The sequence below is a fragment of the Enterobacter sp. RHBSTW-01064 genome (assembly GCF_014103035.1).
Lineage (GTDB): Bacteria > Pseudomonadota > Gammaproteobacteria > Enterobacterales > Enterobacteriaceae > Enterobacter > Enterobacter mori.
The window spans coordinates 57,301-114,971 of record NZ_JABXOU010000005.1; the positions used below are offsets into that span (position 1 = coordinate 57,301).

Sequence of the window (57,671 nt, forward strand, 5' to 3'; positions counted from 1 at the left end):
GACACCTGGGCTAAGATCGGCGAATAATATTGCTGCTCTGGTCAAGGAGAAACAAACGCCGCTTATTGCGGCGTTTTTTTTATTTAATGATCATGGTATTAAGCCAGGGCTTAAAGATAAGCCGCTAAAATATCAGGTCAATGAGGTGCTACTTATTTTTCTAAAAAAAGTTTGTATTTTTACGAAATACAAAAAGGATGAAAAATAAACAGCGAATACCTGCGCTACCCGCTGAAATTTCTGATATTTCCCCGCCAATCCTCGCTCTCCTGTAAATGTTACAAAGCACTACGAATTATGTGCACTTCGTCATAATCCTGACTTTTGCCCACGGAAAAGCATTGATAATTCGCGTCGCGAAAAATAACCTAAAGGCGGTAGTTAATTCGAGGGTATTTCTAACTACCCCTGACCTTTTGGTCTTTTATATTTTCGCCGTTGAGGCGTTTTAATTCGTCAAAGAGGAATAATCTATGCGTACGTTCAGTGGCAAACGTAGTGCGCTGGCGCTGGCTATCGCCGGTGTGACAGCAATGTCGAGCCTGGCGATCACCCCAGAAGCTAAGGCAGAAGGTTTCATCGATGATTCTACCCTCACGGGCGGTATTTATTACTGGCAGCGTGAGCGTGACCGTAAAGACGTCACTGAAGACAAATACAAAACCAACCTTTCGCACTCGACCTGGAACGCCAACCTGGACTTCCAGTCAGGCTATGCCGCGGATATGTTCGGTCTGGATATTGCTGCCTTCACCGCCATTGAAATGGCTGAAAACGGCGACAGCGGACACCCGAATGAAATCGCCTTCTCCTCCAGTAACAAAGCGTATAAAGAAGACTGGTCTGGCGATAAAAGCGGTGTCAGCCTGTACAAGGCAGCAGCGAAGTTCAAATACGGCCCGGTGTGGGCGCGCGGGGGCTATATTCAGCCAACCGGTCAAACGCTGTTAGCGCCGCACTGGAGCTTTATGCCGGGTACCTACCAGGGCGCGGAAGCCGGGGCTAACTTTGACTACGGCGATGCGGGCGCGTTGAGCTTCTCCTATATGTGGACCAACGAGTACAAAGCACCGTGGCACATTGAGATGGACAAGTTCTACCAGAACGATAAGAAAACCAAAGTCGATTACCTCCACTCGCTGGGCGCAAAATACGACTTTAAAAACGACCTGGTCCTGGAAGCTGCATTTGGTCAGGCGGAAGGGTATATCGATCAGTATTTTGCTAAAGCCAGCTACAAATTTGATGTTGTGGGCAGCCCGCTGAGCACCAGCTACCAGTTCTACGGCACGCGCGATAAAGCCAGCAATGGCACCGTTAACGATATCTATGACGGCACTGCATGGCTGCAGGCACTGACCTTCGGCTACAAAGTGGGCCAGGTCGATTTACGTCTGGAAGGAACATGGGTGAAGGCAGAAGGGCAGCAGGGCTATTTCCTGCAGCGTATGACGCCAACCTACGCGTCCTCAAACGGTCGTCTCGATATCTGGTGGGATAACCGCTCTGACTTCAACGCCGATGGCGAAAAAGCGGTGTTCTTCGGCGCAATGTATGACCTGAAAAACTGGAACCTGCCTGGCTGGGCGGTGGGTGCATCTTACGCTTACGCCTGGGACGCAAAACCTGCGGATATGGCGACACCGGACGCGTACTACGATCCAAACTATCGTCTGAAAGAGTCTTCTTACAGCCTGGATGCGATCTACACCCTGCAGGATGGCCGCGCGAAAGGCACGATGTTCAAACTGCACTTCACGCAGTATGACAACCACTCCGATATCCCGAGCTACGCGGGCGGTTACGGCAACATCTTCCAGGATGAACGTGACGTGAAATTCATGGTTATCGCGCCATTTACTATCTTCTGATGAACACACCGGCGGGCAACGTCCCGCCGGTATGGAGACTGCACATGATGAAAAAAATCGTAATCGTCGCGTTGCTGGCATCAGGGCTGGTGGCGTGTGCTCAGACTGAGGCACCAAAAGAAGATTCCCGCCTGAAGGAGGCCTATAGCGCCTGTATCAATACAGCGGAAGGGTCGCCGGAGAAAATCGAAGCCTGTCAGAGCGTGCTGAACGTGCTGAAGAAAGAGAAAGCGCATGAGCAGTTTGCGACGCAGGAAAACGTCCGCGTGATGGATTACCAGGCCTGCATTCAGGCGCGTAAAACCGGTAACGATCAGGAAGTGGCGAAGCGTTGCGATAAGATCTGGAGCGATATTCGCAGTAACAATAAATAAGTTGCTTTACGCCCGGTGACGCAGCGCCACCGGGCTTTTTTTTGCCCAAAAACAGGCAAAAAAAAAGCCAACCTTATGGCTGGCTCAGAGTATAAACACGATATTATTTCGCGTCGTGCGCGTGGTCGTCTTCACGGCAATCGCCTTCAGCACAGTGACCATACAGGTACAGGCTGTGGTTGGTCAGGCGAATACCGTGACGTGCGGCGATTTCACGCTGGCGTGATTCGATGGAATCATCGCTGAATTCAATAACCTTGCCACAATCGAGGCAGATCAGGTGATCGTGATGGTGCTGCTGGGTCAGCTCGAAAACGGATTTGCCGCCTTCGAAGTTATGACGGGTAACAATGCCCGCGTCATCGAACTGGTTCAGCACACGATACACGGTTGCCAGCCCAATCTCTTCACCCATGTCGATAAGACGTTTGTATAGGTCTTCCGCACTGACATGGTGATTGTCTGGCCCCTGAAGCACTTCAAGGATTTTTAACCGAGGAAGCGTTACTTTCAGGCCAGCCTTCTTTAATGCGGTATTGTTGTCAGTCATGCGGAATCTGTCCTGTTGCTAAACGATTCACTTCTAAAGAAGAAGTGACAGAAAATGCACTTGGGATAATGCGTCTCATTATAGAACTGCCATGACTAAATGAAAACTGCAAGTCTCAAGCAAAGTATGCTTATAAAAACGTGGTATCACCAACAAACTTGTTCGATGGCATCCACTTTTTACCAGGGGGATATTGTACAGGTCTGAACGAAAAAGTTAAAAGTTTGTAGCAATTAATTTAATCGGTTTTACCTGGTAAGCGGGCGCAACCGGAGTTGCGCCACCGGGAAATCAGGCGTTAAGAATGTCGTCGAGGTTCAGTTCTTCGCGAACTTGCTTAACCCATTTCTCAACGCGTTCAGCGGTCAGTTCCGGCTGACGGTCTTCGTCAATGGCCAGGCCGACAAAGTGGTCGTCGTCTGCCAGGCCTTTAGAGGCTTCAAAGTGGTAACCCGCCGTTGGCCAGTGGCCGACAATCACCGCACCGTGTGGTTCAATGATGTCGCGGATGGTGCCCAGTGCGTCACAGAAGTATTCTGCGTAATCTTCCTGATCGCCACAACCGAACAGCGCGACCAGCTTACCGTTGAAGTCAACTTCTTCCAGGGTTGGGAAGAAATCGTCCCAGTCACACTGCGCTTCGCCGTAGTACCAGGTCGGGATACCCAGCAGCAGGATGTCATAGCCTTCGAGATCTTCTTTGCTGCTCTTGGCGATGTCGTGCACATCGGCAACGTCTTTACCGAGCTGTTTTTGAATGTTTTTTGCGATATTTTCGGTATTGCCGGTATCACTGCCAAAGAAAATGCCGATGATTGCCATGAGTAAAATAACCTCTTGAAACTTAATGGTATGGTGGCGCAATTTGTCCACGGATAAGGGCAATAATAGCAGAACAGGCAACCCTGCGGAAACAGCTATCGCGCAGGACTGCACTCTGTGCTACATGAAAAGGGTCATAAAGGGGATTTTCAGACTTATGCCTTGCTGCGCAATGTCTCAAGTTGGGTGATTAACATCTCTTCAATCAGTTCGCTGCGGCTGATGTTACGCGCCTCGGCCAGCTCATTTAGTGCATCGACAGCATCGGCGTTCAGCTTCAGTTCGACACGCTTAAGCCCACGATTTTTATCGCGTTTAAGCTGGTTGCGTTTATTGATACGCAGCTGTTCATCGCGCGAGAGCGGATTCGTTTTCGGTCGTCCCGGTCGACGCTCATTCGCGAACAGATCTAGTGTCGTACGGTCCGTTTGTTCTTTGGCCATGATTCTGAGACTTCGGGGGAAATACGCCGCCCTGCTAATGCCCGGGCGATAAGCGCGCCATCATACATCACCGAAAACGGCACGCCAACGACTGGAAGCCCACAACCTTCCAGTCGCTCTCTTTTTAATCAATTTGCAGTATCAGAGAGATAGCGACGAATGGCGCGCAGCACGGCGTCCGGTTTTTCGGCGTGAACCCAGTGCCCGGCACCGGCGATCACATGGGCGCGAGCCTGCGGGAATTGGGCCAGCAGCGTGTCGCGGCAGGCATCGGTAACGTAAGGCGAGTTTCCGCCGCGAATAAAGAGGGTAGGGTGTGGCCACGCGGGGACGTTTTCCCAGCCCACGATGTTGTTGTATTGCGCCCAGAGCACCGGCACGTTAAAACGCCATTGCCCGTCGACAAACGACTTCAGCAGGAACTGCACGACGCCTTCTTCATCCAGATGCTCACGCATTACGGCGGCGGCCTGTTGGCGTGTTGCGACGCCCGCTTCTGTGACCGCATTAATAGCGGCGAAAATCTCATCGTGACGGCGGACGTTGTAATCCACAGGCGCGACGTCAATGACAACCAGCCCGTTGATACGCTCTGGCGCAAGCGCCGTCAGGGCCATCACCGCTTTGCCACCCATGGAATGCCCGATCAGCGTTACCTTCTGCAGGTTATGTGCATCCAGCGTATCCAGCAGATCCTGCGCCATCGCCGCGTAGGTCATCTCGTCGGAACGCCTGGAAAGACCGTGATTGCGCATATCAACCTGTAAAATATCGTGGTCGGAAACCAGATCGCGCGCCAGCACGCCCAGGTTATCGAGGCTACCAAACAGCCCGTGAACCAGTACGATGGGAGAATTATTGTTCGGCGATTGTGCAGATTGCGCTCGGGTATTCAATTTCATGGCAAAGTTCTTTTTTTACGTATGTCAGGTTAGGGTATCATGTTGACCATTCTGCCGCCCGGCTGCAAGGATCCAGTTTAATCTGACTTTTGCCGCCTGCCGGGTTTGACGCTATCCGCTGTTGGGATTTGACCTTATAATCCCAACGACTTGTATTCAGATAAGATATCGCACTGGATTAAGATGAAAACAATCGAAGTTGATGACGAACTCTATCAGTTTATTGCCAGCCAGACGCGGCATATCGGGGAGAGCGCGTCCGACATTTTACGGCGCATGCTTAAAATTTCCGCCGCCTCACAGCCTGCCACCCCTGTCACAAAAGATGTCGTGTCTCAGCCGAGCGTTGTTGCACAAGCAAAACCTGCCGTGATACCGGCAAAAGATAAAGTGCGCGCAGTACGTGAACTGCTGCTGTCTGATGAATACGCAGAGCAGAAAAAGGCGGTTAACCGCTTTATGCTGGTGCTGTCTACACTTCATTCACTGGATAACAAAGCGTTTGCTGAAGCGACCGAGTCGCTCCACGGTCGCACCCGTGTCTATTTCGCGGGCGACGAACAGACGCTGTTACAAAATGGCAATCAAACCAAACCTAAACATGTCCCTGGCACACCGTACTGGGTCATCACCAATACCAATACGGGCCGCAAGTGCAGCATGGTTGAACACATCATGCAGTCCATGCAGTTCCCGGCGGAATTGATTGAGAAGGTTTGCGGTACAATTTAACCCTTGCATCAAAAGGACCAGGCAATGGCAAATCACAGCCGTGCAGGCCAACCTGCACAACAAAGCGATTTGATTAACGTCGCTCAACTGACCGCGCAGTATTACGTGCTGAAGCCGGTCGTGGGCAACGCAGAACACGCAGTGAAGTTCGGCACATCTGGTCACCGCGGTAGCGCGGCGCGCCATAGCTTTAACGAACCGCACATTCTGGCCATTGCCCAGGCCATCGCGGAAGAGCGCGCCAAAAATGGCGTCACCGGTCCATGCTACGTGGGGAAAGATACTCACGCCCTGTCTGAACCGGCGTTTATTTCCGTACTGGAAGTGCTGGCAGCGAACGGTGTGGATGTGATTGTTCAGGAGAACAACGGTTTCACGCCAACGCCTGCGGTCTCTAACGCAATCCTCGTACACAACAAAAAAGGTGGCGCACAGGCTGACGGTATCGTCATTACGCCATCTCATAACCCGCCAGACGACGGTGGCATTAAATACAACCCGCCTAACGGTGGCCCGGCAGACACCAACGTCACCAAAGTGGTGGAAGACCGTGCGAACGCCCTGTTAGCCGACGATCTGAAAGGCGTTAAACGTATCTCTCTGGATGCCGCCATGGCGTCCGGTCATGTGAAAGAGCAGGATCTGGTTCAGCCGTTCGTGGAAGGGCTGGCGGATATCGTCGATATGGCGGCCATCCAGAAAGCCGGTCTGAAGCTGGGCGTGGATCCGCTGGGCGGCTCCGGTATCGAATACTGGAAGCGCATTGCAGAGCACTACAAGCTGGATCTGACCATCGTGAACGATCACGTCGATCAGACCTTCCGCTTTATGCACCTCGATAAAGACGGCGCGATCCGCATGGACTGCTCCTCCGAGTGCGCGATGGCGGGTCTGCTGGCGCTGCGTGATAAATTCGACCTGGCGTTTGCTAACGACCCGGATTATGACCGTCACGGTATCGTCACCCCTGCCGGGCTGATGAACCCGAACCACTATCTGGCCGTCGCCATTAACTACCTGTTCCAGCATCGCCCGCAGTGGGGCAAAGAGGTGGCTGTTGGTAAAACGCTGGTCTCCTCCGCGATGATCGACCGCGTGGTCGAGGCGCTGGGCCGCAAGCTGGTGGAAGTGCCGGTGGGCTTCAAGTGGTTCGTTGACGGTCTGCACGACGGCAGCTTCGGCTTCGGCGGTGAAGAGAGCGCGGGGGCATCTTTCCTGCGTTTCGACGGCACGCCATGGTCAACCGATAAAGACGGCATCATCATGTGCCTGCTGGCGGCGGAAATCACCGCGGTCACCGGTAAGAACCCGCAGGAACATTACAACGAGCTGGCGGAGCGTTTTGGTGCGCCAAGCTATAACCGCATTCAGGCTGGCGCGACCTCTGCTCAGAAAGCCGCTCTGTCCAAACTCTCTCCTGAGATGGTCAGCGCAAGCACCCTGGCGGGTGACCCGATCACCGCGCGCCTGACGGCGGCGCCGGGCAACGGTGCGTCTATCGGTGGTCTGAAAGTGATGACCGAGAACGGCTGGTTTGCCGCGCGTCCATCCGGTACGGAAGATGCGTACAAAATCTATTGCGAAAGCTTCCTCGGCGCTGAGCACCGTCAGCAGATTGAGAAAGAAGCGGTAGAGATTGTCAGCGAAGTGCTGAAAAACGCGTAAGTCGTGATCTGGTGCGGGCTGATGCCCTCACCCCGGCCCTCTCCCACTGGGAGAGGGAGAAAACATTAAAAACGGCAACCCTTGGGTTGCCGTTTTGCATTGACCTCGTAGGCCCGGTAAGCGCTAGCGCCACCGGGCTTTTTTTTAACTATGCTTATTCTTCAATTCAAACCGCGGTGACACCAGACCGTACAGCGTCCAGCCCATAAAGGTCACCATCGCGCCATACAGCATCGCTTCCTGGCCGGATGAGTAGAGCGCGTAGAAGCTATAAATCGCCCCAATCAATGCTACTACGTTCGCAACCTTCGCCTTGCGTGGATCAACCTTCGCGACTTTCTGAATAATCACCAGCGCCGCCATCGACAGAATGTACGGAATGATATTTGTCACAACCGCCAGGTTGACCAGTACGTTGAACTGGCTGTTCAGCGATGGGCTAATGGTCATCAGCGACAATCCGCTCTGGAAGATGACAATCGCCAGCATGCCCTGCACCGGCGCATCGGCTTTGCTTACGCGGGAGAAGATTTTTGGGAAGTAACCTTCATCTGCAGAGGATTTAAACACCTGCGCGATGGTGAACTGCCAGCCGAGAAGGGAACCGCAGCAGGACATCACCATCAGACCCATAATCACTTTCCCGACTTCCGGCGTGAACATCTGCGCGAAAGCCAGCCCGAACGGCGCCGTGGAGTTTGCCAGATCCATATTCGGTACGATGCCCGCAATCACGTTAGTCGAGACGATATAGATCACCGCCGCGCCCAGCGTGCCGCCGAGGACCGCAATCGGCACGTTCTTTTCCGGATTCTCTACCACTTCCGCGTTCGCGCAGGCGGATTCCAGACCGAGGAAGGCCCACAGCGTCATGGCGATAGAAGAGCCCACTGCGGTAAAGAACGGCACGTGGTGCGGGTTCCAGGAGTTGGCGTACAGCGTCGGGCTAAACCAGAACCAGCCGATGATGCACAGGCCGACAACCGGGATAATCACGCCCCAGACGGTGATGCTGCTGAGCTGTCCGGTGATACGCGCGCCGCCAAAGTTAGCCACGGTGCAGATCCACAGAACCCCGATGGTCGCCAGCCCAATCTGTACCGGGCTGAGCGTCGCGCCAAACAGCTCCGTACCGTAGCCCACCGCAGAGATGGCAATCGCCACGTTGGCGATCAGCAGCGACACCCCGTAGGTATAGTTGGCCATAAAGTTGCCCGACTTGCCAAAGGCGTATTCGGCATAGCCGCCCATGCCGCCAGACTTACGGCTGAACATCCCGCACTTGGCAAATGCCCACGCCAGCGCCATTGAGCCGACTGCCGTTACCAGCCAGGAGATAATCGAAATGGTACCCACTTCTGCGAGCTTGGTGGGCAGCATGATAATCCCGGAGCCCATCATGTTTACCATGGTAAGGATAGTCAGCTGCACCACGCCCATCTTATTGGACTTACTCATAATTTCTCTCCTTTCAGCAGCGCGGGCTGAGCGGCGGGTTGTTTGATGACATTGCAGCGAACCTGTTTGCGACCCTCACACTCCTCGACGTACACACCCTGCAGCTCCGGCGCGAAGCCCGGCAGAAGGTTGATGCCTTCTTCCAGGGCGGCAAAGTAGCGCAGCACGGAACCGCCCCAGACTTCCCCAGGGACAACACACAGCACCCCCGGTGGGTAAGGCAGCGCACCTTCGGCGGCGATGCGGCCTTCCGCGTCGCGCAGGGAGACCAGTTCAACTTCACCGCGCAGATAGGCGTAGTTCGCGTCCTGCGGGTTCATCATCACGCGCGGGAAGTGAGACTTGCGGAACATCTCTTTCTGCAGCTGTTTCACGTTGTGGCGGGCGTACAGGTCATGCATTTCCTGACAGATTTGGCGCAGGGTGTAACCGGCGTAACGCTCCGGATGCTGTTTGTAGAGAGAAGGCAGAACTTCTTTCAGCGGTACATCGCTCTCGAGCAGTTTTTCGAAGCGCACCAGTTGAGCAACCAGCTGCTGCAGTTTTCCCATGTCCTCCGCAGGCGTGAGCAGGAACAGGATCGAGTTGAGATCGCATTTCTCCGGCACGATGCCGTTTTCACGCAGGAAGTTGGCGAGGATAGTGGCGGGCACGCCGAAGTCCTCATATTCCCCGGTGCGGGCGTTGATGCCCGGCGTGGTCAGCAGCAGCTTGCACGGGTCGATAAAATACTGGTGCTCAGCGTAGCCTTCAAAGGCGTGCCAGCGTTCACCCGGCACGAAGTGGAAGAAGCGCAGATCGGTCGCAATGTCCGCCGTGTCCCAGCTTTCCCACGGACGGCCATCCACCGTTTCCGGCACGAACGGGCGCAGATACTGACAGTTCTCCAGGATCAGCTTGCGCGCCTCGATACCGTTCACCACGCAGTCCATCCACATGTTGCGCCCGCTCTGGCCTTCATGCATACGGGCGTTGATGTCCAGTGCGGCAAACAGCGGATAGAACGGGCTGGTGGAGGCATGCATCATAAAGGCATTATTCAGCCGCTTATGCGGGACATAGCGCTGTTGCCCTTTGATATGGCTGTCTTTCTTGTGGATTTGCGAAGTCTGCGAGAAGCCTGCCTGCTGTTTGTGCACGGACTGAGTGACCAGGATCCCCGGATCGTTTTCGTTCAGCTCAAGCAGCAGCGGAGAGCAGTCGGCCATCATCGGAATAAACTGCTCGTAGCCCACCCAGGCAGAGTCAAACAGGATGTAATCACACAGGTGCCCAATCTTATCCACCACCTGACGGGCGTTATAGATGGTGCCATCGTAGGTACCCAGCTGGATCACCGCCAGACGGAACGGACGCGCATCGCGTGCACGGCCAGGCGCCACCTCTGCCACCAGCTCGCGTAGATAATTTTCTTCAAAGCAGTGGGCGTCAATGCCGCCAATAAAGCCGTACGGGTTGCGCGCGGTTTCCAGATAGACCGGCGTTGCGCCAGCCTGGAGGAGGGCACCGTGATGGTTAGATTTGTGGTTGTTACGGTCGAACAGCACCAGGTCGCCCGGCGTGAGCAGGGCGTTTAGCACCACTTTGTTGGATGACGAGGTGCCATTCAGCACGAAGTAGGTCTTGTCGGCATTAAAGACTTTTGCCGCATGCTGTTGGGCAATGCACGGCGCGCCTTCATGAATGAGCAGATCGCCCATTGCGACGTCAGCATTACACAGATCGGAGCGGAAAAGCGTCTCACCAAAGAAGTCGACAAACTGATTACCGGCTGGATGACGACGGAAGAACTGTCCTCCCTGATGCCCCGGGCAGTCGAACGCGCTGTTGCCCTGTTTAACGTAATCGACCAGGGCGCGGAAGAACGGTGGACGAAGCTGGGTTTCGTACTTCAGTGCAGCCGCTTCCAGCTGGCGTCCATAAAAATCGTTGCTGGTGTCTGAATACTCAAATACGCCATGAATGCGCGATAAATAGTCTGCCGGAATGAATTCTTCTTTGTGCGTCGCGACAAAAACAGGAATGCCAAAACCGGTGGCTTCTATTTCTTCCAGAATACCGCTGGCAATATCCGTGACCGCCAGAACAATGGCGGCAACATCAATATAATCAGAAGCGCGGACATCCACCAGTTCACGCTGGGTAGTAAAGCAATCCGGACATGCACGGCTGGCTGCGATTTTTAAACTTTTCATCTTTCTCTCTTTATTTTAGGTAATAAGCGTCCCTCGATTTCTTGCAAGAAAGAAATCGATAATTTTCCGGAAAAAAAAGCAAAGGATGACCGCTGATTAAAATCAGTGAATTGCTTTTTTGATGATTGAAATTCAGTCCGCCCGGTGCGGATGAGTCTGAATCAAGATGAGTGAGCGCACGAGATCACAGGCAATAGCCTGTAAAATAAGGTGTTTCAGGATGACCTGTAAGCGAGTGCGCCAGAAGTCGAAGGACTACCGGGCATTAAAGAGATGAAAGTCAAAGCAGTTTCGGTGGGCAAACATCATGATATGTGTTGTCCGCCTTATATGGGGCATTAAACGATTGTTGTTTTCCATGTTTCATTTTCCTTTCAGTAATTGAAAGCATGGTCATTTTATCCAGGAAATGGCGATTAACTGTGAAGGAGATCACCGTTAACCGATCATTTCACAAATAATTAGTCGTTTTTGATGAATAACGCAGATCAAAATGCTGTTTTGTTGATGATGTGTTAATACTGTGTTTGTTTAGTGTTTTTATTGGACGGAAATAATCCGTAAAATAACGGTTGGATTATTTTTACGGCTATTTTGGAAGGTGGTTTTCTTTATTTGAAATTAATTTGAATAATTATTCAAATCATAAAACGATAACCGATACCGGTTTCAGTTAATAAATGGCGAGGGCGCGCGGGGTCAACTTCAAGTTTTTGACGAAGGTGTCCCATATAAATGCGTAAATAGTGACTATGCTCGACGGCATTGGGTCCCCAGACCTGGCTTAACAGCTGGCGCTGAGTCAGCACCTTGCCATGATTGTTGAGCAAAACGGCAAGCAGACGGAACTCGATAGGCGTGAGGTGGATCTCTTCTTCTGCCCGGGTGATGCGTCGAGCGGCAAGATCGACCTGAATGTCACCGAAGGTATACACCGGGTCGGAAGGCGTCGTTGCACTATGACGACGCAATGCGACGCGAAGCCGGGCCTGCAACTCACCAATGCCAAAGGGCTTGATAAGATAGTCGTCTGCACCTGCATCCAGCGCGGCGATTTTATCCGCTTCTTCCGTTCGTGCAGAAAGCACCAGAATCGGCATTTGGCTCCACTGACGAACCTCACGGATAAAATCGATGCCATCCCCATCCGGTAGCCCCAAATCGAGGATCGTCAGGTCCGGCTTGCGCGTCGCGGCCTCAATTAACCCCCGTTGAAGCGTACTGGCTTCATGAACGCGCAGGCCGTCGGCTTCCAGCGCGGTACGCAGAAAACGGCTTATGGCGAGCTCATCTTCAACAATCAGGACGTTAATCACAAATCCTCTGGTAATTCATCAAGTTCTGGTGGGGTATCAAGTGGAAGTGTAACACAAAAATGTGCGCCGCCTTCCGGACGGTGCTCTGCCGAAATGGTGCCGCCATGCACGTCAATAATCGCTTCGCAAATAGCGAGACCCAGACCAACGCCGGGGATCGCGGATTCCTTATTGCCGCGCGAAAATTTTTCGAAAATGGCCTTTTCCTGCCCGACCGGAATACCCGGCCCGGTATCCCAGACTTCCAGCTGCAGCGTTTGTGCGTTCACCGTGGCATTAATGCCAATCTGTGCTTTCGCCCCCGCATATTTAGCGGCATTTTCGAGCAGGTTAATCAGCACACGCTCGAACAGGGGGCCATCAACGTGAATTAGCGTCAGCGGTTCAGGCATGTTCAATGCGATATGGCGGCCGCCCAGGCCGGGCTCCAGCATTTTCAGCGCGCTTCCGACGACCTCTTCCAGCGTGAGCCACTCTTTTTTGAGGTTAAACCCGCCAGACTGAATGCGCGCCATATCCAGCAGGTTATTCACCAGCCGCGTGGTATTTAGCACATGCTGGCGGATTTCGCTGGCCTGCATCGCATGTTTTGAGCCTTCTGCAGCCAGGTCCAGCGTCAGGATCTCTGACTGACCAAACAGCACGGTGAGTGGAGTGCGTAGATCGTGAGAGAGCGCCGCCAGTAATGAATTTCGGATGCTTTCGCGCTCGCTTGCCAGCCGCGCCTGCTCTTCGCTGGCGGTGAGTGCCAGCCGTTCGAGCGCGCTGGCGACCAGCAGGGTGAAGGTTTCCAGCAAACGTTGCTGTTCGGGGATCATCAGCTGGCGCAGATTGGTCGGCTCAACGATAACCAGCCCCTGATTTTTATCCGCACTGCGTAGCGGCAGGATCTGATAAGGCACGCCTGGCAGAGTGTCCGTTCCTGCGCCTGCGGGCAGCCCTTTATCAAAACTCCATCGCGCAATGGCTTCATCCCAGGGCGTCATGCCGGAGGCGGAGGTGAGCGGACGAAGGTTGCCATGCTCGTCCGGGAGCAAGATAAGATTACTGGCGTTAAACGTAGAGCGAATAAATTGCTCGCTGGTCTGGACAATATCCAGCGGCGTGCGGCCGACTGCCAGCGATTTGGACATCTCATAGAGATGGCGTGTACGCTGCTCGCGATAGCGTGCAATACGCGCCTGATAGCGAACGCCCGCCGTCAGATTACCAATCACCAGCCCGACGGTGAGCATCACGCCAAAGGTGAGAATGTACTGCACGTCGGACACGGCAAGCGTTCCGCGCGGGGCAATGAAGAAAAGATCGAAGCTGACAACGTTGATGACCGTCGCCAGCACGGACGGCCAGCGTCCGTAGAAGAGCGCCACCACCACCACGCCGAGCAGGTAAATCATCACCAGGTTGGCGGCGTCGAAGGCGATCAGCCACTGGCTGGCAATCACGGTAATCAGGGCGCAGAGCACGACGGCGACAAGGCAACCGCGGATCTGGATCCGCCATTTATCACCAAAGGCGCGGGCATCCGGCGCACGGTTGGGCAGGGGCGTGGGCTTGTCATCCAGCGCCACGATCACCAGATCCAGGTCCGGCGCGCGGCGGGCCAGCTTATCGGCGAAGGATTCACGGCTGAACCAGCGGCGGTGCTGGCGACGACCAATGACAATTTTTCCGAGGTTATGCTCGCGCGCGTAGCGCAGGATGGCTTTATCTTCCTGAGGATCGGAAAGGGTGGCGGTTTCGGCACCCAGCTCCTGCGCCAGCCGCAGCGAGCTGAGGATGGCGCGCCGCTGATGTTCGGGCAGAGCATGCAGCTGCGGCGTTTCGACATACACCGCATGCCAGACGCTGCCAAATTTCGCTGCAAGCCGCGCGGCGGTGCGGATCAGTTTCTCATTGCCGCTACCGTGCCCGATGCACAGCAGAATGGCGTCGCGGGTGTGCCAGACGCGTTCTTGCCCCTGCAGGTCGCGCCAGGCGCGCATCTGGTCGTCAACGCGGTCGGCGGTACGGCGCAGGGCCAGCTCGCGCAGGGCAATCAGGTTGCCTTTGCGGAAGAAATGTTCGATGGCGCGTTCGGCCTGACCGGCAATGTAGACTTTGCCCTCGTGCAGGCGCTGGCGCAGGTCGTCCGGCGGCAGATCGACCAGCACCACCTCATCGGCGGAGTCAAAGAAGGGATCGGGCACTGTCTCTCGCACCTGAATGCCGGTAACGCCGCTCACCACGTCGTTCAGGCTCTCCAGATGCTGGACGTTAACGGTGGTGAACACGTCGATGCCGGCTTCCAGCAACTCTTCCACGTCCTGCCAGCGTTTCGGATGACGCGAGCCTGGCGCATTGCTGTGTGCCAGTTCGTCCATCAGGATAAGTGCAGGACGGCGGGCGAGGGCGGCATCGAGATCGAACTCCGTGACCAGCCGTCCACGATGGCTTATACGTCGTGGCGGCTGTGTGGCAAGTCCTTTCAACAGCGCCGCGGTCTCTTTACGGCCATGGGTTTCCACCACGCCGATGAGAATATCGAGCCCCTGCGCCCGAAGCCGCTGGGCTTCCGTCAGCATGGCGAAGGTTTTCCCGACGCCTGCGCAGGCGCCAAAGAAAATTTTCAATTTGCCGCGATGGGCTTCAGCCGTCTGTTCTAGCAGCCTGTCCGGATCCGGGCGCATGGGCTCGTCGGTCATTTAGTTTTTCCTTAGCGCGTCCAGCGCCAGATTCAGCTCAACAATATTCACTACCGGCATGCCGATGAAGCTGACCAGCGGCTTTTGCGTATGCTCAGCGACCAGCTGGCTCACCTGCTCAATGGTTAACTGACGGGCCGCAGCCACGCGCGGAATTTGCCATGCCACAGCCTGTGGCGTCAGGCTGTAGTCCAGCCCGCTGGCAGAGGCGGTGACCAGTTCAACAGGGACTTCACGGCTGGCCTGCGGGTTGGCGGCGCGCAGGGCGGCAACGCGTTCTGCAACGGCTTTATCCAGCTCCGGGTTGCTGCCCGCCAGGTTACTGCCGCCTGATGCCATCGGATTATACGGGCTTTCCGCGGTGGCGGAAGGGCGGCCCTGGAAGTAGCGAGCGTCCGTAAAGTTCTGACCAATCAGGCGTGAACCGCGGGATTCTCCGTTCTGGATAATCTGTGAGCCGTTAGCCTGGTCCTGGAACCACCACTGACCCAGCGCGGTGGTCACCAGCGGGTAAAGCCCGCCGGTAATAAGAGACAGCAGAATAAATAACAGTATAGCGGGACGTAACATCGTCATTTGATTCACCTTTTAGACCAGCCCGAACAGCGTCAGGAGCACGTCGATAACCTTAATACCAATAAAGGGCACAACCAGCCCGCCCAGACCGTAAATCCACAGGTTGCGGCGAAGCATGGCGGCCGCCGTCAGCGGCTTATAGCTCACCCCTTTCAGCGCCAGCGGAATAAGAAAGACAATGATCAGGGCGTTAAAGATAACCGCACTGAGAATGGCCGATGCCGGGGAGTGCAGGTGCATCACGTTCAGCGCATTCAACTGTGGATAGGTTGCCGCAAACGCCGCCGGAATGATGGCGAAATACTTCGCCACGTCGTTGGCGATGCTGAACGTGGTCAGTGAACCACGCGTCATCAGCATCTGTTTACCGATGTGCACTACCTCAATCAGCTTGGTCGGGTTAGAGTCGAGGTCAACCATGTTGCCCGCCTCTTTTGCCGCCTGCGTGCCGGAGTTCATCGCCACCGCCACGTCGGCCTGCGCCAGGGCAGGGGCATCGTTGGTGCCGTCCCCGGTCATCGCGACCAGACGGCCTTCAGCCTGATACTGGCGGATCAGAGCCAGCTTCGCTTCCGGCGTCGCTTCAGAAAGAAAATCATCCACGCCCGCTTCGGCGGCAATGGCGGCTGCGGTAAGACGGTTATCCCCGGTGATCATCACCGTTTTGATGCCCATTTTGCGCAGTTGAGCAAAACGCTCCTTGATGCCGCCCTTAACGATATCCTTCAGGGCAATCACGCCCAGCACGTTCGAGCCTTCCGCCACCACCAGCGGCGTGGCCCCCTGTCGGGCGACGCTTTCGACCAGTTTGTCTACTTCAGGCGGGAAGTGGCCGTTGTTGGCTTCGATATGGCGACGGATGGCGTCAACGGAGCCTTTACGAATCATTCGGTCCTGAATGTTAATCCCACTCATGCGGGTCTGCGCGGTGAAGGGGACGAAAGTGGCGTGCAGGCTTTGCACGTCACGCTGGCGCAGATTGAAACGCTGCTTAGCCAGAATCACGATGCTGCGACCTTCCGGCGTTTCATCGGCCAGAGAGGAGAGCTGTGCGGCATCCGCGAGCGTTTTTTCATCCACGCCCGGTGCGGGCAAGAAATCAGAGGCCTGGCGGTTACCGAGGGTGATGGTCCCGGTTTTATCCAGCAGCAGTACGTCGACGTCACCGGCGGCTTCAACGGCGCGTCCGCTGGTGGCGATGACGTTCGCGCCCAGCATACGGCTCATCCCGGCGACACCGATAGCGGACAGCAATCCGCCAATGGTGGTTGGAATCAGGCATACCAGCAGCGCCACCAGTACGGTGATGCTGACCGCCGTGCCGCCATAGGCGGAGAACGGCCACAGCGTCGCGGTTGCCAGCAGGAAAACGATAGTCAGGGCGACCAGCAGAATGGTCAGCGCAATCTCGTTCGGCGTTTTGCGACGCTGCGCGCCCTCCACCATGGCGATCATCCGGTCAAGGAATGTTTCGCCCGGGTTAACGCTGCACTGGATCACCAGCCAGTCGGAGAGAATGCGCGTCCCGCCCGTCACGGAGGCGAAGTCACCGCCCGATTCACGAATAACCGGCGCGGATTCCCCGGTAATGGCGCTTTCATCTACCGATGCGCCCCCTTCGATAACTTCCCCGTCGCAGGGGATGATGTCGCCAGCTTCCACCAGCACCACGTCACCTTTACGCAGTTCATCTGCCGGAACGTGGTCCATCTGCGCGCCGTGTTTAGGTTCACGTAATTTGCGCGCGAAGGCGGTTTTTTTGACCCCTTTCAGGCTGTTAGCCTGTGCTTTACTGCGCCCTTCCGCCAGCGCTTCTGCGAAGTTGGCAAACAGCACGGTAAACCACAGCCACAGGCTGATGGCACCGGTAAAGAGTGCATTACCCGGAAGATGCCCCGTACCCATCGCAACTGCCAGCGCGGTGGTGAGTAAACTCCCTATCCAGACGATAAACATCACCGGGTTGTGCCACTGCACGCGTGGGCTCAGTTTTTTCACCGCATCCATGAGGGCCTGACGAACTAACGTCGGTTCGAGCAGGGCCAGTTGTTTACGACTCATGACAAATTCTCCGCAAAATCAGCGTAAAGAGAGGGTTTCCGCGACCGGGCCTAACGCGAGGGCGGGGATAAAGGTCAGGGCACCGACCAGCAGCACAGTGCCAATCAGCAGGCCGATAAACAGCGCGCCGTGTGTCGGTAACGTACCGGTGGTGGTCGGTTGGATTTTTTTACTCACCAGCGCTCCCGCGATCGCCATCACTGGCACAATCACGCCGAAACGCCCCACGAACATGCAAAACGCCAGCAGACAGTTCCAGAACGGTGAGTTAGCGCTTAAGCCTGCAAAGGCGCTGCCGTTGTTGTTGGCGGCAGACGAGACGGCGTAAAGCACTTCGCTAAAACCGTGAATGCCTGGGTTAAAGATGCCGCTGCGTCCGGCGTCGGTCATCAGCGCCAGCGCGGTGCCGATCAGAACGAGGGCAGGGGTGACCAGAATCGCCAGGGCGGTTAATTTCATCTCGCGGACGTCGATTTTTTTTCCCAGATATTCCGGAGTACGGCCAATCATCAAACCGGCGATGAATACGGCGAGCAGAACGAACAGCAGCATACCGTACAGCCCCGAGCCGACGCCGCCAAAGACCACTTCGCCAATTTGCATTAGCCACATTGGGATCATGCCGCCGAGGGCGGTAAAGGAGTCGTGCATGGCGTTAACCGCCCCGCACGACGCCGCCGTGGTGACCACCGCATACAGGCTGCTGGCGAGAATGCCAAAGCGGCTCTCTTTGCCTTCCATATTGATGTTGCTGTTGGCACCCAACTGCATGAAGTGGCTGTTACCGTTCCATTCGGCCCACATCACCAGCGCCACGCAAACCACGAAGATTAGCGACATTGCCCACAGCAGGGTGCGCCCCTGACGGCGATCGTTAACCACATCGCCAAAGGCAAAACACAGCGCGGTGGGGATCAGGAAGATCGCCAGCATTTGCACCATGTTGGTCAGCGCCGTTGGGTTTTCAAAGGGATGCGATGAGTTGGCATTGAAGAACCCGCCGCCGTTAGTGCCAAGCATTTTAATCGCTTCCTGCGAGGCCACTGGCCCCATCGGCAGGAGTTCTTTTGCGCCTTCCAGTGAGGTATATGGGGCATAAGGCAGCACGTTTTGCAGGGATCCTTGCTGGATAAAGAACAGCGCAATCAACAGTGCCACAGGCACCAGCACCCACAGGGTTATGCGCGTCAGATCGACCCAGGCGTTGCCCAACGTGCCAATGTTCTGACGAGCAAATGCACGCGTCAGGGCGAAGATCACCGCTATCCCGCTTGCCGCAGAGAGGAAGTTTTGCACGGTTAAGCCAGCCATCTGACTGAAATAGCTGAGCGTGGTTTCACCGGCATAGGATTGCCAGTTCGTGTTGGTTACAAAGCTTACCGCTGTGTTCAGCGCCAGATGCCAGGACAGGCCCGGCAGCTGCTGCGGATTAAGCGGCAGGCTCCCCTGCAGCATCAGCATGGCGAAGAGAACAACCAGCCCGACGATGTTTAGCAGCAAAATGGCCATCAGATACTGACGCCAGTTCATCTCCCGATCGTCTATTCCCAGTACGCGCCAAATCCCTTTTTCAACGCTTCCCGTGCCGGGCAAGGGGATGTTGTTGATCAGCCGTGCCAGTCCTGTTCCCAATGGCCTTGCCAGTACGAACAACACCAGTAAAAAGCTGGCGATAAGCAAAAACGCCTGAGCAGCCATCAGAATGCCTCCGCATTAATCAGGGCGTAGACCAGATAACCCAATAACAGGAACACCAGCACAATGCCGGCAATCAAACCTGCACTCACAATCCACCTCCGGGTGACATTTGTATTTGTGCTAAAGGTAGGATTTACGGCGCAAAGATTTCGCAAAAATCAGGCGGGAGGGTGTAAAAAAAGTATAAAAATGGAGATACCCACAATTTAACTATTGATAAGTAAATCGTTAACTTTTTTGTAACTTAATTACGGTGTGAATGTAAATATTCACTAAATGGATAAAAATAAGTGGTCGGATGAGTAGTAAAATTACAAACAAAGCGATATTATTTTAGCCAGGTCACAGATTTTGAATTTTCCGGATGACGTTTCCGGCCAACTATAGGGGAGAAAAATATGGATCTTTATAAAGAGTTTCCGGCTCATATCATTTTCATGCGTCGCACTTTCGCCGTAGTGGCTGGCGTGCTGGCACTGCCGGTAATGCTGTTCTGGAAAGATCGGGCACGTTTTTATAGCTATCTGCACCGCGTCTGGGCGAAAACCAGCGAGAAGCCGGTGTGGATGGATCAGGCCGAGAAAGCGACCTGCGATTTCTACTGATACGAAGACTACACACAGCAATAAAAAAACCGCCTACAGCAATGTGGCGGTTTTTTTGTCCCTCGGGATTCGCGGTCCGTTGGGTGGCTTTCAAACTCTCGTCAGAGGCTTACAAGAATATCTCGGGTCCTTAAGTAATCAAACTGCAACGCCCTAAATATAATCTTAAAAACCTTTTCAGTGGATTACGTTTTGTCCCTGGGCCAACTACTATGCAGCGTCCCTTTCCGCCATCTCGCACATGGGCGCCGGTCCCGGGAGAGGTGTTACCACAACCGTAAGTCAGGCTCTCGTCAGAGCTTGTGTCCACCGACTTATCACCGGTGGTGAACGGTGGAGCGGTTAGCTGCAGGGACCGCATAATGAAACGCTATTTTTGCATCGCGTTCATTGTCGCCAGCGTACTCGTTGTGAAAAGTGATGAACCGACCGTGTTTGTTGCATTTACCACGATAGCGCAGGACAAGTAGCGTTAAGGCCGCCTCGGGCGGCCTTTTTTATTTCATCCCGTCTACACTTCATGGCAAAGTAGTTCAATGCATGCTTTTTCCTTTTACGGCATGCCCTTACGGACATAATGGACAATTGCCTGGAGTTTTATGCCCACCCATCTGGTTTGGTTTCGCGCGGACCTGCGCGTACATGACAATATCGCCCTTGCGGCAGCCTGCCGCGCCAAAGACGCTAACGTACTGGCACTGTTTATGGCTACGCCCGAGCAGTGGCGGCAGCACGATATGGCCCCCCGACAGGCGGCCTTGCTCCGGGCGTATCTGAACGATCTGCAGCACTCGCTTGCCGGAAAAGGCATACCGCTTCTCTATAAAGAGGTGAGTGATTTTGCCGCGCAGCTCCAGACGCTGCAGGAGATCTGTAAGCAGCATGACGTCAGGCATCTTTTTTATAACTACCAGTATGAATTCAACGAGCAGCAGCGGGATCGTCAGCTGGAGAACGTGCTGGAAGGGATCGTCTGTGAAGGGTTTGACGACAGCGTGATGCTGGCACCGGGCAGCGTGATGACCGGCAACCACGAGATGTATAAAGTTTTTACGCCGTTTAAAAACGCCTTTATCAAACGCCTGAAGGAGGCGCTGCCGGAGTGCGTTGCCGCGCCTGCCGCGCCTGCCGCGCGGGGCGAGCCCGTGACGGATTTGCCAGAGCTGACGTTTGATTACCCTCAGCAGGCGTTTGATGAAACGTTGTTTCCCGCCGATGAGAAAGCGGCCATTGTCCAACTCCGGCAGTTCTGTAAACAGAATGCGGCTGATTACGAAGCGCGTCGGGATTTCCCCGGCGTTGAAGGCACCAGCCGTCTGTCGGCCTGTCTCGCGCTGGGTGCGATCTCTCCCCGCCAGTGTTTGCATCGCCTGCTGGCAGAACAGCCGCAGGCGCTGGACGGTGGTGCAGGGGCTGTCTGGCTCAATGAACTTATCTGGCGCGAGTTCTATCGCCACCTGATGACGTATCACCCTGATTTATGTAAACATCGCCCATTCATTCAATGGACTGATAATGTAAGGTGGCAGTCGAATGATAAGCAGCTCAGAGCCTGGCAATCCGGACAGACGGGTTTCCCCATTGTCGATGCCGCCATGCGTCAGCTCAATGAAACCGGATGGATGCACAACCGCCTGCGGATGATTACCGCCAGCTTTCTGGTGAAAGATCTGCTTATCGACTGGCGTATCGGAGAGCGCTATTTTATTTCTCAGCTGATCGATGGCGATCTCGCGGCGAATAACGGTGGCTGGCAGTGGGCGGCCTCCACCGGTACCGATGCGGCTCCCTATTTTCGTATTTTTAATCCGACGACGCAGGGACAAAAATTTGATGCGGACGGCGAGTTTATCCGCCAGTGGGTACCTGAACTTAACGTTGTCCCCGCGAAAGCGATCCACGACCCATGGGCATGGGCGGATAAACAGGGCGTAAAGCTCGATTATCCCCGTCCGGTTGTCGACCACAAACAGGCACGCGTCGCCACGCTGGCGGCGTACGAAGCCGCGCGCAAAGTATGAGAGAGTGATGATGAAAAACAGCGAACTGGAAAGCCTGATTAACGAAAAACTGAACAGCGCCTCCTTCAGCGACTACGGCCCGAACGGCCTGCAGGTGGAAGGACGCGAAACGGTGCAGAAAATTATCACCGGCGTGACGGCAAGCCAGGCGCTGCTGGATGAAGCCGTGCGTCAGGAAGCCGATGCGGTCATCGTTCACCACGGTTATTTCTGGAAGAACGAATCCCCCATTATTCGCGGCATGAAGCGCAACCGCCTGAAAACATTGCTGGCAAATGACATCAACCTGTACGGTTATCACCTGCCGCTGGATGCGCACCCGGAACTGGGTAACAACGTGCAGTTAGCGCAATTGCTGGGTATTACCGTGATGGGGGAAATCGAACCGCTGGTGCCGTGGGGCGAACTGGCGATGCCTGTTCCGGGTCTCGAGCTGGCGTCGTGGATCGAAGCGCGCCTCGGACGTCGTCCGCTGTGGTGTGGCGACACGGGGCCAGATACCGTGAAGCGTGTAGCCTGGTGCACCGGGGGCGGGCAGGGCTTTATCGATAGCGCCGCGCGTTTCGGCGTCGATGCCTTTATCACGGGGGAAGTGTCTGAGCAGACGGTTCACTCCGCCCGCGAGCAGGGGCTCCATTTTTACGCGGCAGGTCACCATGCAACCGAACGAGGCGGCATTCGCGCCCTCAGCGAGTGGCTGACGGAAAATACCGATCTGGATGTGACCTTTATTGATATCCCCAATCCGGCCTGATGAGAGGTGCCCGAGTGCAGAGAGCGCGTTGTTATCTTTTGGGTGAAACCGCCGTCGTACTGGAGCTTGAACCTCCGGTCACGCTTGCCACGCAAAAGCGTATCTGGCGGCTGACGCAGCGTCTGGCCGATATACCTGAAGTGGTTGAAACCATTCCGGGCATGAACAATATCACCGTCGTGCTGCGCAACCCGCACACGAAAGCACTGGATGCCATCGAACGCCTGCAGCGCTGGTGGGAAGAGAGCGAAGCGCTGGAGCCGGAATCGCGTGCCATTGAGATCCCGGTCGTCTATGGCGGCACGGGGGGGCCGGATCTTGGCGTTGTGGCAGCGCACTGCGGGTTAACAGAAAAGCAGGTGGTTGAGTTGCACAGTTCGGTTAACTACGTGGTCTGGTTCCTTGGGTTTCAGCCCGGCTTCCCGTATCTGGGCGGATTGTCACCCCAGCTGCATACGCCGCGTCGTGCCGAACCGCGCCTGAGCGTACCGGCGGGGACGGTGGCTATCGGCGGCGAGCAAACCGGCGTTTATCCGCTGGCATCGCCCGGCGGCTGGCAGCTTATTGGGCACACGGCTACGCCGTTATTTGAACCTGGACGGGAGACGCCAATACTCCTGCGTCCCGGCGATACCCTTCGCTTTATCCCGCAAAAGGAGGGGGTATGTTAACGCTTATTCGCGCAGGGCTTTACACCTCTGTGCAGGATGCAGGCCGATTTGGCCTGCGTCAGTCCGGCGTGAGCTACTGCGGCGCGCTGGACAGGCCGTCACTGGAGATTGCTAACGTGCTGGTGGGCAACCCCGGCAGTACGGCCGCGCTCGAAATTACGCTCGGCCAGTGTGTGATTGAGTTTGGTCAGGAAACCTGGTTTGCCTTAACCGGCGCAGGCTGTGAGGCCACGCTGGATGGTAAAGCGGTGTGGACCGGCTGGCGGCTGCGGGCGAAAGCCGGACAGCGTCTGACGCTCAAGCGTCCGCTACACGGTGTGCGGAGCTATCTCGCGGTGGCTGGCGGCATTGACGTGCCGGAAGTGCTGGGCTCATCCAGTACCGATCAGAAGGCGGGCATCGGCGGGCATGAAGGGCGTCTGCTGCGCGACGGCGATCGGCTGGCTATTAAACCTTCAGCGCGTCATTTCTCGACCACGCAGGGCGTAAAGCAGTTGCTGTGGGGAAACCAGATCCGCGCCTTACCGGGGCCGGAATATCACGAGTTTGACGAGGCGTCTAAAGAGTCCTTCTGGCGCTCGCCGTGGAAGCTCAGCCCGCAGAGCAACCGTATGGGTTACCGCCTGCAGGGGCAGCCGCTGACCCGCACGACGGACCGGGAACTGCTCTCCCACGGGTTATTGCCGGGGGTCATTCAGGTGCCGGGCAACGGGCAACCCATCGTACTGATGAACGATGCGCAAACCACGGGCGGATACCCGCGAATTGCCTGCATTATTGAAGCGGATCGCTACCATCTGGCGCAAATTCCTCTCGGGCAGCCGATTCACTTCGTGCAGTGTTCGCTGGAGGAGGCGCTCAAGGCGCGGCAGGATCAGCAGCGTTATCTCGAACAGCTGGCGTGGAGGCTTGATGGTAAAGATTGATTTAAACGCCGATCTGGGAGAGGGCGGCAGCGCCGATGCGGCGCTGATGACGCTGGTCACCTCGGTCAACATCGCCTGTGGCTTTCACGCGGGCGATGCGCAAACCATGCTGGAGAGCGTGCGTAATGCCATCAAAAACGGCGTGGCGATTGGCGCACATCCCAGCTTCCCCGATCGGGAAAACTTTGGCCGCACGGCGATGGATCTCCCGCCGGAGACGGTCTACGCTCAGGTGCTCTACCAGATCGGCGCGCTGGAGGCGATGGTGCGTGCGGAGAACGGTGTGATGCGCCACGTGAAGCCGCACGGCATGCTCTACAATCAGGCGGCGAAAGATCCGGCGCTGGCGGACGCTATTGCCCGCGCGGTGCGGGACAGTAATCCGCAGCTGATCCTTGTGGGTTTGGCCGGTAGCGAGCTGATTCGCGCCGGGAAGCGGCTGGGGCTGACTACGCGTCAGGAAGTCTTTGCCGACCGCGGTTATCAGCCCGATGGCAGTCTGGTCCCGCGCACGCAGGCCGGGGCGATGATAACCGATGAAGGTAAAGCGCTGGCGCAGACGCTGGAGATGGTGTGCGCCGGGCGGGTGACCGCCGTGGACGGAACACCGGCAAATGTTCAGGCCGATACGGTGTGTTTACACGGCGACGGCGAGCATGCGCTCCAGTTCGCGCGCCGCTTACGGGCGGCGTTCTCTGAAGAGGGCATTCTGGTCAGCGCAGAATAATCATGAAAGGACAATAACATGCCAGAAGGTCCGGAGATCCGCCGCGCGGCGGATAGCCTGGAGGCGGCGATAAAGGGCAAACCGTTGACGAATGTGTGGTTTGCTTTTCCTCAGCTAAAACCGTTTGAATCACAGCTGGTGGGGCAGACGGTGACCCATATTGAAACGCGCGGCAAGGCCTTGCTTACGCACTTTTCCCATAACCTGACGTTATATAGCCATAACCAGCTGTACGGCGTCTGGCGCGTGGTGGAGGCGGACGAGCAGCCGCAAACCACCCGCGTACTGCGCGTCAGGCTGCAAACGGCGGATAAAGCAATCCTGCTTTACAGCGCGTCGGATATCGAAATGTTAACGCCGGAGCAATTGCTCACTCACCCGTTCTTACAGCGGGTCGGGCCGGACGTGCTGGATATGCGCCTGACGGCAAACGATGTTAAAACCCGCTTGTTATCCCCCAAATTCCGCAACCGGCAATTTTCCGGGTTATTGCTCGATCAGGCGTTCCTGGCAGGGTTAGGTAACTATCTGCGGGTGGAAATTCTGTGGGAAGTGGGGCTGGCGGCGCAGCATAAAGCGTCTCAGCTGAATGATGAACAGCTGGAGGCGTTATCCCACGCGCTACTGGATATTCCGCGACTGTCGTACAACACGCGCGGCGTGGTGGATGACAACACGCATCACGGGGCGCTGTTCCGCTTTAAGGTGTTTCATCGGGCGGGGAAAAAGTGCGAAAGGTGTGGTGGCATTATTGAGAGAACCACGCTCTCTTCACGACCGTTTTACTGGTGTCCCGAGTGCCAGACGTAAAAAAGCCGGGTGGCGGCTACGCCTTACCCGGCCTACATTTCGCACTTGTAGGCCCGGCAAGCGAAGCGCCGCCGGGCGTGTTTATTAGCGCTTAATATCAGACTTAAAATCACGCTGCTCGTAGCCGGTATACAGCTGACGAGGACGGGCGATTTTCATGCCTTCGCTGTGCATTTCGTTCCAGTGCGCAATCCAGCCTACGGTACGGGCCATGGCGAAGATCACGGTGAACATGGAAGACGGAATACCCATCGCTTTCAGAATAATGCCAGAGTAGAAATCGACGTTCGGGTAGAGTTTCTTCTCGATGAAGTACGGGTCGTTCAGCGCGATGTGTTCCAGCTCCATCGCCACTTCCAGCAGGTCATCTTTGGTACCCAGCTCTTTCAGCACTTCATGGCAGGTCTCACGCATGACGGTCGCGCGCGGGTCGTAGTTTTTGTAAACACGGTGACCGAAGCCCATCAGGCGGAAGGAGTCATTCTTGTCTTTCGCGCGACGCACGAACTCAGGAATGTGCTCAACGGTGCTGATCTCTTCCAGCATCTTCAGCGCCGCTTCGTTCGCGCCGCCGTGCGCCGGTCCCCACAGGGAGGCGATGCCCGCAGCGATACAGGCGAACGGGTTCGCGCCTGAAGAGCCTGCGGTACGGACGGTGGAGGTCGAAGCGTTTTGTTCGTGGTCAGCGTGCAGGATCAGAATACGGTCCATCGCGCGTTCCAGTACCGGATTCACTTCGTACTCTTCGCACGGCGTGGAGAACATCATGCGCAGGAAGTTACCCGCGTAGGAGAGGTCGTTGCGCGGATACACAAACGGCTGGCCGATGGAGTATTTGTAGCACATCGCCGCCATGGTCGGCATTTTGGACAGCAGGCGGAACGCCGCGATATCGCGGTGACGCGGGTTATTCACGTCAAGGGAGTCGTGGTAGAACGCCGCCAGCGCACCGGTAATCCCGCACATCACCGCCATCGGGTGAGAGTCACGACGGAACGCATGGAACAGACGGGTAATCTGCTCATGGATCATGGTGTGACGGGTCACGGTGGTTTTGAATTCATCGTACTGGGCCTGCGTCGGTTTTTCGCCGTTCAGCAGGATGTAGCACACTTCCAGATAGTTGGATTCGGTGGCTAACTGATCGATGGGGAAGCCGCGATGGAGCAGGATACCTTCGTCACCGTCAATGTAGGTGATTTTGGATTCGCAAGATGCGGTAGAGGTAAATCCAGGGTCAAAGGTGAAAACTCCTTTGGAACCCAGCGTACGGATATCAATAACATCCTGACCGAGCGTGCCTTTTAGCACATCCAGTTCAATAGCAGTGTCACCACCCAGGGTGAGCTTTGCCTTTGTATCAGCCATTTACGGTCTCCTTAGCGCCTTATGCTTAAGACTGCGCTTTACCGGATTTGCTTTCAGCTGTTAATCACCGTTACCAGATTGTTATTTGGCTTACCGCTCAGCTCACGAGGACAAACCAGGGTACAGAGCTATGGCGCCTTGCAGGTAAACGAATGAAATATCAGTGAAACAACAGCAAATCAGCGTTTTTGCAGTCCGAATTATTCAAACCTGTATACCACTAATAACTGTCCTGATAACTTCGGTCAATACCATCACACTGTTACATAACTATTTGTCAGGTGAAAGTGAGACCTCATAACTTTTGCGCATTATATGCCTTTTCTGCTGACGTTTGTAACAATATTGTTTAACATTTGTCAAATCAGATGATTAAAAATTAAAAAGATGTTGTTATCGTGACCCTGATCACTGTTCCAGAGAAAACCCGACAAACTGTATGTAGGTTAATTGTAATGATTTTGTGAACGGCCTATACTGCCGCCAGGTCTCCGGAACACCCTGCAATCCCGAGCCACCCAGCGTTGTAACGTGTCGTTTTAGCATTTGGAAGCAATGTTTTGCATGACGCGCAGTTATAGAAAAGGAACGCTGCTTGACCCGCATCGCAGTCCGGAGGAAGGAAACAATAAGAACAGCATGTGGGCGTTATTCATGATAAGAAATGTGAAAAAACAAAGACCTGTCAATCTGGATCTCAAAACGATCCGATTCCCTGTAACAGCAATAGCGTCCATTTTGCACCGCGTCTCCGGTGTGATTACGTTTGTGGCGGTCGGTATTTTGCTGTGGTTACTGGGAACCAGCCTCTCTTCTCCTGAAGGATTCCTCCAGGCCTCTGCCATTATGAACAGCTTCTTCGTGAAATTTATCATGTGGGGCATTCTGACCGCGCTGGCGTACCACGTTGTGGTGGGTGTTCGCCATATGCTGATGGACTTTGGCTACCTGGAAGAGACTTTCGAAGCTGGGAAACGCTCCGCTAACATTTCATTTGTAATCACTGTCGTGCTTTCACTTCTCGCAGGAGTTCTCGTATGGTAAGCAACGCCTCCGCATTAGGACGCAACGGCGTACATGACTTCATCCTGGTCCGTGCTACCGCCATCGTTCTCACCCTTTACATCATCTATATGATCGGTTTCTTCGCGACCAGCGGCACGCTGACGTGGGAAATCTGGAGCGGGTTCTTCGGATCTGCCTTCACCAAAGTGTTCACCCTGCTGGCGCTGTTCTCCATCCTTATTCATGCCTGGATTGGCATGTGGCAGGTGTTGACCGATTACGTTAAACCACTGGCGATTCGCCTTCCTCTGCAGCTGGTTATTGTTGTTGCCCTGGTGGTTTACGTTATTTATGGATTCGTTGTGGTGTGGGGTGTGTAATGAAACTGCCAGTCAGAGAATTTGATGCTGTAGTGATTGGTGCCGGTGGCGCAGGTATGCGTGCCGCACTGCAAATTTCCCAGAGCGGCCAAACCTGTGCGCTGCTCTCTAAAGTGTTCCCAACCCGTTCGCACACCGTGTCTGCGCAGGGCGGTATCACCGTTGCGCTGGGTAATACCCATGAAGATAACTGGGAATGGCACATGTACGACACGGTAAAAGGTTCCGATTACATCGGTGACCAGGACGCCATCGAATATATGTGTAAAACCGGCCCGGAAGCGATTCTGGAGCTGGACCACATGGGTCTGCCGTTCTCCCGTCTGGAAAATGGCACCATCTATCAACGTCCGTTTGGCGGCCAGTCGAAAGATTTCGGCGGCGAGCAGGCGGCACGTACTGCGGCAGCGGCTGATCGTACCGGTCACGCACTGCTGCACACTCTGTATCAGCAGAACCTGAAAAACCACACCACAATTTTCTCCGAGTGGTATGCGCTGGATCTGGTGAAAAACGCCGATGGCGCAATCGTCGGTTGTACCGCGCTGTGCATCGAAACCGGTGAAGTGGTTTACTTCAAAGCCCGCGCTACCGTGCTGGCGACCGGCGGCGCAGGCCGTATTTATCAGTCCACCACCAACGCCCACATCAACACCGGTGACGGTGTCGGTATGGCTATCCGCGCGGGCGTGCCGGTGCAGGATATGGAAATGTGGCAGTTCCACCCGACCGGTATCGCCGGTGCAGGCGTTCTGGTAACAGAAGGCTGCCGTGGTGAAGGCGGTTACCTGTTGAACAAGCACGGCGAGCGCTTCATGGAGCGTTATGCCCCGAATGCGAAAGACCTGGCGGGTCGTGACGTGGTGGCGCGTTCCATCATGATCGAAATCCGTGAAGGCCGCGGCTGTGACGGCCCATGGGGTCCACACGCGAAGCTGAAACTCGACCACTTGGGTAAAGAGGTTCTGGAATCCCGTCTGCCGGGTATCCTGGAGCTGTCCCGCACCTTCGCACACGTCGACCCGGTGAAAGAGCCGATTCCGGTTATCCCAACCTGCCACTACATGATGGGCGGTATTCCGACCAAAGTGACCGGTCAGGCGCTGACCGTGAACGAGCAGGGCGAAGACGTGGTTATTCCTGGCCTGTTCGCGGTAGGCGAAATTGCCTGCGTATCCGTACACGGCGCAAACCGTCTGGGCGGCAACTCCCTGCTGGACCTGGTGGTGTTTGGTCGTGCAGTGGGTCTGCATCTGCAGGAATCCATTGCCGAGCAGGGCGCACTGCGTGATGCAACCGATGACGAAATTGATGCCTCTCTTGCGCGCCTCAACCGCTGGAACGGTAACCGTAACGGCGAAGATCCGGTGGAAATCCGTAAAGCGCTGCAGGAATGCATGCAGCATAACTTCTCGGTATTCCGCGAAGGTGACGCGATGGCCAAAGGCCTTGAACAGCTGAAAGCGATCCGCGAGCGTCTGAAAAATGCCCGTCTGGACGATACCTCAAGCGAGTTCAACACCCAGCGCGTAGAGTGCCTGGAGCTGGATAACCTGATGGAAACCGCTTACGCCACTGCGGTGTCGGCAAACTTCCGTACCGAAAGCCGTGGCGCGCATAGCCGCTTCGACTTCCCGGATCGTGATGACGAAAACTGGCTGTGCCATTCCCTGTATCTGCCAGAGTCGGAATCCATGACGCGTCGTAGCGTCAACATGGAACCGAAACTGCGTCCGGCGTTCCCGCCGAAGATTCGTACTTACTAATGCGGAGACAGGATAATGAAACTCGAATTCTCAGTTTATCGTTATAACCCGGATGTAGACGACGCTCCGCGTATGCAGGATTACACCCTGGAAGCGGAAGAAGGTCGCGACATGATGCTGCTGGATGCCTTAATGCAGCTGAAAGAAAAAGATCCAACGCTGTCGTTCCGCCGCTCCTGCCGTGAAGGGGTCTGTGGCTCTGACGGTGTGAACATGAACGGCAAAAATGGTCTGGCCTGCATCACGCCAATTTCAGCGTTGCAGCGTCCTGGTCAGAAAATTGTTATCCGTCCTCTGCCAGGCCTGCCGGTCGTGCGTGATTTGGTGGTAGACATGGGGCAATTCTATGCACAATATGAGAAGATTAAGCCTTACTTATTGAATAATGGGCAAAATCCACCCGCTCGCGAGCACTTACAGTCTCCTGAGCAGCGTGAAAAACTCGATGGGCTGTACGAGTGTATTCTCTGCGCATGTTGTTCTACGTCCTGCCCGTCGTTCTGGTGGAACCCGGACAAGTTTATCGGCCCGGCCGGTCTGCTGGCTGCCTATCGCTTCCTGATCGATAGCCGCGACACCGAAACCGATAACCGTCTGGAAGGACTGAGTGACGCTTTCAGCGTATTCCGCTGCCATAGCATCATGAACTGCGTCAGTGTGTGTCCTAAGGGGCTAAACCCGACGCGCGCCATCGGCCATATTAAGTCGATGCTGCTGCAGCGCAGTGCGTAAGTAAAAACGCCGGATGGCGCTGCGCTTATCCGGCCTACGTAACAGTAGGCCCGGTAAGCGTAGCGCCACCGGGCAAATTGCAGAAACCTTTAAAAACTGCCCTGAAGTCTAGACAGTTTCTAAAGGTTCCTTCGCGGGCCAAATGAAAAGAGCTCGCAGGTGAACCCCGGCACGTACACGTGGTGTGCGTGGTAGTTTCTACGGCGAAAGTAAGCATAAAAATGCTTAAGGGATCACGATGCAGAACGGCGCAATGAAAGCCTGGCTGGACTCTTCTTTCCTTTCTGGTGCGAACCAGAGCTGGATTGAACAGCTCTATGAAGACTTCTTAACCGATCCTGACTCAGTGGACGCAAACTGGCGTTCCATGTTCCAGGAGTTGCCTGGCACGGGAGTCAAACCGGATCAATTCCACTCCAAAACACGTGATTATTTCCGCCGTCTGGCGAAGGATGCCTCACGTTACTCTTCTGCGATTTCCGACCCTGACACCAATGCGAAGCAGGTTAAAGTCCTGCAGCTCATCAACGCTTATCGCTTCCGCGGTCACCAGCATGCGAATCTCGATCCGCTGGGACTGTGGCAGCAGGAACGTGTGGCCGATCTCGATCCGGCGTATCACGATCTGACCGAGGCCGATTTCCAGGAAAGCTTTAACGTAGGTTCCTTTGCCATCGGCAAAGACACGATGAAGCTGGGCGAACTGATTAACGCGCTCAAGCAAACCTACTGCGGCTCCATCGGCGCGGAATACATGCACATCACCTCTACCGAAGAGAAACGCTGGATCCAGCAGCGTATCGAATCCGTGGCGGGCCACGCGACATTCTCCGCTGACGAGAAAAAACGTTTCCTCAGCGAACTGACTGCAGCAGAAGGCCTTGAGCGCTATCTGGGCGCGAAATTCCCGGGTGCAAAACGCTTCTCGCTGGAAGGCGGTGACGCGTTAGTGCCAATGCTGAAAGAGCTGATTCGCCACGCGGGCAACAGCGGTACCCGTGAAGTGGTACTGGGCATGGCGCACCGCGGTCGTCTGAACGTGCTGGTCAACGTGCTGGGTAAAAAGCCGCAGGACCTGTTCGACGAGTTCGCGGGCAAACACAAAGAACACCTCGGCACCGGCGACGTGAAGTACCACATGGGCTTCTCGTCTGATATCGAAACCGAAGGCGGTCTGGTTCACCTGGCGCTGGCGTTTAACCCGTCGCACCTTGAAATCGTTAGCCCGGTGGTTATCGGTTCTGTGCGTGCGCGTCTGGATCGTCTGGACGAACCGAGCAGCAACAAAGTTCTGCCAATCACCATTCACGGTGATGCGGCGATTACCGGTCAGGGCGTGGTTCAGGAAACCCTGAACATGTCGAAAGCGCGTGGTTACGAAGTGGGCGGTACCGTTCGCATCGTGATCAACAACCAGGTGGGCTTCACCACCTCTAACCCGCTGGACGCGCGTTCTACCCCATACTGCACCGACATCGGTAAGATGGTGCAGGCGCCAATCTTCCACGTGAATGCGGATGACCCGGAAGCGGTCGCTTTCGTCACCCGTCTGGCGCTCGACTTCCGTAACACCTTTAAACGCGACGTGCTGATCGACCTGTTCTGCTACCGCCGTCACGGCCACAACGAAGCTGATGAGCCAAGTGCAACCCAGCCGTTGATGTATCAGAAAATCAAAAAACACCCGACCCCGCGCAAAATCTATGCTGACAAGCTGGAAGCGGACAAAGTGGCGACGCTGGAAGATGCGACCGAGCTGGTCAATCTTTACCGCGACGCGCTGGATGCGGGTGAATGCGTAGTGAAAGAGCTGCGCCCAATGAACATGCACTCCTTTACCTGGTCGCCGTACCTCAACCACGAATGGGATGAGAGCTACCCGAACAAGGTTGAGATGAAGCGCCTGCAAGAGCTGGCTAAACGCATCAGCACCGTACCGGACGCTATCGAAATGCAGTCTCGCGTAGCGAAAATCTACGGTGACCGTCAGGCCATGGCGGCAGGCGAGAAGCTGTTCGACTGGGGCGGTGCAGAAACCCTGGCCTATGCGACCCTGGTTGACGAAGGTATTCCTGTTCGTCTGTCCGGTGAAGATGCGGGCCGTGGTACCTTCTTCCACCGTCACGCGGTGGTTCACAACCAGTCCAACGGTTCAACTTACACCCCGCTGCAGCACGTGCACAACGGTCAGGGCCAGTTCAAGGTCTGGGACTCCGTGCTGTCTGAAGAAGCGGTACTGGCCTTCGAATACGGCTACGCCACCGCAGAACCACGCACCCTGACCATCTGGGAAGCGCAGTTCGGTGACTTCGCCAACGGTGCGCAGGTGGTTATCGACCAGTTCATCTCCTCCGGCGAGCAGAAGTGGGGCCGCATGTGTGGTCTGGTGATGCTGCTGCCGCACGGTTATGAAGGACAGGGTCCGGAGCACTCTTCCGCGCGTCTGGAACGTTATCTGCAGCTCTGCGCCGAGCAGAACATGCAGGTCTGCGTGCCGTCCACCCCGGCTCAGGTGTACCACATGCTGCGTCGTCAGGCGCTGCGCGGTATGCGCCGTCCGCTGGTGGTGATGTCACCAAAATCTCTGCTGCGTCATCCGCTGGCTGTTTCAAGCCTGGATGAACTGGCCAACGGCACCTTCCTGCCAGCCATCGGCGAGATTGACGAACTGGATCCGAAGGGCGTGAAGCGTGTCGTGATGTGTTCTGGTAAGGTTTATTACGACCTGCTGGAACAGCGCCGCAAGAACGATCAGAAAGATGTCGCCATCGTGCGTATCGAGCAGCTTTATCCGTTCCCGCATCAGGCGATGCAGGACGTGCTGAAACAGTACGCTCACGTACATGATTTTGTCTGGTGCCAGGAAGAGCCGCTTAACCAGGGCGCATGGTACTGCAGCCAGCATCATTTCCGTGAAGTGATTCCATTTGGGTCTGCTCTGCGTTATGCAGGTCGCCCGGCCTCCGCCTCTCCGGCGGTAGGGTATATGTCCGTTCACCAGAAGCAGCAACAAGATCTGGTCAATGACGCGCTGAACGTCGATTAATTAAAGGATACATAATGAGTAGCGTAGATATTCTTGTTCCCGACCTGCCTGAATCCGTAGCAGATGCGACCGTCGCCACCTGGCACAAAAAACCGGGCGATGCCGTTAAGCGCGATGAAGTGCTGGTAGAAATCGAAACTGACAAAGTGGTACTGGAAGTACCGGCTTCGGCGGATGGCGTTCTGGACGCGGTGCTGGAAGATGAAGGTACCACCGTCACCTCTCGTCAGATCCTGGGTCGCCTGCGTGAAGGCAACAGCGCGGGCAAAGAGTCCAGCGCCAAGTCTGATGAGAAAGCCTCTACCCCAGCGCAGCGCCAGCAGGCGTCTCTGGAAGAGCAAACCAACGACGCACTGAGCCCGGCGATCCGTCGTCTGCTGGCTGAGCACAACCTGGACGCGGCAGCCATTAAAGGCACCGGTGTGGGTGGACGTCTGACGCGCGAAGATATCGAAAAGCACCTGGCGAAAGCGCCTGCGAAAGCAGAAGCCAAAGCCCCTGCGGCAGCACCGGCAGCGCAGCCTGCTCTGGGCGCACGCAGCGAAAAACGCGTGCCGATGACTCGCCTGCGTAAGCGTGTGGCCGAGCGTCTGCTGGAAGCGAAAAACTCCACCGCGATGCTGACCACCTTCAACGAAGTGAACATGAAGCCAATCATGGACCTGCGTAAGCAGTACGGTGACGCGTTTGAAAAACGTCACGGTATCCGTCTGGGCTTTATGTCCTTCTACGTGAAGGCGGTGGTTGAAGCGCTGAAACGCTACCCGGAAGTGAACGCCTCTATCGACGGCGATGACGTGGTTTACCACAACTACTTCGACGTCAGCATGGCGGTTTCTACCCCGCGTGGCCTGGTGACCCCGGTTCTGCGTGACGTAGATACCCTGGGCATGGCTGATATTGAGAAAAACATCAAAGAGCTGGCTGTGAAAGGCCGCGACGGCAAGCTGACCGTAGACGATCTGACCGGCGGTAACTTCACCATTACCAACGGCGGCGTATTTGGTTCGCTGATGTCTACCCCGATCATTAACCCGCCGCAGAGCGCGATCCTGGGTATGCATGCCATTAAAGATCGCCCTATGGCGGTAGACGGTAAAGTGGAGATCCTGCCAATGATGTACCTGGCGCTCTCTTACGATCACCGCCTGATCGACGGCCGCGAGTCCGTGGGCTTCCTGGTAGCGATTAAAGAGCTGCTGGAAGATCCAACGCGTCTGCTGCTGGACGTCTAGTAACGTTTTAGCGTCACCTGCCCTGTAGGCCGGATAAGCGTAGCGCCATCCGGCACACACACCGCGCCGGTCTACAGGTTTGAAGATAACGATTACCCTGAAGGATGGATAGAACACATGAACTTACATGAATATCAGGCCAAACAGCTGTTTGCCCGGTATGGCTTACCGGCTCCGGTGGGTTATGCCTGTACTACCCCGCGTGAAGCAGAAGAAGCCGCATCTAAAATCGGTGCCGGCCCGTGGGTAGTTAAGTGTCAGGTTCACGCTGGTGGCCGTGGTAAAGCGGGCGGTGTGAAGGTTGTTAAGAGCAAAGAAGAAATTCGTGCGTTTGCTGAACATTGGCTCGGCAAACGTCTGGTGACCTACCAGACAGATGCAAACGGCCAGCCGGTTAACCAGATCCTGGTTGAAGCGGCGACCGACATCGCGAAAGAGCTGTACCTGGGCGCGGTTGTTGACCGTAGCTCCCGTCGCGTAGTGTTCATGGCGTCTACCGAAGGCGGCGTGGAAATCGAAAAAGTGGCGGAAGAAACCCCGCACCTGATCCACAAAGTGGCTATCGATCCGCTGGCGGGCCCAATGCCTTACCAGGGTCGCGAGCTGGCGTTCAAACTGGGCCTGGAAGGCAAGCTGGTTCAGCAGTTCACCAAGATCTTCATGGGTCTGGCGAACATTTTCCTGGAGCGCGATCTGGCGCTGATCGAGATCAACCCGCTGGTGATCACCACCCAGGGCGACCTGATCTGCCTCGACGGCAAGCTGGGCGCTGACGGCAACGCGCTGTTCCGCCAGTCCGATCTGCGTGAAATGCGCGACCAGTCTCAGGAAGATCCGCGTGAAGCACAGGCTGCACAGTGGGAGCTGAACTACGTCGCGCTGGATGGCAACATCGGCTGCATGGTTAACGGTGCGGGCCTGGCAATGGGCACCATGGACATCGTTAAGCTGCACGGCGGTGAGCCAGCAAACTTCCTCGACGTGGGCGGTGGCGCAACCAAAGAGCGCGTAACCGAAGCGTTCAAAATCATCCTCTCTGACGATAACGTGAAGGCGGTTCTGGTTAACATCTTCGGCGGCATCGTGCGTTGCGACCTGATTGCCGACGGCATCATCGGTGCGGTAGAAGAAGTGGGTGTTAACGTACCGGTTGTTGTGCGTCTGGAAGGTAACAACGCTGAACTCGGCGCGAAAAAACTGGCTGACAGCGGCCTGAATATTATTGCAGCGAAAAGTCTGACGGATGCAGCTCAGCAGGTTGTTGCCGCAGTGGAGGGGAAATAATGTCAGTTTTAATTAATAAAGATACCAAGGTTATCTGCCAGGGCTTCACCGGTAGCCAGGGGACATTCCACTCCGAACAGGCGATTGCCTACGGTACGCAGATGGTTGGCGGCGTAACTCCAGGCAAAGGCGGCACCACGCACCTGGGCCTGCCGGTGTTCAACACCGTGCGTGAAGCGGTAGAAGCGACGGGCGCAACCGCGACCGTGATCTACGTTCCAGCGCCGTTCTGCAAAGACTCCATTCTGGAAGCGATCGACGCAGGCATCAAACTGATCATCACCATCACCGAAGGTATCCCGACGCTGGATATGCTGACCGTGAAGGTGAAGCTGGATGAAGCAGGCGTGCGCATGATCGGCCCGAACTGCCCAGGCGTGATCACCCCGGGCGAATGCAAAATCGGCATCATGCCGGGTCACATTCATAAGCCGGGCAAAGTGGGCATCGTTTCCCGTTCCGGTACGCTGACCTATGAAGCGGTTAAGCAGACCACAGATTACGGCTTCGGCCAGTCCACCTGTGTGGGCATCGGCGGTGACCCAATCCCGGGTTCTAACTTCATCGACATCCTGAAACTGTTCCAGGAAGATCCGCAGACCGAAGCGATCGTAATGATCGGTGAGATCGGCGGTAGCGCGGAAGAAGAAGCGGCTGCTTACATCAAAGAGCACGTGACCAAGCCGGTTGTGGGCTATATCGCAGGTGTGACCGCGCCGAAAGGCAAGCGTATGGGTCACGCAGGCGCGATCATCGCTGGTGGTAAAGGTACGGCTGATGAGAAATTCGCAGCGCTGGAAGCCGCAGGCGTGAAGACCGTTCGCAGCCTGGCGGATATCGGCGAAGCACTGAAATCCATCATTAAGTAAGTCCTCTCTGCGCCCTGGATGGGGCGCGTTGAAATAAAAAAATGTCCGTTTCGACATGGTTGGCCGCTGTAAAGCGGCCTTTTTTATTGCCTGCGTTTGGCAACGAGAGTGAACTTGTAATCGTCGGTATTGAACACGTTGCGGCTGTATTCAAATACCCGTCCGTCCTTCAGAAACCCGCGCGAGACTTTTTCCAGGATCGGCTTTGCCGGATCGAGCGACAGCGCGGCAATCGCCTCTTCTGACGGCATGATCGGTACCAGTTCCTGCTCGCTGCGATCGATAACCAGCTTTTTGATCTGCTCAACGTAGTGGTATTTCGAATTCTCCATCACTTCCCAGGTGAGGTCGGGGAACATCGCCAGCGGCATCCATGTTTCTTCCAGATTCACCGGTTTTTGTTTGATAAAGCGGACGCGTTTGACGTGCCAGACTTTATCGTCCGGGTTGATCGCCAGCCTTGCGGTGAGCCTCTCATCGGCTTTCACCACTTCGAAGACGCTGACGTCGCTGTGCGTGTCGACGTTTCGGTCCGCCAGCTTTTCGTAAAAGCCGGTGAGCTGGTAAATGTCGTAGTTAACGCGCTCTTCTTTTACGTAGGTGCCGCTGCCCTGAATACTCTCGACGATCTGCTCTTCCGTCAGCAGCTTCAGCGCCTGCCTCACCGTTACACGGCTCACGTTGAACGCCTCCTGAAGGCTGGATTCCGTCGGTAACGCATCGCCAGGTTTTAACTCGCCCGCATTGATTTTCTCGCGAAGCGCATCGGCTATCTGCCGGTACATCGGTTTGTTACCCATAGAATCTGCCTTTCTAATACCTTTTCACGGAATTATGCCTTCAGCGTAAAATTTGTAAATAATACAAGTTAAATACAAATTTGCACTGTTAGTGAAAGTGATCACATAAATGTATTGCATTGCCTGCCACAATTGCCGCCAGACAATAACAAGTTACGTGTGAGGATCTTATGAACCTGACGACTCTGACCCACTCCAGCGCTGTCTGCGTGCAGGCGCACTATGCCAGCCGTGATGAGGCAATTCGCCAGCTTACGATGCGACTGGTGGCGCTGGGCAAAATTACCGATGGCGATGCGTTTCTGGCGGAGGTTTACCGTCGTGAATCACAAGGACCGACCGCACTCGGGGAAGGGCTGGCTGTTCCGCATGGTAAATCGAGTGCGGTGAACGAAGCGGCTTTTGCGGTTGCTACGCTGAGCGAACCGCTGGAGTGGGAGGGGGTGGACGGCCCTGAAAACGTTGAGCTGATCGTCCTGCTTGCCATCCCGCCTGCTGAAGCGGGATCCACGCATATCCAGGTACTGACGGCGCTGACGTCTCGCCTGGCTGATGATGCACTCCGGGAACGCGTTATGGCTGCAGCGACGGCGGAGGATCTGCTTGATGCGCTGAACGGTGGCTCGCAGGAAGACGAGGTTGCCACATTGGTGAATGCACCAACCGTCATCTGCGTCACCGCCTGTCCGGCCGGGATTGCCCATACCTATATGGCAGCCGAGTACCTGGAAAAAGCGGGACGTAAGCTGGGCGTCAACGTTGTGGTCGAAAAGCAGGGGGCGAATGGCATTGAGGGGCGCATCACCGAGCAGCAGTTGCAGGAGGCCAAAGCGTGTATCTTTGCCGCAGAAGTGGCGATCAAAGAGAGCGAGCGTTTTCAGGGGATCCCCGCCATTTCCGTGCCCGTCGCGGAACCCCTGCGCCATGCTGAAGCGTTAATTGAGCGCGCGCTGGCATTACCGTCTTCGTCTGAAGCGCACCCCGGACAGGCAGAAAAAAAGAGCGTTAAAACTGAGCTCAAGCAGGCGCTCCTTAGCGGTATCTCCTTTGCGGTGCCGCTGATCGTCGCCGGCGGGACGGTACTCGCCGTGTCGGTACTGCTGGCGCAAATCCTGGGCCTGCAGCACCTGTTCGACCAGGAAAACTCATGGCTGTGGATGTACCGCAAGCTTGGCGGCGGCATGCTCGGCATTTTGATGGTCCCTGTTCTGGCGGCCTATACCGCTTACTCGCTGGCGGATAAACCCGCGCTGACCCCGGGCTTTGCGGCCGGTCTTGCGGCCAATATGATCGGCTCCGGTTTTCTCGGCGCTATCATCGGCGGGCTGATTGCGGGTTACCTGATGCGCTGGGTGAAAAATCACATTCGCCTGAGTAGCCGCTTCAACGGTTTTTTAACTTTTTATCTCTATCCGGTTATTGGCGTACTGGGGGCGGGCAGCCTGATGCTGTTTGTGATCGGTGAGCCGGTGGCCTGGCTTAATACTACGCTCACCGCCTGGCTTAACGGTTTGTCCGGTGCGAATGCGCTGCTCCTGGGGGCGATCCTCGGGTTTATGTGCTCGTTCGATTTGGGGGGCCCGGTCAACAAGGCCTCTTATGCGTTCTGCCTGGGCGCGATGGCTAACGGGGTATACGGTCCCTATGCCATCTTTGCCTCCGTCAAAATGGTGTCGGCCTTCACCGTCACGGCGTCAACGTTGCTGGCACCGAAACTGTTTAAACCGTTTGAAATTGAAACCGGTAAATCCACCTGGCTGCTTGGCCTCGCGGGCATCACCGAGGGGGCGATTCCGATGGCGATTGAAGATCCGCTTCGCGTCATTGGTTCATTTGTGCTCGGCTCCATGGTAACAGGCGCGATTGTCGGCGCGATGGGAATCGGGTTGTCCACGCCGGGGGCCGGTATTTTCTCTCTATTTTTACTTCACGATGCCGGGGTGAGCGGTGTGGTTGCGGCGGCGGGCTGGTTTGGCGCGGCGCTGGTGGGTACCGCAATCTCCACCTTTATTCTGCTGCTCTGGCGACGCCAGGCGGTGAAAAAGGGCAACTACGTCACTGAAGACGCCATACCGTAACAACGCACAAACAGGAAACGAAGATGAAAGCTGTATCTCGCGTTCATATCACGCCGCATATGCACTGGGACCGTGAGTGGTACTTCACCACCGAAGAGTCGCGTATTCTTCTGGTCAATAATATGGAAGAGATCCTGACCCGTCTGGAGCAGGATGACGAGTATAAATATTATGTCCTCGATGGACAGACGGCGGTGCTGGAGGATTATTTTTCCGTCGTGCCTGAAAACCGCTCTCGGGTGAAAGCGCTTGTGGCGCGCGGAAAGCTGATTATCGGCCCCTGGTATACCCAGACCGATACCACGATTGTCAGCGGTGAGTCGATTGTCCGCAATCTTATGTACGGCATGCGCGACTGTATGGCGTTCGGCGAGCCGATGAAGATCGGCTATCTGCCGGATTCGTTTGGTATGTCCGGCCAGCTTCCGCATATCTATAACGGATTTGGCATTACCCGCACGATGTTCTGGCGCGGCTGCTCGGAACGACACGGGACCGACAAAACCGAGTTTCTCTGGCAGAGCCAGGACGGCAGTGAAGTGACGGCGCAGGTACTGCCGCTGGGCTATGCGATTGGTAAGTACTTACCGGAGGACGAAGCAGGGCTGAGAAAACGACTCGACAGCTATTTCGAGGTACTGGAAAACGCCTCCGTTACCAAAGAGATTTTACTGCCCAACGGTCACGACCAGATGCCGCTGCAGCAGAATATTTTCGCGGTGATGGATAAGCTTCGTGAAATCTATCCCCAGCGTCAGTTCGTGATGAGCCGGTTTGAAGAGGTGTTTGATTGTATCGACGCGCACCGCGACGAACTGGCGACGCTGAAAGGAGAGTTTATCGACGGGAAATACATGCGCGTTCACCGCACCATCGGCTCCACGCGCATGGACATTAAAATCGCCCACGCGCGTATTGAGAACAAAATTGTCAATATCCTCGAGCCGCTGGCGGCGCTTGCCTGGACGCTGGGCTTCGACTACCACCACGGCCTGCTGGAGAAGATGTGGAAAGAGATCCTCAAAAACCATGCTCACGACAGCATCGGCTGCTGCTGCAGCGATAAGGTGCACCGCGAGATTGTCTCCCGCTTTGAGCTGGCTGAGGACATGGCGGACAACCTGGTGCGTTTCTATATGCGCAAGATTGTCGACAACATGCCGCAAAGCGACGCCGATAAGCTGGTGATGTTCAACCTGATGCCCTGGCCGCGTGAAGAGGTGATGAACACCACGATTCGGCTGCGGGCCAGCCAGTTCAGACTGCGGGATGAAAAAGGCAACGAGATCCCCTATTTCATTCGCAGCGCGCGCGAACTCGACCCCGGCCTTATTGACCGGCAGATTGTCCATTACGGCAATTACGAACCGTTTATGGAGTTTGATATTCAGCTCAGCCAGATACTGCCATCGATGGGCTACCGTACGCTGTATATCGAGCCGAACGTGGCCGGGAAGGTGCTCCCGGCGGTGAAAAATGCCGAATCCTTACTTGAAAATGCCTTCTGGCAGATTGATTTAAATGGCGACGGCACGCTGCGCCTGCGCGACAAAGAAAGCGGGCTTATCTATGACCGCGTACTGGAAATCGAAGAGAGTTCGGACGATGGGGATGAGTACGACTACTCGCCTTCCCGGGAAGAGTGGAGGCTCACGTCAGCGCAGGGCGAACATGAGGTTGAGGTCACGCACGAAGGCTGGCAGAGCAGGGCGGCTATCCGCCATCGGATCGCCGTTCCGGCAAATCTGGCTGAACGCGCGGCGCGTCAGCGAAACGGCTCACTCAACGTGGAGTTTGACGTCACGCTTAGCCATAACAGCAGGCGTATCGATGTCGCCGTGCGTCTGGATAACCAGGCTGACGACCACCGCGTTCGCGTGCTGATCCCAACGCCGTTTATGACAGAGGACGTGTTAGCGGATACGCAGTTTGGCTCGCTCATTCGGCCGGTGCAGGACGCGGCGATGGCAACCTGGCATGAGGAGGGCTGGAAAGAAGCGCCGGTTCCCGTCTGGAATTTACTCAACTATGCCGTCCTGCAGGAAAAGCGCAACGGGCTGGCGCTCTTCACCGAGGGACTGCGCGAGTTTGAAGTGGTGGGCGATGACAAAAAAGCATTCGCCTTAACCTTGCTGCGCGGCGTGGGGCTGCTCGGGAAAGAAGATTTGCTGTTGCGTCCAGGCAGACCTTCGGGGATCAAAATGCCTGTTCCTGACTCTCAGGTACGCGGGCTGTTAACCTGTCGCTTTAGCCTCTTCAGCTTTAGCGGTACGCCAGAAAACGCGGGCGTCGCACAGCAGGCTAAATCGTGGTTAACACCGGTGCAGTGCTATAACAAAATTCCCTGGGATGCGATGAAACTGAATCGCGCGTCGTTTATCACGCCGGAAAGTTACAGTCTGTTAGCGCTTTCGCCAACGGGATGCGTGCTCAGTGCGCTCAAAAAGGCTGAAGATCGTGATGAGCTCATTCTCCGCCTGTTCAACTCTTCGGCGTCCAGCGCATGTGACACGACGTTATCCATGAATCCAACGGTGAAACGGTGGCGTGAAACGGACATGAACGAACGGATAATGGATCGGTGTGAAGAAAAGGGTATTGTCGGGGCATTCAGGCCGGGGCAGTCGCGCACCTTTAGTATTCTTTTCGCCTGAACCCGCGATAAAAAAAGGCTGCAGAGAAGGCGGCCTTTTTTCATTAAATAGTCACACAGCGGTGTTAACTTATGGGGTGTCAAAAGTAAATTAAATGTAATTTCGGAGGGGTGCATAAATGCAATGGAAAAATAACCTGGCCCGACTACGCTTTATTGTTTGTCCCCCGTTGAAATGCTGCTTTCTTTCGCGTTAATTAAAATCACTTCTGTTTATATTTTTACCCGTCTTCGATAACCAATCTCATCTTTGCATGCACATATCATTAACATGGTTTTTACCATTCTCACCATGATTAAACATGGTTAACATCAATGCTTGTTTTTGATTTAAATCAAAGTTTAATCCTTGGAAAAACCCATCAAAAGGCGCTAAATTGTCCCGGATCAAAATGGCCGAAAAGTGGTAATTTTGCTATAAATTGATCGTCGTCGAAAAACGTAAATGTGATTCAATAAAAACCTGTTTATTGTAAGGGTTTTGCAGCGTATTATATTTGCGGGATCAATTTGAGTTTTTTATTAACCTATTTGTAACCTGACGTCATCGTTTTTATCCTTCTCCAGGGTAATAACGACGACAAGGATGCGAATAATTTGTATTGGGGCATGCGTGTGGATCTCTCTCTGACGGGGTTCACTCTCGGAGTCTTCATGCGATGAGCAAGGAGTCATAATGTTAGACGTAGTCGAACTGTCGCGCTTACAGTTTGCCTTGACCGCGATGTACCACTTCCTGTTTGTGCCGCTGACGCTCGGTATGGCGTTCCTGCTGGCCATCATGGAAACGGTTTACGTCCTCTCTGGCAAACAGATTTATAAAGATATGACCAAGTTCTGGGGCAAGTTGTTTGGTATCAACTTTGCACTGGGCGTGGCAACCGGTCTGACCATGGAGTTCCAGTTCGGGACTAACTGGTCTTACTATTCCCACTATGTAGGGGATATCTTCGGTGCGCCGCTGGCCATTGAAGGTCTGATGGCCTTCTTCCTCGAATCCACCTTTGTAGGTCTGTTCTTCTTCGGTTGGGACCGTCTGGGTAAAGTCCAGCATATGGCGGTAACCTGGCTGGTGGCATTAGGCTCTAACCTGTCCGCGCTGTGGATCCTGGTGGCGAACGGCTGGATGCAGAACCCAATCGCATCTGATTTCAACTTCGAAACCATGCGCATGGAGATGGTCAGCTTTGCTGAGCTGGTCCTGAACCCGGTTGCTCAGGTTAAATTCGTTCACACCGTGGCTTCTGGCTATGTGTGCGGTGCGATGTTCGTACTGGGCATCAGCTCTTACTACATGCTGCGCGGTCGCGACTTCGCTTTCGCAAAACGCTCCTTTGCTATCGCAGCAAGCTTCGGTATGGCGGCAATTCTGTCTGTTATTGTTCTGGGTGATGAATCCGGTTACGAAATGGGCGACGTGCAGAAAACCAAGCTGGCCGCTATTGAAGCAGAATGGGAAACCCAACCGGCTCCGGCGGCATTTACCCTGTTCGGTGTTCCCGATCAGGAAGCACAGGAAAACCGTTTCGCCATTCAGATTCCTTATGCTCTGGGCATCATCGCTACGCGCTCCGTCGACAAACAGGTGACTGGCCTGAAAGATCTGATGGTGCAGCACGAAGAGCGTATCCGTAACGGTATGAAAGCCTACTCGCTGCTGGAACAGCTGCGCGCCGGTTCAACCGATCAGGCCGTTCGCGATCAGTTTAACGACGTGAAGAAAGACCTGGGTTACGGCCTGCTGCTGAAACGCTATACCCCGAACGTCTCCGACGCAACGGAAGCGCAAATCCAGATGGCAACCAAAGACTCGATTCCACGCGTTGCACCGCTGTACTTCGCGTTCCGTATCATGGTGGGCTGCGGCATCATCATGCTGCTGATTATCGCGGCGTCCTTCTGGTCCGTGATTCGCAACCGTATCGGTGAGAAAAAATGGCTGCTGCGCACCGCGCTGTACGGTATTCCACTGCCATGGATTGCTATCGAATCCGGTTGGTTTGTTGCGGAGTATGGCCGTCAGCCATGGGCAATCGGTGAGGTGCTGCCGACGGCAGTAGCGAACTCCTCCCTGACGGCGGGTGACCTGATCTTCTCCATGCTGCTGATTTGCGGTCTGTACACCCTGTTCCTGGTGGCTGAACTGTTCCTGATGTTCAAGTTCGCGCGCCTTGGCCCAAGCAGCCTGAAAACCGGTCGCTATCACTACGAGCAGTCCACTGCGACTACTCAGCCGGCACGCTAAGACAGGAGTCATCAAATGATCGATTATGAAGTATTGCGTTTTATCTGGTGGCTGTTGATTGGCGTTCTGCTGATCGGTTTTGCGGTCACTGATGGTTTCGACATGGGGGTAGGGATGCTTACCCGTTTCCTCGGTCGTAATGACACCGAGCGTCGAATCATGATCAACTCCATCGCCCCTCACTGGGACGGTAACCAGGTGTGGCTGATCACCGCAGGTGGCGCGCTGTTCGCTGCCTGGCCGATGGTCTACGCGGCTGCGTTCTCCGGCTTCTACGTGGCGATGATTCTGGTACTGGCGTCTTTATTCTTCCGTCCGGTAGGCTTCGACTACCGTTCCAAGATTGAAGATACCCGCTGGCGTAACATGTGGGACTGGGGCATCTTCATCGGTAGCTTTGTTCCGCCTCTGGTGATTGGCGTGGCATTCGGTAACCTGTTGCAGGGCGTACCGTTCCACATCGATGAATATATGCGTCTTTACTACACCGGTAACTTCTTCCAGCTGCTGAATCCGTTTGGTCTGCTGGCAGGTGTTGTTAGCGTGGCGATGATCATTACTCAGGGCGCGACCTATCTGCAGATGCGTACCGTGGGTGAACTGCACCTGCGTTCCCGTGCAACGGCTCAGGTTGCGGCGCTGGTTACTCTGGTTTGCTTCGCTCTGGCCGGTGTGTGGGTGGTGTACGGTATCGATGGTTACGTGGTGACGTCTGCGATCAACCATGTTGCGCCGTCTAACCCGCTGACGAAAGAAGTCGCGCGTCAGGCGGGTGCCTGGATGGTGAACTTCAACAATACCCCTGCTCTGTGGGCTATCCCGGCGCTGGGCGTACTGTTGCCACTGTTGACCGTGCTGACCTCTCGTCTGGAAAAAGGCGCTCTGGCGTTCGTGTTCTCTTCACTGACACTGGCGTGCATCATCCTGACGGCAGGTATTGCGATGTTCCCATTCGTCATGCCATCCAGCACGATGATGAATGCTAGCCTGACCATGTGGGATGCAACCTCCAGCCAGCTGACGCTGAACCTGATGACCTATGTTGCCTGCGTGTTCGTACCGATTATTCTGCTCTACACCGCCTGGTGTTACTGGAAAATGTTCGGTCGTATCACCAAAGAACATATCGAAAGCAACACCCACTCAATGTACTAAGTAAGGAGCTGAATATGTGGTATTTCGCATGGATTTTAGGGACGCTTCTTGCCTGTGCATTTGGTGTCATCACTGCCCTGGCGCTTGAGCACGTCGAAGCGACCAAAGCGGGTGAAGAAAAACACTAATGAATATTATCGCAACGTTATATGCGGTAATGGACAAGCGCCCGTTACGGGCGCTTTCTTTAGTGATGGCATTACTGCTGGCGGGCTGCATCTTCTGGGACCCGTCGCGCTTCGCGGCAAAGACCAGCGAACTTGAGATCTGGCACGGCTTCCTCATCATGTGGGCGGTGTGCGCAGGGGTCATTCACGGCGTGGGCTTTCGTCCGAAAGCCGTTCACTGGCAGGGAATTTTCTGCCCGCTGATTGCCGATTTGGTTCTCCTTGCTGGTCTGATTTTCTTCTTCTTCTGAATAAGAAATGTCCTATAACGATATGGGCTTACCCGAGCCCATAAAAATTTACTCTCCGTTTACTTTCTCCCATTCCAAACCATCATTCCCGCGCGTATAGTAGCGAAGTTTGAAAGCCCCAACTTTTCATGTTTTACTGGGATGTAAAGTGAATACAACGCTGTTTCGATGGCCGGTTCGTGTCTACTACGAAGATACCGATGCCGGTGGTGTGGTCTACCACGCCAGCTACGTTGCTTTTTATGAACGGGCACGCACAGAGATGCTGCGCCATCATCACTTTAGTCAACAGGTGCTGTTGGCTGAGCGAGTTGCCTTCGTGGTACGCAAGATGACGCTTGAGTATTTTGCGCCTGCCAGACTCGACGATATGCTCGAAGTCCAAACTGAAATTACATCAATGCGCGGAACCTCACTGGTTTTCACGCAGCGGATAGTCAATGCAGAGAACACCGTACTGAACTCAGCTGAAGTACTGATTGTCTGTGTTGATCCAACCATAATGAAGCCTCGTGCGCTTCCTAAGTCTATTGTCGCGGAGTTTAAGCAGTGACTGACATGAATATCCTTGATTTGTTCCTGAAGGCTAGCCTTCTGGTTAAACTTATCATGTTGATTTTGATTGGTTTTTCAATCGCATCCTGGGCCATCATTATCCAGAGAACGCGTATTCTTAATGCCGCTGGCCGTGAAGCCGAAGCGTTTGAAGACAAGTTCTGGTCGGGTATCGAACTTTCTCGTCTGTACCAGGAAAGCCAGGGGCGCCGTGATAATCTTTCAGGCTCCGAACAAATTTTCTATAGCGGATTCAAAGAGTTTGCCCGCTTACACCGCGCGAATAACCACGCGCCGGAAGCGGTAGTAGAAGGTGCGTCGCGTGCGATGCGCATTTCCATGAATCGCGAACTGGAAACCCTTGAGACGCACATTCCGTTCCTCGGCACTGTGGGTTCCATTAGCCCGTATATCGGTCTGTTTGGTACCGTGTGGGGGATCATGCACGCCTTTATCGCGTTAGGCGCGGTGAAGCAGGCGACGTTGCAGATGGTTGCGCCGGGTATCGCTGAAGCACTGATTGCGACCGCTATCGGTCTGTTTGCGGCAATCCCGGCGGTTATGGCTTACAACCGTCTGAACCAGCGCGTGAACAAACTGGAACTGAACTACGACAACTTTATGGAAGAGTTCACCGCGATTCTGCACCGTCAGGCGTTTACCAGTACCGAGAGCAACAAGGGGTAAACCATGGCCAGATCGCGTGGACGAGGTCGTCGCGAGCTCAAGTCCGAAATCAATATCGTTCCACTGCTGGACGTACTGCTGGTACTGCTGCTGATCTTTATGGCGACAGCGCCCATCATTACCCAGAGTGTGGAAGTGGATCTGCCGGATGCGACAGAATCACAGGCGGTAAGCACCAATGACGATCCTCCGGTCATCATTGAGGTTTCCGGTGTAGGGCAGTACAGCGTCGTGGTCGAGAAAGATCGTATGGATCAACTGCCGCCCGAGCAGGTTATTGCTGAAGCGCAACGACGCCTGGAGTCAAATCCGAAAACGGTCTTCTTAATCGGTGGCGCGAAAGACGTGCCTTACGATGAAATTATTAAAGCGCTGAACTTGCTACATAGTGCGGGCGTTAAGTCTGTTGGCTTAATGACTCAGCCTATTTGATCATCTGCGTAGTTTTTGGGAACCGATAGTGTCAAAGGCAACCGAACAGAACGACAAGCTTAAGCGAGCGATAATCGTCTCCGCAGTACTGCACGTTATTCTTTTTGCAGCGCTGATCTGGAGTTCGTTCGACGAGCACATTGATGCATCAGCTGGCGGCGGTGGGGGGTCTTCCATCGATGCCGTCATGGTGGATCCCGGTGCGGTAGTGCAGAACTATAATCGTCAGCAACAGCAGCAGGCGAGCGCAAAACGTGCTGAAGAGCAGCGTGAAAAACAGGCGCAACAGCAAGCGGAAGAACTGCGTGAAAAGCAGGCCGCGGAGCAGGAGCGTCTGAAGCAGCTTGAGAAAGAGCGTTTGCAGGCGCAGGACGCGGCGAAAGAGCAGGCTGAGCAGCAGAAACAGGCTGAAGCCGCAGCGAAGAAAGCGCAAGAACAGCAGAAACAGGCGGAGGAGGCTGCGGCCAAAGCCGCTGCGGATGCGAAAGCACAGGCAGATGCGCAGGCTAAATTAGCCGCAGACGCTGCGAAGAAAGCCGCTGCTGACGCTCAGAAGAAAGCTGAAGCGGAAGCCGCGAAGAAAGCAGCTGCCGATGCTCAGAAGAAAGCTGAAGCGGAAGCCGCTAAGAAAGCCGCTGCTGATGCTCAGAAGAAAGCTGAAGCGGAAGCCGCGAAGAAAGCCGCTCAGGAAGCAGAGAAGAAAGCTGCTGCCGAGGCGGCGAAGAAAGCGGCTGCTGCCGAGAAAGCCGCAGCTGAAAAAGCGGCCGCCGCAGAAAAAGCCGCAGCCGATAAAAAAGCTGCAGCCGCGAAGGCCGCTGCCGATAAGAAAGCAGCCGCCGAAAAAGCCGCTGCGAAAAAGGCTGCTGCCGCTGAAAAAGCAGCCGCTGCTGCAGGCGTTGACGATCTGCTGGGCGATCTCAGTTCAGGTAAGAATGCACCGAAAACGGGTGGCGGAGCGAAAGGAAACAACGCAGCGCCGTCTGGAAGTGGTAACACTAAGAGTAACGGTGCATCAGGCGCTGAAATCAACGGTTATGCCGCGCAGATTAAATCCGCTATCGAAAGCCGATTTTATGATGCGTCTTCCTACACCGGTAAAACGTGTACGCTGCGTATAAAACTGGCGCCGGATGGGATGCTGCTCGATATTCAGTCTGAAGGTGGCGATCCAGCCTTATGTACTGCTGCACTGGCTGCAGCGCGTCAGGCGAAGATGCCAAAACCGCCTTCTCAGGCCGTGTATGAAGTCTTTAAAAATGCGCCACTGGACTTCAAACCTTAAGTTACATTTTCCCCGTGCAAACGGGGGAAAATAGACCAGGTTTAGTCACAGGGTTCAGGTAGTTTTGTCTATTTGAGTTTGTTAACATTCTGCTAAATTATCGTGGGTAAGGTTACCCAGATAAGGGAGATATGATGAAGCAGGCATTACGTGTAGCATTTAGTTTTTTAATGCTGTGGGCAGCTGTGCTGCATGCAGAAGTACGTATCGAGATCACCCAGGGGGTGGACTCGGCGCGCCCAATCGGCGTTGTTCCGTTCCAGTGGGCTGGCCCGGGTGCGGCGCCTGAAGACATCGGCGGCATTGTAGCCGCTGACCTGCGTAACAGCGGCAAATTCAACCCATTAGATCGTTCTCGCCTGCCACAACAGCCGGGCACCGCGCAGGAAGTACAGCCTGCGGCGTGGTCTGCGCTGGGTATTGATGCGGTCGTGGTCGGTCAGGTAACGCCTGCCCCAGACGGTGGCTACAACGTGGCTTATCAGCTGGTCGATACCGGCGGTGCGCCAGGTACCGTTCTGGCTCAGAACACTTATAAAGTGAACAAGCAGTGGCTGCGCTATGCGGGCCACACCGCAAGTGACGAAGTGTTTGAGAAGCTGACCGGTATTAAAGGTGCATTCCGTACTCGTATCGCTTACGTGGTTCAGACCAACGGCGGTCAGTTCCCGTATGAGCTGCGCGTTTCTGACTACGATGGCTACAACCAGTTCACCGTTCACCGTTCTCCACAGCCGCTGATGTCTCCGGCGTGGTCTCCTGACGGTTCCAAACTGGCCTACGTAACCTTCGAAAGCGGTCGTTCTGCGCTGGTTATCCAGACGCTGTCTAATGGTGCCGTGCGTCAGGTTGCGTCGTTCCCACGTCACAACGGTGCGCCTGCGTTCTCTCCGGATGGCTCAAAGCTGGCCTTTGCCCTGTCTAAAACCGGTAGCCTGAACCTGTACGTGATGGACATCGGTTCTGGTCAGATTCGTCAGGTGACGGATGGCCGTAGCAACAACACCGAACCAACCTGGTTCCCGGACAGCCAGAACCTGGCCTTCACGTCCGACCAGGCCGGTCGCCCACAAGTTTATAAAGTGAATATCAACGGCGGAGCGCCGCAGCGTATTACCTGGGAAGGTTCTCAGAACCAGGATGCTGACGTCAGTGCCGATGGTAAAACGATGGTAATGGTCAGTTCTGCGGGTGGTCAGCAGCACATTGCCAAACAAGATCTGGTAACGGGTGGCGTGCAAGTTCTCTCGTCAACGTTCCTGGATGAAACGCCAAGTCTGGCACCTAACGGCACGATGGTAATCTACAGCTCTTCTCAGGGGATGGGATCTGTGCTGAATCTGGTTTCTACAGATGGGCGTTTCAAAGCGCGTATTCCGGCAACTGATGGACAGGTAAAATCACCTGCCTGGTCGCCGTATCTGTAAATAATAATTAATTGATTACTAAAGGAATCTTAGAAATGCAACTGAACAAAGTGCTGAAGGGGCTGATGATCGCTCTGCCTGTAATGGCAATCGCAGCGTGTTCTTCTAACAAGAACGCAAGCAATGACCAGAGCGGTGAAGGCATGATGGGTGCCGGCACCGGTATGGACGCTAACGGCAATGGCAACATGTCTTCTGAAGAGCAAGCGCGTCTTCAGATGCAGCAGCTGCAGCAGAACAACATCGTTTACTTCGATCTGGATAAATACGACATCCGTTCTGATTTCGCTGCGATGCTGGATGCTCACGCAAACTTCCTGCGTAGCAACCCGTCTTACAAAGTCACCGTAGAAGGTCACGCGGACGAACGTGGTACTCCAGAGTACAACATCTCCCTGGGTGAACGTCGTGCTAACGCTGTTAAAATGTACCTGCAGGGTAAAGGCGTTTCTGCTGACCAGATCTCCATCGTTTCTTACGGTAAAGAAAAACCTGCAGTACTGGGTCACGACGAAGCGGCTTACTCCAAAAACCGTCGTGCCGTACTGGTTTACTAAGAGAATGGCATGAGCAGTAACTTCAGACATCATCTCATGAGTCTGTCGTTACTGGTTGGAATAGCGGCCCCCTGGGCCGCTTTTGCTCAGGCACCAATCAGTAGTGTCGGCTCAGGCTCGGTAGAAGACCGGGTCACTCAACTCGAGCGTATTTCTAACGCTCACAGTCAGCTTTTAACCCAACTCCAGCAGCAGCTTTCCGATAACCAAAATGATATTGACTCTCTCCGCGGCCAGATCCAGGAAAGCCAGTATCAGTTGAACCAGGTTGTGGAACGCCAGAAGCAGATCTTACTGCAGATGGATAGCCTGAGTAGCGGTGGTGCAGCAGCACAGCCAGCTGCGGGCGACCAAAGCGGTGCGGCGACAGCGACACCTGCTCCGACAGCAGATGCGCCAGCCTCTTCAGGCGCGCCTGTACAGAGCGGTGACGCGAATACTGACTACAACGCGGCTATCGCCCTGGTACAGGACAAATCTCGCCAGGACGACGCTATCGTTGCGTTTCAGAACTTCGTGAAGAAGTACCCTGATTCCACTTACCAGCCAAATGCGAACTACTGGCTCGGTCAGCTGAATTACAACAAGGGTAAAAAGGACGATGCGGCGTTTTATTTTGCCTCAGTGGTGAAAAATTACCCGAAATCGCCAAAAGCGCCGGATGCGATGTATAAGGTCGGCGTGATCATGCAGGACAAAGGTGACACTGCGAAGGCCAAAGCGGTGTATCAGCAGGTTGTCACAAAATTCCCGGGTACCGAAGGTGCCAAACAGGCGCAAAAACGTCTGAGTTCGATGGGATGATTATCGCATGACCAGAAATCGTGTTATTTCTGGTCGTGCCGCATGATTCGTAAGCAGTTAAGTGATCTTCATCGAAATTTTTGTTGCGCAGAATTCTTAAATCAGTAATATATGCCGCCGTTGCCACGGGATATCAAACAACGTGAAAACAGCGTAAAAGTGGGTCGTTAGCTCAGTTGGTAGAGCAGTTGACTTTTAATCAATTGGTCGCAGGTTCGAATCCTGCACGACCCACCACTTAACGCAAAACCAGTAGTACAGAGTGGGTGATTAGCTCAGTTGGTAGAGCATCTCCTTTACACGGAGGGGGTCGGCGGTTCGAGCCCGTCATCACCCACCACTCGGGTCGTTAGCTCAGTTGGTAGAGCAGTTGACTTTTAATCAATTGGTCGCAGGTTCGAATCCTGCACGACCCACCAATTTTAATATCTTACTGAGATATTAAACGTGAAGGATAACGTTGCTTTAGCAACGGCCCGAAGGGCAAGGCGAAGCCGAGTCATCCTGCACGACCCACCACTTTCCGGTGGTACCGAGTAAAAATCTTCGAAGTCAGCACCCGAATGGGTCGTTAGCTCAGTTGGTAGAGCAGTTGACTTTTAATCAATTGGTCGCAGGTTCGAATCCTGCACGACCCACCACTTCGAAGAAAAAATCCCGCAAGGGGTCGTTAGCTCAGTTGGTAGAGCAGTTGACTTTTAATCAATTGGTCGCAGGTTCGAATCCTGCACGACCCACCAATGTAAAAAAGCGCCCTAAAGGCGCTTTTTTGCTATCTGGCGTTTCAGAATCCTCTCTTGTAGGTCGTGTAAGGCGAAGCCGCCACCCGACAAATGCTAACCGCACCTATACCCGGTGACTTTTCTTCTCAAATTCGCTATCTTGTTTAGTATACAAAACACAATTGCCGACCGTTTTGCTATGTTGCGCAAAATAAAGGCAATATTGTTAAGCCAGTAAAACGAGAAGCCATAATGAGTGTGATGTTTGATCCCGAAGCCGCAATCTATCCGTTTCCGCCAAAGCCTGTACCGCTGAGCCTGGATGAAAAGCAATTCTATCGCGAGAAGATCAAGCGTCTTCTCAAAGAACGAGATGCAGTAATGGTGGCCCATTACTACACCGACCCGGAAATCCAGCAGCTGGCGGAAGAGACCGGCGGGTGTATTTCTGACTCACTGGAGATGGCACGCTTCGGTGCCAAACATCCCGCTTCCACGCTGCTGGTTGCTGGCGTGCGCTTTATGGGTGAAACGGCAAAAATTCTCAGCCCTGAAAAAACCATTCTGATGCCGACGCTCAACGCAGAGTGTTCGCTCGATCTCGGCTGCCCTGTTGAGGAATTCACCGCGTTCTGCGATGCCCATCCTGACCGCACCGTGGTGGTCTATGCCAATACGTCTGCGGCGGTAAAAGCCCGCGCAGACTGGGTGGTGACCTCCAGCATCGCCGTTGAACTGATTGAACATCTGGATAGCCTGGGTGAGAAAATTATCTGGGCGCCTGACCGCCATCTCGGTAACTACGTTCAGAAGCAAACCGGCGCAGATGTTCTCTGCTGGCAGGGCGCGTGTATCGTTCACGACGAATTTAAGACTCAGGCGCTGACGCGTATGAAGGCGCTGTACCCGGAAGCGGCCATTCTGGTGCATCCAGAGTCGCCTCAGTCGATTGTCGATATGGCCGATGCGGTTGGCTCAACCAGCCAGCTTATCAACGCGGCCAGAACGCTGCCTCACAAGCAGCTTATCGTGGCTACCGATCGCGGTATCTTTTACAAAATGCAGCAGGCGGTGCCGGAAAAAGAGCTACTCGAAGCGCCAACCGCAGGCGAGGGGGCAACGTGCCGCAGCTGTGCGCACTGCCCGTGGATGGCGATGAACGGCCTGAAAGCGATTGCCGAAGGGCTCGAGACGGGCGGGGCAGCGCATGAAATTCATGTTGATGCGGCGTTGCGAGAAGGTGCGTTAATTCCGCTTAACCGCATGCTGGATTTTGCGGCTACACTACGTACTTAATTTATTCAGAACCGGGGAAAAGATGGATTTTTTTAGCACGCAGAACATTTTGGTTCATATACCGATTGGTGCGGGTGGCTATGACCTGTCATGGATTGAAGCCGTTGGCACGCTGGCGGGGTTACTCTGCATCTGGCTGGCGAGCCTGGAGAAGATCAGCAATTACGCGTTCGGGCTGATTAACGTCACGCTGTTTGCGATTATCTTCTTCCAGATCCAGCTCTACGCCAGCCTGCTTTTGCAGCTGTTTTTCTTTGCCGCCAATATTTACGGCTGGTACGCGTGGTCGCGTCAAAACAGCCAGCAGGAAGCCGAGCTGCAGATCCGCTGGCTGCCGTTGCCGAAAGCCATCGCCTGGCTTGTCGCCTGCGTGGCGGCTATTGGTTTGATGACCGTTTATATCAACCCGGTGTTTGCGTTTCTGACGCGCGTTGCCGTTTCGGTCATGTCCGGACTCGGTTTGAGTGTCACGATGCCTGAACTCCAGCCGGATGCCTTCCCGTTCTGGGATTCCTGCATGATGGTGCTGTCGATTGCGGCGATGATCCTGATGACCCGAAAATATGTCGAGAACTGGCTGCTGTGGGTCATCATCAACGTCATTAGCGTGGTGATTTTCGCCCTGCAGGGCGTCTATGCCATGTCGCTGGAATATCTGCTGCTAACCTTCATTGCCCTGAACGGCAGCCGTATGTGGATTAACAGCGCGCGTGAGCGAGGCTCTCGCGCGCTTTCCCACTAATGGTGATGATGTGAATGGCCGGACTGCGCCTCGTTCAGGTGGCAGTCTGGCCCGTTACAGGGCTGATACTCCATCTGGATCGTCGAATGGGCAATCTCATAGTGACGTTCCAGAAAATGCTGGATACGTTCGAGCAGCGCGTCGTGATCGTGGGGTGGGATCACCTGAACGTGCAGCGTCATGACAGGCTTTTCTCCGACCAGCCACACGTGAACGTGGTGGACGTTTCGCACTTCCGGAATCGAGCGGCTCAGATTTCGTCTCAGCTCACCAATGTCAATTGACGTGGGGGCACCTTCCAGCAACTCATTGACGCTCTCTTTCAACAGCCGCCAGGCGCTGCGTAGCACCAGACAGGAGACGAGCACCGAAAGAATCGGGTCGATGGGTGTCCATCCCGTCCCGAGAATAATCAGCGCAGCCACAATCGCCCCAACGGAGCCGAGCAGATCCCCCAGAACATGCAATGCCGCGGCACGCACATTGAGATTCTTTTCCCCGCTGCCGCGATGCAAAATCCAGAACGCCAGAATATTGGCAATCAGGCCCGCTATTGCGATGACCATCATGGTGGTTCCGGCGACGGGCTGTGGGTGTCTGAAGCGCTGAACGGCTTCCCAGACGATAAGGATGGTTATCACCACTAGCGCAATCGCGTTAACGAAAGCGGCAAGCGTAGTGAGCCTGAGCCAGCCAAACGTGTGGCGAGCATTGGGTGGACGGCGTGAGAACTGGACGGCGAGCAGGGCAAACAGCAGGGCTGCCGCATCGGTAAGCATATGTCCCGCATCTGCCAGCAGGGCCAGAGAACCTGAGATTATCCCCCCAATGACCTCGATAACCATAAACGTTGCCGTGACGCCAAACGCCAACAGCAGCCGTTTGGCATTTTCATCGCCGGAGGTGGGGGAAGGGGAGTGTGTGTGCGCCATGTCATCTTTCCTGATTTGTTATTATTTTTAGTGTAGCGTTTTTAAGAGCTTAAATAAAAAAGGAGAGCACGCGCTCTCCTTTATTCAGATTACTCAGCGTTACTGCGTGGTACCGTCAGTTTTGGTATCCGCATCACTGCCGACTTTGTCATTTGGATCCGGACAGCGGCCGTCTTTACACATGGAGTTTTTGTGCACTTCATCTTTGGTCATGCCGTCGTGATTCATAGTGCCGGAATCAGTACCATTGGGATGTAGCATGGTGCCGCCGGTTTGGGTATTTCCGGAATTGATTTGGCTGTTATCGACATTATTTGGCGCGATGTTTTGTTTAGCATCAGGGGCTACCTGGCCTGCAGCGGCGGCTGCATTGGCATCGCCGTTGCTGTCTGATGAGCCCGTGTCAGCGGCCAGGACGCTACCGCTTGCCAGGGTGAGTGTGGCGGTCAGAAAGAGAGTTGCCAGTTTCGTCATTTTCATCATGCTGCTCCTGTTCTTTTCGTTACGCTGGATAACATTCTCCAACAGTGCATCTTGTTCAAAGGCGAAAGATACCAGCATACGGACTTACGTCAGTATGGAATCGTGTTTAATCACACAAAAATGGTTGTTACAGTTAAAAAGCTTAGGTTAGATCTCATTTTTCGCTATTTTGTGGCGATTTTTAGGCGAATTCCAGGAATTATCTGCGTGAAGTGTAAAAGCCCGTTTACACTTCCTGGCCGACAAGTTAGATTGAAAGCATTGCTTTCACTACTAAAGATATGGCAAGGCCGGAAAGAAGATGAATTATCAGAATGACGATTTACGCATTAAAGAGATCAATGAGTTATTACCTCCTGTAGCACTCCTTGAAAAATTCCCCGCCACTGAAAATGCTGCAAATACGGTGTCTCATGCCCGCAAAGCGATCCACAAGATCCTGAAAGGCAGCGACGATCGTCTTCTGGTGGTGATTGGCCCGTGCTCTATTCACGACCCTGCTGCCGCGAAAGAGTATGCTGCCCGTCTGCTCACCCTGCGTGAAGAGCTGAAAGGCGAGCTGGAAATCGTGATGCGCGTCTATTTTGAAAAACCGCGCACCACCGTGGGCTGGAAAGGGCTGATTAACGATCCGCATATGGATAACAGCTTCCAGATCAACGACGGTCTGCGCATTGCCCGCAAGCTGCTGCTGGAAATCAACGACAGCGGCCTGCCTGCCGCGGGTGAGTTCCTGGACATGATTACGCCACAATACCTGGCAGACCTGATGAGCTGGGGCGCAATTGGTGCCCGCACCACGGAATCTCAGGTTCATCGCGAGCTGGCGTCCGGTCTCTCTTGTCCGGTTGGCTTCA

General features: G+C 54.9%; 53 protein-coding genes, 5 tRNA genes and 1 pseudogene (2 of these 59 only partly in view). 41 read left to right on the forward strand and 18 right to left on the reverse strand.

The genetic code is table 11. The annotated features are described in order from the left end of the window. A protein-coding gene (gene glnS, locus HV355_RS15670; RefSeq protein ID WP_010428641.1) for a glutamine--tRNA ligase crosses the window boundary here: on the forward strand, window positions 1-27 show its final stretch. It extends 1,641 nt beyond the left edge of the window; only the last 27 of its 1,668 coding nucleotides appear in the window; its start codon lies off the left edge, out of view; the stop codon is at window positions 25-27. A gap of 271 nt (window positions 28-298) precedes the next feature. Here glnS and HV355_RS24280 read toward each other — a convergent pair. After that, window positions 299-382 (reverse strand): annotated as a pseudogene (locus tag HV355_RS24280) (methionine synthase); the annotation flags it as partial. A gap of 91 nt (window positions 383-473) precedes the next feature. Here HV355_RS24280 and chiP point away from each other — a divergent pair. After that, entirely contained in the window at window positions 474-1,871 is a 1,398-nt protein-coding gene (gene chiP / locus HV355_RS15675; protein WP_120159152.1) for a chitoporin, read from the forward strand. 47 nt (window positions 1,872-1,918) lie between these two features. After that, window positions 1,919-2,245: a ChiQ/YbfN family lipoprotein gene (gene chiQ, locus HV355_RS15680; protein ID WP_010428646.1), complete on the forward strand. Its 327-nt coding sequence runs from the start codon at window positions 1,919-1,921 to the stop codon at window positions 2,243-2,245. Window positions 2,246-2,348: 103 nt separating this feature from the next. Here chiQ and fur read toward each other — a convergent pair whose 3' ends face one another. The 4 genes from fur to ybfF form a co-directional block, all read right to left on the reverse strand. Next, window positions 2,349-2,795, reverse strand: a complete 447-nt coding sequence (gene fur, locus HV355_RS15685) for a ferric iron uptake transcriptional regulator (RefSeq protein ID WP_010428651.1) — start codon at window positions 2,793-2,795, stop codon at window positions 2,349-2,351. Window positions 2,796-3,086: 291 nt separating this feature from the next. Then, entirely contained in the window at window positions 3,087-3,617 is a 531-nt protein-coding gene (gene fldA / locus HV355_RS15695) for a flavodoxin FldA (RefSeq protein WP_089598899.1), read from the reverse strand. 155 nt (window positions 3,618-3,772) lie between these two features. Then, window positions 3,773-4,060 carry a LexA regulated protein gene (ybfE, locus tag HV355_RS15700; RefSeq protein ID WP_010428654.1) on the reverse strand — a complete coding sequence of 96 codons (288 nt, stop codon included), beginning with the start codon at window positions 4,058-4,060 and terminating at the stop codon, window positions 3,773-3,775. 128 nt (window positions 4,061-4,188) lie between these two features. Further along, a complete protein-coding gene (ybfF, locus tag HV355_RS15705) occupies window positions 4,189-4,962 on the reverse strand; it encodes an esterase (RefSeq protein WP_182402569.1) in 774 nt (257 codons plus the stop codon). 183 nt (window positions 4,963-5,145) lie between these two features. Here ybfF and seqA point away from each other — a divergent pair, with 183 nt between their 5' ends. Beyond that, on the forward strand, window positions 5,146-5,694 hold the full coding sequence (gene seqA / locus HV355_RS15710) for a replication initiation negative regulator SeqA (RefSeq protein ID WP_010428659.1): 549 nt from the start codon (window positions 5,146-5,148) through the stop codon (window positions 5,692-5,694). Between the two features lie 24 nt (window positions 5,695-5,718). Next, window positions 5,719-7,359, forward strand: coding sequence for a phosphoglucomutase (alpha-D-glucose-1,6-bisphosphate-dependent) (gene pgm / locus HV355_RS15715; protein ID WP_182402571.1), 1,641 nt, complete (start codon window positions 5,719-5,721; stop codon window positions 7,357-7,359). Window positions 7,360-7,503: 144 nt separating this feature from the next. Here the strand turns inward: pgm and potE are convergent, their stop codons facing one another. The 9 genes from potE to kdpF form a co-directional block, all read right to left on the reverse strand. After that, entirely contained in the window at window positions 7,504-8,817 is a 1,314-nt protein-coding gene (gene potE, locus HV355_RS15720; protein ID WP_108415862.1) for a putrescine-ornithine antiporter, read from the reverse strand. Beyond that, on the reverse strand, window positions 8,814-11,012 hold the full coding sequence (gene speF, locus HV355_RS15725; protein ID WP_182402573.1) for an ornithine decarboxylase SpeF: 2,199 nt from the start codon (window positions 11,010-11,012) through the stop codon (window positions 8,814-8,816). Before speF ends, potE begins: the two co-directional genes overlap by 4 nt. A 255-nt stretch (window positions 11,013-11,267) precedes the next feature. Further along, complete coding sequence (speFL, locus tag HV355_RS15730) at window positions 11,268-11,372, reverse strand: leader peptide SpeFL (RefSeq protein ID WP_003858645.1); 105 nt, start codon at window positions 11,370-11,372, stop codon at window positions 11,268-11,270. 278 nt (window positions 11,373-11,650) lie between these two features. Then, a complete protein-coding gene (kdpE, locus tag HV355_RS15735) occupies window positions 11,651-12,328 on the reverse strand; it encodes a two-component system response regulator KdpE (protein ID WP_182402575.1) in 678 nt (225 codons plus the stop codon). Beyond that, complete coding sequence (gene kdpD / locus HV355_RS15740; RefSeq protein WP_182402578.1) at window positions 12,325-15,012, reverse strand: two-component system sensor histidine kinase KdpD; 2,688 nt, start codon at window positions 15,010-15,012, stop codon at window positions 12,325-12,327. The genes kdpE and kdpD overlap by 4 nt, the downstream gene beginning before the upstream one ends. After that, entirely contained in the window at window positions 15,013-15,588 is a 576-nt protein-coding gene (gene kdpC, locus HV355_RS15745) for a potassium-transporting ATPase subunit KdpC (protein ID WP_120159156.1), read from the reverse strand. Between the two features lie 12 nt (window positions 15,589-15,600). Continuing rightward, entirely contained in the window at window positions 15,601-17,649 is a 2,049-nt protein-coding gene (kdpB, locus tag HV355_RS15750; protein ID WP_010428671.1) for a potassium-transporting ATPase subunit KdpB, read from the reverse strand. An 18-nt stretch (window positions 17,650-17,667) separates the two neighbouring features. Further along, window positions 17,668-19,347, reverse strand: a complete 1,680-nt coding sequence (kdpA, locus tag HV355_RS15755) for a potassium-transporting ATPase subunit KdpA (RefSeq protein ID WP_182402579.1) — start codon at window positions 19,345-19,347, stop codon at window positions 17,668-17,670. Next, entirely contained in the window at window positions 19,347-19,436 is a 90-nt protein-coding gene (gene kdpF / locus HV355_RS24285) for a K(+)-transporting ATPase subunit F (protein WP_014069365.1), read from the reverse strand. The genes kdpA and kdpF overlap by 1 nt, the downstream gene beginning before the upstream one ends. A 309-nt stretch (window positions 19,437-19,745) precedes the next feature. Here kdpF and HV355_RS15765 point away from each other — a divergent pair, with 309 nt between their 5' ends. From HV355_RS15765 to nei, 7 genes are all read left to right on the forward strand, one after another. Continuing rightward, window positions 19,746-19,952 carry a YbfA family protein gene (locus HV355_RS15765; protein WP_003858637.1) on the forward strand — a complete coding sequence of 69 codons (207 nt, stop codon included), beginning with the start codon at window positions 19,746-19,748 and terminating at the stop codon, window positions 19,950-19,952. A 599-nt stretch (window positions 19,953-20,551) separates the two neighbouring features. After that, a complete protein-coding gene (gene phrB, locus HV355_RS15770; RefSeq protein ID WP_182402581.1) occupies window positions 20,552-21,973 on the forward strand; it encodes a deoxyribodipyrimidine photo-lyase in 1,422 nt (473 codons plus the stop codon). 10 nt (window positions 21,974-21,983) lie between these two features. Beyond that, on the forward strand, window positions 21,984-22,727 hold the full coding sequence (locus HV355_RS15775; RefSeq protein ID WP_120159168.1) for a type 2 GTP cyclohydrolase I: 744 nt from the start codon (window positions 21,984-21,986) through the stop codon (window positions 22,725-22,727). 14 nt (window positions 22,728-22,741) lie between these two features. After that, window positions 22,742-23,398 carry a 5-oxoprolinase subunit PxpB gene (gene pxpB / locus HV355_RS15780; RefSeq protein ID WP_100165275.1) on the forward strand — a complete coding sequence of 219 codons (657 nt, stop codon included), beginning with the start codon at window positions 22,742-22,744 and terminating at the stop codon, window positions 23,396-23,398. After that, window positions 23,392-24,324, forward strand: coding sequence for a 5-oxoprolinase subunit PxpC (gene pxpC / locus HV355_RS15785; RefSeq protein WP_120159159.1), 933 nt, complete (start codon window positions 23,392-23,394; stop codon window positions 24,322-24,324). The genes pxpB and pxpC overlap by 7 nt, the downstream gene beginning before the upstream one ends. After that, entirely contained in the window at window positions 24,311-25,051 is a 741-nt protein-coding gene (gene pxpA / locus HV355_RS15790) for a 5-oxoprolinase subunit PxpA (protein ID WP_182402583.1), read from the forward strand. The genes pxpC and pxpA overlap by 14 nt, the downstream gene beginning before the upstream one ends. An 18-nt stretch (window positions 25,052-25,069) precedes the next feature. Next, window positions 25,070-25,861, forward strand: a complete 792-nt coding sequence (gene nei, locus HV355_RS15795; protein WP_182402585.1) for an endonuclease VIII — start codon at window positions 25,070-25,072, stop codon at window positions 25,859-25,861. 84 nt (window positions 25,862-25,945) lie between these two features. Here nei and HV355_RS15800 read toward each other — a convergent pair whose 3' ends face one another. Further along, window positions 25,946-27,229, reverse strand: a complete 1,284-nt coding sequence (locus HV355_RS15800) for a citrate synthase (RefSeq protein WP_010428698.1) — start codon at window positions 27,227-27,229, stop codon at window positions 25,946-25,948. Between the two features lie 639 nt (window positions 27,230-27,868). Here HV355_RS15800 and sdhC point away from each other — a divergent pair. From sdhC to sucD, 8 genes are all read left to right on the forward strand, one after another. Further along, on the forward strand, window positions 27,869-28,273 hold the full coding sequence (gene sdhC / locus HV355_RS15805; RefSeq protein ID WP_020684965.1) for a succinate dehydrogenase cytochrome b556 subunit: 405 nt from the start codon (window positions 27,869-27,871) through the stop codon (window positions 28,271-28,273). Further along, entirely contained in the window at window positions 28,267-28,614 is a 348-nt protein-coding gene (gene sdhD / locus HV355_RS15810; protein WP_010428702.1) for a succinate dehydrogenase membrane anchor subunit, read from the forward strand. The genes sdhC and sdhD overlap by 7 nt, the downstream gene beginning before the upstream one ends. Continuing rightward, entirely contained in the window at window positions 28,614-30,380 is a 1,767-nt protein-coding gene (sdhA, locus tag HV355_RS15815; protein WP_089598911.1) for a succinate dehydrogenase flavoprotein subunit, read from the forward strand. Before sdhD ends, sdhA begins: the two co-directional genes overlap by 1 nt. Before the next feature lie 15 nt (window positions 30,381-30,395). Further along, complete coding sequence (sdhB, locus tag HV355_RS15820) at window positions 30,396-31,112, forward strand: succinate dehydrogenase iron-sulfur subunit SdhB (protein WP_010428707.1); 717 nt, start codon at window positions 30,396-30,398, stop codon at window positions 31,110-31,112. Window positions 31,113-31,350: 238 nt separating this feature from the next. Continuing rightward, on the forward strand, window positions 31,351-34,158 hold the full coding sequence (gene sucA / locus HV355_RS15825; protein WP_089598912.1) for a 2-oxoglutarate dehydrogenase E1 component: 2,808 nt from the start codon (window positions 31,351-31,353) through the stop codon (window positions 34,156-34,158). Window positions 34,159-34,172: 14 nt separating this feature from the next. Beyond that, window positions 34,173-35,393 (forward strand): 2-oxoglutarate dehydrogenase complex dihydrolipoyllysine-residue succinyltransferase, encoded by a 1,221-nt coding sequence (gene odhB / locus HV355_RS15830; protein WP_089598913.1) that lies wholly within the window; start codon window positions 34,173-34,175, stop codon window positions 35,391-35,393. A gap of 117 nt (window positions 35,394-35,510) precedes the next feature. Further along, window positions 35,511-36,677 (forward strand): ADP-forming succinate--CoA ligase subunit beta, encoded by a 1,167-nt coding sequence (gene sucC, locus HV355_RS15835; protein WP_047347067.1) that lies wholly within the window; start codon window positions 35,511-35,513, stop codon window positions 36,675-36,677. Further along, a complete protein-coding gene (gene sucD, locus HV355_RS15840) occupies window positions 36,677-37,546 on the forward strand; it encodes a succinate--CoA ligase subunit alpha (RefSeq protein ID WP_008501094.1) in 870 nt (289 codons plus the stop codon). Before sucC ends, sucD begins: the two co-directional genes overlap by 1 nt. 83 nt (window positions 37,547-37,629) lie before the next feature. Here sucD and HV355_RS15845 read toward each other — a convergent pair whose 3' ends face one another. Continuing rightward, the gene (locus HV355_RS15845) at window positions 37,630-38,346 is read right to left on the reverse strand and encodes a GntR family transcriptional regulator (protein ID WP_182402587.1); all 717 of its coding nucleotides are present in this window, start codon (window positions 38,344-38,346) and stop codon (window positions 37,630-37,632) included. Window positions 38,347-38,516: 170 nt separating this feature from the next. Between HV355_RS15845 and mngA the strand changes: the two genes are divergently transcribed. The 20 genes from mngA (at window position 38,517) to pnuC (ending at window position 55,399) form a co-directional block, all read left to right on the forward strand. Beyond that, window positions 38,517-40,424, forward strand: a complete 1,908-nt coding sequence (gene mngA, locus HV355_RS15850; RefSeq protein ID WP_182402589.1) for a PTS 2-O-a-mannosyl-D-glycerate transporter subunit IIABC — start codon at window positions 38,517-38,519, stop codon at window positions 40,422-40,424. A gap of 23 nt (window positions 40,425-40,447) precedes the next feature. After that, on the forward strand, window positions 40,448-43,078 hold the full coding sequence (mngB, locus tag HV355_RS15855; RefSeq protein WP_182402591.1) for a mannosylglycerate hydrolase: 2,631 nt from the start codon (window positions 40,448-40,450) through the stop codon (window positions 43,076-43,078). Window positions 43,079-43,753: 675 nt separating this feature from the next. After that, entirely contained in the window at window positions 43,754-45,322 is a 1,569-nt protein-coding gene (gene cydA, locus HV355_RS15860) for a cytochrome ubiquinol oxidase subunit I (protein WP_108415875.1), read from the forward strand. Between the two features lie 15 nt (window positions 45,323-45,337). Next, window positions 45,338-46,477 carry a cytochrome d ubiquinol oxidase subunit II gene (cydB, locus tag HV355_RS15865; RefSeq protein WP_010428732.1) on the forward strand — a complete coding sequence of 380 codons (1,140 nt, stop codon included), beginning with the start codon at window positions 45,338-45,340 and terminating at the stop codon, window positions 46,475-46,477. Between the two features lie 14 nt (window positions 46,478-46,491). After that, entirely contained in the window at window positions 46,492-46,605 is a 114-nt protein-coding gene (gene cydX, locus HV355_RS15870; protein ID WP_003858598.1) for a cytochrome bd-I oxidase subunit CydX, read from the forward strand. Then, window positions 46,605-46,895, forward strand: a complete 291-nt coding sequence (gene ybgE / locus HV355_RS15875; RefSeq protein ID WP_010428735.1) for a cyd operon protein YbgE — start codon at window positions 46,605-46,607, stop codon at window positions 46,893-46,895. Before cydX ends, ybgE begins: the two co-directional genes overlap by 1 nt. Before the next feature lie 148 nt (window positions 46,896-47,043). Then, window positions 47,044-47,448: a tol-pal system-associated acyl-CoA thioesterase gene (gene ybgC / locus HV355_RS15880; protein WP_003858593.1), complete on the forward strand. Its 405-nt coding sequence runs from the start codon at window positions 47,044-47,046 to the stop codon at window positions 47,446-47,448. Then, window positions 47,445-48,137 carry a Tol-Pal system protein TolQ gene (gene tolQ, locus HV355_RS15885; RefSeq protein WP_089598919.1) on the forward strand — a complete coding sequence of 231 codons (693 nt, stop codon included), beginning with the start codon at window positions 47,445-47,447 and terminating at the stop codon, window positions 48,135-48,137. The genes ybgC and tolQ overlap by 4 nt, the downstream gene beginning before the upstream one ends. Window positions 48,138-48,140: 3 nt before the next feature. Beyond that, complete coding sequence (tolR, locus tag HV355_RS15890) at window positions 48,141-48,569, forward strand: colicin uptake protein TolR (RefSeq protein ID WP_003858589.1); 429 nt, start codon at window positions 48,141-48,143, stop codon at window positions 48,567-48,569. 28 nt (window positions 48,570-48,597) lie between these two features. Then, a complete protein-coding gene (tolA, locus tag HV355_RS15895; protein ID WP_100165268.1) occupies window positions 48,598-49,851 on the forward strand; it encodes a cell envelope integrity protein TolA in 1,254 nt (417 codons plus the stop codon). A 134-nt stretch (window positions 49,852-49,985) separates the two neighbouring features. Beyond that, window positions 49,986-51,278 carry a Tol-Pal system beta propeller repeat protein TolB gene (tolB, locus tag HV355_RS15900; protein WP_089598921.1) on the forward strand — a complete coding sequence of 431 codons (1,293 nt, stop codon included), beginning with the start codon at window positions 49,986-49,988 and terminating at the stop codon, window positions 51,276-51,278. Between the two features lie 35 nt (window positions 51,279-51,313). After that, window positions 51,314-51,835 carry a peptidoglycan-associated lipoprotein Pal gene (gene pal, locus HV355_RS15905; RefSeq protein ID WP_003858578.1) on the forward strand — a complete coding sequence of 174 codons (522 nt, stop codon included), beginning with the start codon at window positions 51,314-51,316 and terminating at the stop codon, window positions 51,833-51,835. A gap of 9 nt (window positions 51,836-51,844) precedes the next feature. Continuing rightward, the gene (gene cpoB, locus HV355_RS15910; protein WP_100165267.1) at window positions 51,845-52,639 is read left to right on the forward strand and encodes a cell division protein CpoB; all 795 of its coding nucleotides are present in this window, start codon (window positions 51,845-51,847) and stop codon (window positions 52,637-52,639) included. Between the two features lie 161 nt (window positions 52,640-52,800). Beyond that, window positions 52,801-52,876: transfer RNA gene (locus HV355_RS15915), tRNA-Lys, on the forward strand. A gap of 27 nt (window positions 52,877-52,903) precedes the next feature. Beyond that, window positions 52,904-52,979, forward strand: a tRNA-Val gene (locus HV355_RS15920). 3 nt (window positions 52,980-52,982) lie between these two features. Next, window positions 52,983-53,058, forward strand: a tRNA-Lys gene (locus HV355_RS15925). Window positions 53,059-53,204: 146 nt separating this feature from the next. Next, window positions 53,205-53,280: transfer RNA gene (locus HV355_RS15930), tRNA-Lys, on the forward strand. A 23-nt stretch (window positions 53,281-53,303) separates the two neighbouring features. Then, a tRNA-Lys gene (locus HV355_RS15935) sits at window positions 53,304-53,379 on the forward strand. Between the two features lie 234 nt (window positions 53,380-53,613). Further along, on the forward strand, window positions 53,614-54,657 hold the full coding sequence (nadA, locus tag HV355_RS15940; RefSeq protein WP_182402593.1) for a quinolinate synthase NadA: 1,044 nt from the start codon (window positions 53,614-53,616) through the stop codon (window positions 54,655-54,657). Window positions 54,658-54,679: 22 nt separating this feature from the next. Further along, the gene (gene pnuC, locus HV355_RS15945; RefSeq protein WP_010428749.1) at window positions 54,680-55,399 is read left to right on the forward strand and encodes a nicotinamide riboside transporter PnuC; all 720 of its coding nucleotides are present in this window, start codon (window positions 54,680-54,682) and stop codon (window positions 55,397-55,399) included. Here the strand turns inward: pnuC and zitB are convergent. Further along, the gene (gene zitB / locus HV355_RS15950; RefSeq protein ID WP_182402595.1) at window positions 55,396-56,331 is read right to left on the reverse strand and encodes a CDF family zinc transporter ZitB; all 936 of its coding nucleotides are present in this window, start codon (window positions 56,329-56,331) and stop codon (window positions 55,396-55,398) included. The genes pnuC and zitB overlap by 4 nt on opposite strands. Before the next feature lie 99 nt (window positions 56,332-56,430). Further along, the gene (locus HV355_RS15955; RefSeq protein ID WP_029485008.1) at window positions 56,431-56,811 is read right to left on the reverse strand and encodes a YbgS-like family protein; all 381 of its coding nucleotides are present in this window, start codon (window positions 56,809-56,811) and stop codon (window positions 56,431-56,433) included. A gap of 304 nt (window positions 56,812-57,115) precedes the next feature. On the opposite strand from HV355_RS15955, the gene aroG reads away from it, so the two are divergent. Beyond that, window positions 57,116-57,671: the 5' portion of a 3-deoxy-7-phosphoheptulonate synthase AroG gene (gene aroG / locus HV355_RS15960; RefSeq protein ID WP_010428756.1), read on the forward strand. 497 nt of this gene lie beyond the right edge of the window; only the first 556 of its 1,053 coding nucleotides appear in the window; it begins with the start codon at window positions 57,116-57,118; its stop codon lies beyond the right edge, outside the window.

Bases quoted from the DNA above. Each gene is read 5' to 3' on its own strand.
- chiP (WP_120159152.1), top strand. From the start codon at position 474: ATGCGTACGTTCAGTGGCAAACGTAGTGCGCTGGCGCTGGCTATCGCC.
- chiQ (WP_010428646.1), top strand. From the start codon at position 1,919: ATGAAAAAAATCGTAATCGTCGCGTTGCTGGCATCAGGGCTGGTGGCG.
- fur (WP_010428651.1), bottom strand. From the start codon at position 2,795: ATGACTGACAACAATACCGCATTAAAGAAGGCTGGCCTGAAAGTAACG.
- fldA (WP_089598899.1), bottom strand. From the start codon at position 3,617: ATGGCAATCATCGGCATTTTCTTTGGCAGTGATACCGGCAATACCGAA.
- ybfE (WP_010428654.1), bottom strand. From the start codon at position 4,060: ATGGCCAAAGAACAAACGGACCGTACGACACTAGATCTGTTCGCGAAT.
- ybfF (WP_182402569.1), bottom strand. From the start codon at position 4,962: ATGAAATTGAATACCCGAGCGCAATCTGCACAATCGCCGAACAATAAT.
- seqA (WP_010428659.1), top strand. From the start codon at position 5,146: ATGAAAACAATCGAAGTTGATGACGAACTCTATCAGTTTATTGCCAGC.
- pgm (WP_182402571.1), top strand. From the start codon at position 5,719: ATGGCAAATCACAGCCGTGCAGGCCAACCTGCACAACAAAGCGATTTG.
- potE (WP_108415862.1), bottom strand. From the start codon at position 8,817: ATGAGTAAGTCCAATAAGATGGGCGTGGTGCAGCTGACTATCCTTACC.
- speF (WP_182402573.1), bottom strand. From the start codon at position 11,012: ATGAAAAGTTTAAAAATCGCAGCCAGCCGTGCATGTCCGGATTGCTTT.
- speFL (WP_003858645.1), bottom strand. From the start codon at position 11,372: ATGGAAAACAACAATCGTTTAATGCCCCATATAAGGCGGACAACACAT.
- kdpD (WP_182402578.1), bottom strand. From the start codon at position 15,012: ATGACCGACGAGCCCATGCGCCCGGATCCGGACAGGCTGCTAGAACAG.
- kdpC (WP_120159156.1), bottom strand. From the start codon at position 15,588: ATGACGATGTTACGTCCCGCTATACTGTTATTTATTCTGCTGTCTCTT.
- kdpB (WP_010428671.1), bottom strand. From the start codon at position 17,649: ATGAGTCGTAAACAACTGGCCCTGCTCGAACCGACGTTAGTTCGTCAG.
- kdpA (WP_182402579.1), bottom strand. From the start codon at position 19,347: ATGGCTGCTCAGGCGTTTTTGCTTATCGCCAGCTTTTTACTGGTGTTG.
- HV355_RS15765 (WP_003858637.1), top strand. From the start codon at position 19,746: ATGGATCTTTATAAAGAGTTTCCGGCTCATATCATTTTCATGCGTCGC.
- phrB (WP_182402581.1), top strand. From the start codon at position 20,552: ATGCCCACCCATCTGGTTTGGTTTCGCGCGGACCTGCGCGTACATGAC.
- HV355_RS15775 (WP_120159168.1), top strand. From the start codon at position 21,984: ATGAAAAACAGCGAACTGGAAAGCCTGATTAACGAAAAACTGAACAGC.
- pxpC (WP_120159159.1), top strand. From the start codon at position 23,392: ATGTTAACGCTTATTCGCGCAGGGCTTTACACCTCTGTGCAGGATGCA.
- pxpA (WP_182402583.1), top strand. From the start codon at position 24,311: ATGGTAAAGATTGATTTAAACGCCGATCTGGGAGAGGGCGGCAGCGCC.
- nei (WP_182402585.1), top strand. From the start codon at position 25,070: ATGCCAGAAGGTCCGGAGATCCGCCGCGCGGCGGATAGCCTGGAGGCG.
- HV355_RS15800 (WP_010428698.1), bottom strand. From the start codon at position 27,229: ATGGCTGATACAAAGGCAAAGCTCACCCTGGGTGGTGACACTGCTATT.
- sdhC (WP_020684965.1), top strand. From the start codon at position 27,869: ATGTGGGCGTTATTCATGATAAGAAATGTGAAAAAACAAAGACCTGTC.
- sdhD (WP_010428702.1), top strand. From the start codon at position 28,267: ATGGTAAGCAACGCCTCCGCATTAGGACGCAACGGCGTACATGACTTC.
- sdhA (WP_089598911.1), top strand. From the start codon at position 28,614: ATGAAACTGCCAGTCAGAGAATTTGATGCTGTAGTGATTGGTGCCGGT.
- sdhB (WP_010428707.1), top strand. From the start codon at position 30,396: ATGAAACTCGAATTCTCAGTTTATCGTTATAACCCGGATGTAGACGAC.
- sucA (WP_089598912.1), top strand. From the start codon at position 31,351: ATGCAGAACGGCGCAATGAAAGCCTGGCTGGACTCTTCTTTCCTTTCT.
- odhB (WP_089598913.1), top strand. From the start codon at position 34,173: ATGAGTAGCGTAGATATTCTTGTTCCCGACCTGCCTGAATCCGTAGCA.
- sucC (WP_047347067.1), top strand. From the start codon at position 35,511: ATGAACTTACATGAATATCAGGCCAAACAGCTGTTTGCCCGGTATGGC.
- sucD (WP_008501094.1), top strand. From the start codon at position 36,677: ATGTCAGTTTTAATTAATAAAGATACCAAGGTTATCTGCCAGGGCTTC.
- HV355_RS15845 (WP_182402587.1), bottom strand. From the start codon at position 38,346: ATGGGTAACAAACCGATGTACCGGCAGATAGCCGATGCGCTTCGCGAG.
- mngA (WP_182402589.1), top strand. From the start codon at position 38,517: ATGAACCTGACGACTCTGACCCACTCCAGCGCTGTCTGCGTGCAGGCG.
- mngB (WP_182402591.1), top strand. From the start codon at position 40,448: ATGAAAGCTGTATCTCGCGTTCATATCACGCCGCATATGCACTGGGAC.
- cydA (WP_108415875.1), top strand. From the start codon at position 43,754: ATGTTAGACGTAGTCGAACTGTCGCGCTTACAGTTTGCCTTGACCGCG.
- cydB (WP_010428732.1), top strand. From the start codon at position 45,338: ATGATCGATTATGAAGTATTGCGTTTTATCTGGTGGCTGTTGATTGGC.
- cydX (WP_003858598.1), top strand. From the start codon at position 46,492: ATGTGGTATTTCGCATGGATTTTAGGGACGCTTCTTGCCTGTGCATTT.
- ybgE (WP_010428735.1), top strand. From the start codon at position 46,605: ATGAATATTATCGCAACGTTATATGCGGTAATGGACAAGCGCCCGTTA.
- tolR (WP_003858589.1), top strand. From the start codon at position 48,141: ATGGCCAGATCGCGTGGACGAGGTCGTCGCGAGCTCAAGTCCGAAATC.
- tolB (WP_089598921.1), top strand. From the start codon at position 49,986: ATGAAGCAGGCATTACGTGTAGCATTTAGTTTTTTAATGCTGTGGGCA.
- pal (WP_003858578.1), top strand. From the start codon at position 51,314: ATGCAACTGAACAAAGTGCTGAAGGGGCTGATGATCGCTCTGCCTGTA.
- cpoB (WP_100165267.1), top strand. From the start codon at position 51,845: ATGAGCAGTAACTTCAGACATCATCTCATGAGTCTGTCGTTACTGGTT.
- nadA (WP_182402593.1), top strand. From the start codon at position 53,614: ATGAGTGTGATGTTTGATCCCGAAGCCGCAATCTATCCGTTTCCGCCA.
- pnuC (WP_010428749.1), top strand. From the start codon at position 54,680: ATGGATTTTTTTAGCACGCAGAACATTTTGGTTCATATACCGATTGGT.
- zitB (WP_182402595.1), bottom strand. From the start codon at position 56,331: ATGGCGCACACACACTCCCCTTCCCCCACCTCCGGCGATGAAAATGCC.
- HV355_RS15955 (WP_029485008.1), bottom strand. From the start codon at position 56,811: ATGAAAATGACGAAACTGGCAACTCTCTTTCTGACCGCCACACTCACC.